Annotated in this window: 49 protein-coding genes (1 of these 49 running past the window's edge); 21 read left to right on the forward strand and 28 right to left on the reverse strand. The window is 67.9% G+C overall.

The genetic code is table 11. From position 1 onward, the window contains the following. From FOY91_RS03805 to FOY91_RS03825, 5 genes are all read left to right on the forward strand, one after another. Positions 1–2,349, forward strand: a 2,349-nt coding sequence (locus FOY91_RS03805) for a BapA/Bap/LapF family large adhesin (protein ID WP_203234485.1), incomplete at its 5' end; no start/stop codon positions are given. A gap of 137 nt (positions 2,350–2,486) precedes the next feature. Beyond that, on the forward strand, positions 2,487–3,953 hold the full coding sequence (locus FOY91_RS03810; RefSeq protein WP_238995224.1) for a TolC family protein: 1,467 nt from the start codon (positions 2,487–2,489) through the stop codon (positions 3,951–3,953). After that, a complete protein-coding gene (locus FOY91_RS03815) occupies positions 3,950–6,088 on the forward strand; it encodes a type I secretion system permease/ATPase (protein ID WP_145148311.1) in 2,139 nt (712 codons plus the stop codon). The genes FOY91_RS03810 and FOY91_RS03815 overlap by 4 nt, the downstream gene beginning before the upstream one ends. Then, positions 6,085–7,272 carry an HlyD family type I secretion periplasmic adaptor subunit gene (locus FOY91_RS03820; protein ID WP_145148313.1) on the forward strand — a complete coding sequence of 396 codons (1,188 nt, stop codon included), beginning with the start codon at positions 6,085–6,087 and terminating at the stop codon, positions 7,270–7,272. Before FOY91_RS03815 ends, FOY91_RS03820 begins: the two co-directional genes overlap by 4 nt. Positions 7,273–7,322: 50 nt before the next feature. After that, positions 7,323–7,742, forward strand: a complete 420-nt coding sequence (locus FOY91_RS03825; RefSeq protein ID WP_162527124.1) for a MarR family winged helix-turn-helix transcriptional regulator — start codon at positions 7,323–7,325, stop codon at positions 7,740–7,742. Positions 7,743–7,821: 79 nt separating this feature from the next. On the opposite strand, the gene FOY91_RS03830 is transcribed toward FOY91_RS03825, so the two are convergent. From FOY91_RS03830 to FOY91_RS03850, 6 genes are all read right to left on the reverse strand, one after another. Next, on the reverse strand, positions 7,822–8,667 hold the full coding sequence (locus FOY91_RS03830; protein WP_338062065.1) for an alpha/beta fold hydrolase: 846 nt from the start codon (positions 8,665–8,667) through the stop codon (positions 7,822–7,824). 25 nt (positions 8,668–8,692) lie between these two features. Then, positions 8,693–9,628, reverse strand: coding sequence for a VOC family protein (locus tag FOY91_RS21535; protein ID WP_162527126.1), 936 nt, complete (start codon positions 9,626–9,628; stop codon positions 8,693–8,695). Between the two features lie 336 nt (positions 9,629–9,964). Continuing rightward, on the reverse strand, positions 9,965–10,771 hold the full coding sequence (locus FOY91_RS03835; RefSeq protein ID WP_145148319.1) for an SDR family NAD(P)-dependent oxidoreductase: 807 nt from the start codon (positions 10,769–10,771) through the stop codon (positions 9,965–9,967). Continuing rightward, positions 10,768–11,349: a hydrolase gene (locus FOY91_RS03840; protein ID WP_145148321.1), complete on the reverse strand. Its 582-nt coding sequence runs from the start codon at positions 11,347–11,349 to the stop codon at positions 10,768–10,770. Before FOY91_RS03840 ends, FOY91_RS03835 begins: the two co-directional genes overlap by 4 nt. A gap of 16 nt (positions 11,350–11,365) precedes the next feature. Next, complete coding sequence (locus FOY91_RS03845) at positions 11,366–12,499, reverse strand: class I SAM-dependent methyltransferase (protein ID WP_145148324.1); 1,134 nt, start codon at positions 12,497–12,499, stop codon at positions 11,366–11,368. Beyond that, on the reverse strand, positions 12,496–12,756 hold the full coding sequence (locus tag FOY91_RS03850; RefSeq protein WP_145148326.1) for a hypothetical protein: 261 nt from the start codon (positions 12,754–12,756) through the stop codon (positions 12,496–12,498). Before FOY91_RS03850 ends, FOY91_RS03845 begins: the two co-directional genes overlap by 4 nt. Positions 12,757–12,842: 86 nt before the next feature. Here FOY91_RS03850 and FOY91_RS03855 point away from each other — a divergent pair, with 86 nt between their 5' ends. Then, positions 12,843–13,763 carry a LysR family transcriptional regulator gene (locus FOY91_RS03855; protein WP_145148328.1) on the forward strand — a complete coding sequence of 307 codons (921 nt, stop codon included), beginning with the start codon at positions 12,843–12,845 and terminating at the stop codon, positions 13,761–13,763. Positions 13,764–13,784: 21 nt separating this feature from the next. Here the strand turns inward: FOY91_RS03855 and FOY91_RS03860 are convergent, their stop codons facing one another. The 8 genes from FOY91_RS03860 to FOY91_RS03895 all read right to left on the reverse strand — a co-directional run bounded on the left by FOY91_RS03860 (position 13,785) and on the right by FOY91_RS03895 (position 24,285). Next, positions 13,785–14,570, reverse strand: a complete 786-nt coding sequence (locus FOY91_RS03860) for an aspartate/glutamate racemase family protein (protein ID WP_145148329.1) — start codon at positions 14,568–14,570, stop codon at positions 13,785–13,787. 67 nt (positions 14,571–14,637) lie between these two features. Further along, entirely contained in the window at positions 14,638–16,515 is a 1,878-nt protein-coding gene (locus tag FOY91_RS03865; RefSeq protein WP_145148337.1) for a hydantoinase B/oxoprolinase family protein, read from the reverse strand. A gap of 10 nt (positions 16,516–16,525) precedes the next feature. Further along, positions 16,526–18,580: a hydantoinase/oxoprolinase family protein gene (locus tag FOY91_RS03870; protein WP_145148339.1), complete on the reverse strand. Its 2,055-nt coding sequence runs from the start codon at positions 18,578–18,580 to the stop codon at positions 16,526–16,528. Between the two features lie 12 nt (positions 18,581–18,592). Next, a complete protein-coding gene (locus FOY91_RS03875) occupies positions 18,593–19,612 on the reverse strand; it encodes a zinc-binding dehydrogenase (RefSeq protein WP_145148341.1) in 1,020 nt (339 codons plus the stop codon). Then, positions 19,609–21,228 (reverse strand): FAD-binding oxidoreductase, encoded by a 1,620-nt coding sequence (locus FOY91_RS03880; RefSeq protein WP_145148343.1) that lies wholly within the window; start codon positions 21,226–21,228, stop codon positions 19,609–19,611. Before FOY91_RS03880 ends, FOY91_RS03875 begins: the two co-directional genes overlap by 4 nt. 107 nt (positions 21,229–21,335) lie before the next feature. Then, entirely contained in the window at positions 21,336–22,715 is a 1,380-nt protein-coding gene (locus FOY91_RS03885; RefSeq protein ID WP_145148345.1) for an FAD-dependent oxidoreductase, read from the reverse strand. Further along, the gene (locus tag FOY91_RS03890) at positions 22,712–23,071 is read right to left on the reverse strand and encodes a hypothetical protein (RefSeq protein ID WP_145148347.1); all 360 of its coding nucleotides are present in this window, start codon (positions 23,069–23,071) and stop codon (positions 22,712–22,714) included. Before FOY91_RS03890 ends, FOY91_RS03885 begins: the two co-directional genes overlap by 4 nt. Then, positions 23,071–24,285 (reverse strand): class I SAM-dependent methyltransferase, encoded by a 1,215-nt coding sequence (locus tag FOY91_RS03895; protein ID WP_238995225.1) that lies wholly within the window; start codon positions 24,283–24,285, stop codon positions 23,071–23,073. The genes FOY91_RS03890 and FOY91_RS03895 overlap by 1 nt, the downstream gene beginning before the upstream one ends. Before the next feature lie 83 nt (positions 24,286–24,368). Here FOY91_RS03895 and FOY91_RS03900 point away from each other — a divergent pair, with 83 nt between their 5' ends. Together FOY91_RS03900 and FOY91_RS03905 are read left to right on the forward strand one after the other, a co-directional pair. Then, positions 24,369–24,683, forward strand: a complete 315-nt coding sequence (locus tag FOY91_RS03900) for an REDY-like protein HapK (RefSeq protein ID WP_145148349.1) — start codon at positions 24,369–24,371, stop codon at positions 24,681–24,683. Next, on the forward strand, positions 24,680–25,516 hold the full coding sequence (locus tag FOY91_RS03905; protein ID WP_238995226.1) for an SDR family NAD(P)-dependent oxidoreductase: 837 nt from the start codon (positions 24,680–24,682) through the stop codon (positions 25,514–25,516). The genes FOY91_RS03900 and FOY91_RS03905 overlap by 4 nt, the downstream gene beginning before the upstream one ends. Before the next feature lie 392 nt (positions 25,517–25,908). On the opposite strand, the gene FOY91_RS03910 is transcribed toward FOY91_RS03905, so the two are convergent. The 4 genes from FOY91_RS03910 to FOY91_RS22240 all read right to left on the reverse strand — a co-directional run bounded on the left by FOY91_RS03910 (position 25,909) and on the right by FOY91_RS22240 (position 33,143). Next, on the reverse strand, positions 25,909–27,267 hold the full coding sequence (locus FOY91_RS03910) for an MmgE/PrpD family protein (RefSeq protein ID WP_145148354.1): 1,359 nt from the start codon (positions 27,265–27,267) through the stop codon (positions 25,909–25,911). Beyond that, positions 27,264–28,283, reverse strand: a complete 1,020-nt coding sequence (locus tag FOY91_RS03915) for a zinc-dependent alcohol dehydrogenase family protein (protein WP_145148356.1) — start codon at positions 28,281–28,283, stop codon at positions 27,264–27,266. Before FOY91_RS03915 ends, FOY91_RS03910 begins: the two co-directional genes overlap by 4 nt. A 136-nt stretch (positions 28,284–28,419) precedes the next feature. Continuing rightward, entirely contained in the window at positions 28,420–29,166 is a 747-nt protein-coding gene (locus FOY91_RS03920) for a GntR family transcriptional regulator (RefSeq protein ID WP_145148358.1), read from the reverse strand. Positions 29,167–29,360: 194 nt separating this feature from the next. Then, the gene (locus tag FOY91_RS22240; protein ID WP_238995227.1) at positions 29,361–33,143 is read right to left on the reverse strand and encodes an MFS transporter; all 3,783 of its coding nucleotides are present in this window, start codon (positions 33,141–33,143) and stop codon (positions 29,361–29,363) included. A gap of 141 nt (positions 33,144–33,284) precedes the next feature. On the opposite strand from FOY91_RS22240, the gene FOY91_RS03935 reads away from it, so the two are divergent. From FOY91_RS03935 to FOY91_RS03950, 4 genes are read left to right on the forward strand one after another with little or no spacing between them, the layout of a single operon-like run. Then, positions 33,285–34,994, forward strand: coding sequence for an alpha/beta fold hydrolase (locus FOY91_RS03935; protein WP_162527127.1), 1,710 nt, complete (start codon positions 33,285–33,287; stop codon positions 34,992–34,994). Further along, on the forward strand, positions 34,991–36,343 hold the full coding sequence (locus FOY91_RS03940) for an MFS transporter (RefSeq protein ID WP_145148362.1): 1,353 nt from the start codon (positions 34,991–34,993) through the stop codon (positions 36,341–36,343). Before FOY91_RS03935 ends, FOY91_RS03940 begins: the two co-directional genes overlap by 4 nt. Then, the gene (locus FOY91_RS03945; RefSeq protein ID WP_145148364.1) at positions 36,340–37,947 is read left to right on the forward strand and encodes an FAD-binding oxidoreductase; all 1,608 of its coding nucleotides are present in this window, start codon (positions 36,340–36,342) and stop codon (positions 37,945–37,947) included. Before FOY91_RS03940 ends, FOY91_RS03945 begins: the two co-directional genes overlap by 4 nt. A 2-nt stretch (positions 37,948–37,949) precedes the next feature. After that, on the forward strand, positions 37,950–38,765 hold the full coding sequence (locus tag FOY91_RS03950; RefSeq protein WP_145148366.1) for a cupin domain-containing protein: 816 nt from the start codon (positions 37,950–37,952) through the stop codon (positions 38,763–38,765). A 61-nt stretch (positions 38,766–38,826) separates the two neighbouring features. Here the strand turns inward: FOY91_RS03950 and FOY91_RS03955 are convergent, their stop codons facing one another. The 6 genes from FOY91_RS03955 to FOY91_RS03980 form a co-directional block, all read right to left on the reverse strand. Next, positions 38,827–39,546: a hypothetical protein gene (locus FOY91_RS03955; protein ID WP_238995228.1), complete on the reverse strand. Its 720-nt coding sequence runs from the start codon at positions 39,544–39,546 to the stop codon at positions 38,827–38,829. 25 nt (positions 39,547–39,571) lie between these two features. After that, a complete protein-coding gene (locus tag FOY91_RS03960; protein ID WP_145148368.1) occupies positions 39,572–40,405 on the reverse strand; it encodes an alpha/beta fold hydrolase in 834 nt (277 codons plus the stop codon). 28 nt (positions 40,406–40,433) lie between these two features. Then, positions 40,434–41,330 (reverse strand): VOC family protein, encoded by an 897-nt coding sequence (locus FOY91_RS03965; RefSeq protein ID WP_145148370.1) that lies wholly within the window; start codon positions 41,328–41,330, stop codon positions 40,434–40,436. Positions 41,331–41,436: 106 nt separating this feature from the next. Beyond that, positions 41,437–42,051 carry a 3-isopropylmalate dehydratase small subunit gene (gene leuD / locus FOY91_RS03970; protein ID WP_145148372.1) on the reverse strand — a complete coding sequence of 205 codons (615 nt, stop codon included), beginning with the start codon at positions 42,049–42,051 and terminating at the stop codon, positions 41,437–41,439. Beyond that, on the reverse strand, positions 42,048–43,490 hold the full coding sequence (locus FOY91_RS03975) for a 3-isopropylmalate dehydratase large subunit (RefSeq protein WP_145148374.1): 1,443 nt from the start codon (positions 43,488–43,490) through the stop codon (positions 42,048–42,050). Before FOY91_RS03975 ends, leuD (FOY91_RS03970) begins: the two co-directional genes overlap by 4 nt. Continuing rightward, the gene (locus FOY91_RS03980) at positions 43,487–44,725 is read right to left on the reverse strand and encodes a CaiB/BaiF CoA transferase family protein (protein WP_338062066.1); all 1,239 of its coding nucleotides are present in this window, start codon (positions 44,723–44,725) and stop codon (positions 43,487–43,489) included. The genes FOY91_RS03975 and FOY91_RS03980 overlap by 4 nt, the downstream gene beginning before the upstream one ends. Positions 44,726–44,810: 85 nt before the next feature. On the opposite strand from FOY91_RS03980, the gene FOY91_RS03985 reads away from it, so the two are divergent. From FOY91_RS03985 to FOY91_RS04020, 8 genes are all read left to right on the forward strand, one after another. Continuing rightward, positions 44,811–45,767 carry a hydroxymethylglutaryl-CoA lyase gene (locus FOY91_RS03985; protein WP_203234486.1) on the forward strand — a complete coding sequence of 319 codons (957 nt, stop codon included), beginning with the start codon at positions 44,811–44,813 and terminating at the stop codon, positions 45,765–45,767. After that, a complete protein-coding gene (locus FOY91_RS03990) occupies positions 45,764–46,444 on the forward strand; it encodes an isochorismatase family protein (protein WP_203234487.1) in 681 nt (226 codons plus the stop codon). The genes FOY91_RS03985 and FOY91_RS03990 overlap by 4 nt, the downstream gene beginning before the upstream one ends. Further along, positions 46,444–47,334, forward strand: a complete 891-nt coding sequence (locus tag FOY91_RS03995) for a polysaccharide deacetylase family protein (protein WP_145148380.1) — start codon at positions 46,444–46,446, stop codon at positions 47,332–47,334. The genes FOY91_RS03990 and FOY91_RS03995 overlap by 1 nt, the downstream gene beginning before the upstream one ends. Then, positions 47,331–48,260, forward strand: a complete 930-nt coding sequence (locus FOY91_RS04000; protein WP_145148382.1) for a polysaccharide deacetylase family protein — start codon at positions 47,331–47,333, stop codon at positions 48,258–48,260. The genes FOY91_RS03995 and FOY91_RS04000 overlap by 4 nt, the downstream gene beginning before the upstream one ends. Positions 48,261–48,264: 4 nt before the next feature. Then, on the forward strand, positions 48,265–49,638 hold the full coding sequence (gene leuC, locus FOY91_RS04005) for a 3-isopropylmalate dehydratase large subunit (protein ID WP_145148384.1): 1,374 nt from the start codon (positions 48,265–48,267) through the stop codon (positions 49,636–49,638). After that, entirely contained in the window at positions 49,635–50,225 is a 591-nt protein-coding gene (gene leuD, locus FOY91_RS04010; RefSeq protein ID WP_145148386.1) for a 3-isopropylmalate dehydratase small subunit, read from the forward strand. The genes leuC and leuD (FOY91_RS04010) overlap by 4 nt, the downstream gene beginning before the upstream one ends. A 2-nt stretch (positions 50,226–50,227) precedes the next feature. Continuing rightward, on the forward strand, positions 50,228–51,082 hold the full coding sequence (locus FOY91_RS04015; RefSeq protein ID WP_145148388.1) for an isocitrate lyase/PEP mutase family protein: 855 nt from the start codon (positions 50,228–50,230) through the stop codon (positions 51,080–51,082). A gap of 148 nt (positions 51,083–51,230) precedes the next feature. Next, complete coding sequence (locus FOY91_RS04020; RefSeq protein WP_238995230.1) at positions 51,231–52,364, forward strand: zinc-binding dehydrogenase; 1,134 nt, start codon at positions 51,231–51,233, stop codon at positions 52,362–52,364. A gap of 18 nt (positions 52,365–52,382) precedes the next feature. On the opposite strand, the gene FOY91_RS04025 is transcribed toward FOY91_RS04020, so the two are convergent. The 4 genes from FOY91_RS04025 to FOY91_RS04040 all read right to left on the reverse strand — a co-directional run bounded on the left by FOY91_RS04025 (position 52,383) and on the right by FOY91_RS04040 (position 56,379). Then, positions 52,383–52,616 (reverse strand): hypothetical protein, encoded by a 234-nt coding sequence (locus FOY91_RS04025; protein WP_145148392.1) that lies wholly within the window; start codon positions 52,614–52,616, stop codon positions 52,383–52,385. A 114-nt stretch (positions 52,617–52,730) separates the two neighbouring features. Beyond that, complete coding sequence (locus tag FOY91_RS04030) at positions 52,731–54,128, reverse strand: MATE family efflux transporter (protein WP_162527128.1); 1,398 nt, start codon at positions 54,126–54,128, stop codon at positions 52,731–52,733. Between the two features lie 278 nt (positions 54,129–54,406). After that, positions 54,407–55,060, reverse strand: coding sequence for a hypothetical protein (locus FOY91_RS04035; RefSeq protein WP_145148396.1), 654 nt, complete (start codon positions 55,058–55,060; stop codon positions 54,407–54,409). 80 nt (positions 55,061–55,140) lie between these two features. After that, the gene (locus FOY91_RS04040; RefSeq protein WP_145148398.1) at positions 55,141–56,379 is read right to left on the reverse strand and encodes an acetyl-CoA hydrolase/transferase family protein; all 1,239 of its coding nucleotides are present in this window, start codon (positions 56,377–56,379) and stop codon (positions 55,141–55,143) included. Positions 56,380–56,933: 554 nt separating this feature from the next. Between FOY91_RS04040 and FOY91_RS04045 the strand changes: the two genes are divergently transcribed. After that, positions 56,934–57,671: the 5' portion of an Arm DNA-binding domain-containing protein gene (locus tag FOY91_RS04045; protein WP_145148400.1), read on the forward strand. The gene runs 528 nt beyond the window's last position; only the first 738 of its 1,266 coding nucleotides appear in the window; it begins with the start codon at positions 56,934–56,936; the stop codon falls past the right edge of the window.

Raw genomic sequence — 57,671 nt, forward strand, 5'->3', positions numbered from 1 at the left:
GTCGTGACCGGCACCGGGGAAGCCGGCGCGACCGTCGTGATCTCGACGGCGGATGGCGTCGTCCTCGGCAGCAAGGTGGTCGGCAGCGACGGCACCTATCTTGTCGTGCTCGATCCCGCCCAGCGCAACGGCGAGGCACTGGTCGCCACCCAGCGCGATCCGGCCGGCAACGTCTCCGATCCCGTCGGCCTGAGCGCGCCGGATCTCACCGCGCCGCCACCCCCGGGCACGCTGGCGGTCGACGACGACGGCACCACCCTGACCGGAGCGGGCGAGGCGGGCGCGCGCGTCGAGGTGCGCGATCCGGACGGCACCCTGCTCGGCAGCGGCACCGTCGCGCCGGATGGAAGCTTCACCGTCGAGCTTGCCCCCGCACAGACCGCTGGCGAGACGCTGATGGTGACGCAGGCGGATGCCGCCGGCAACGTCTCCGGCCCGGCCAGCATCGATGCGCCGTTCGACGTTCAGGCGTACGACAATTTCAGGACCGCCTCGATCGATCTCGAGCCGACCACGACGTCGGTCGATCATGGCAGCGCCAATTATCTGGCGCTGGTGTCGCTCGGCCTGGTCAATCTTCAGGCGGAGGTGCTGTCGGTCAACAACGTTCGCTTCAGCGTGCAGGCGGGGCACAGTCTCGATGCCGAGTTCACCTACAATGCGCTGCTCAACATCGGCGTCGCGAGCGGCTATTCGGTCGTCGTGCAGCGTCTTGAGGGCACCCAGTGGGTCGCGGTCAGCGGCACCGGCCCCGCCTCCGTGCTGGAACTCGGCCTGCTCAACGGTGATCTTCGCGCGACCGAGACGTTCGGGCCGGGCGAATACCGCGCGTTTCTCACCTTCGACGGGGCGGCGGGCGTCGGGCTGCTTGGCAACCTGAACGTTACAGGCAGCGAGGCGGACTTCACCGCCAATGCCGACGTCACGCCGATCGCCGCGACGGGCAACGTCATCAGGGATGCGGGGCCGGACGGCAATGTGGATGCGGTCACCCCCGGCACGCTGCTCACAAGCGTCACCGTCAACGGCGTGCCGATCCCGGTCCTTCCGGGCGGCAGCACGATCAACACGGTATGGGGAACGCTGACGATCGCACCCGATGGCAACTACAGCTATCTGCCCAACGCCGATCCCGCCGCGATCGGCCGGACCGAGGTCTTCACCTACACCCTGTTCGACCCCTCAAGCGGCCAGATCGAAAGCGCGACCCTGTCGATCACCATCGATAGTCCGGATATCGCCGGCCCGCCGGTGGCGATGCCGGATACCGCAGTCGCCGCGGTCACCTTCGAGAATGTCGTCGCGATCGCGCCGTCCGCGCCGACGTTCGGTTTCACGTCGCAGCCGAGCGGGCTTCTGCAGTCCACAGGCTCTGGCAACGGCACGTTCACCGTCGCCGCCAACGCCGAGGCCGACATCACGATCACGGCAGTGCGGCAGGCCGGGCTCTCGGTATCGCTGCTGCCGACCTACACCGTCACCCTCCACAACGCCGACAACAGCGTCGTGCGAACCGAGACGGTGACGGCGCTCGCCAGCGCCCTGCTCGGAACGGCCGCGAGCTTCACCTTCAACGATCTGCCGGGCGGCGCCTACACCTATACCGTCAGCAGCTCGGCGACGACGCTGGGCAACTTCGGCACCACGGTTTCGCTCGGATCGGCCACGACCTTCCTCGACACCTACGCGCTCGCCACCCGCGAGACGGTGACGGGCAGCCTTGTCGACAACGACACGACCAACACGCCGTTCACCACCATCCGCATCAATGCCGGCGCGGGCATGGTGGAAATCGATCAGGCGCCGGTCTCGTTCGCCGGACAATACGGTACGCTTACCGTCGATCAGACGGGCCACTACACATATCAGCCGCACGAGACGCTCGCCTATTCGGCAACCGATCTGGTCGATACCTTTACCTACCAGTTCGTTCAGCCGAACGGGGTTGTTTCGGTATCGACGCTGAACGTGACGATCGACGTGCCCGGCGACGGCCCGGCGCTGGTGGCGACGACGACCAGCCTGGCGATGGCGCCTTCGGGCCACGAGGGCGACGTGATCCCGCTCGATGCGCTGACCCATCAGCCGGGTGGAGACGCCGCGGTGGCGCAGGACGTCGCGGTCAGTCTGGCGACCTATGATCTGTTCGAGGGGCAGGGCGATCTGGAGGACGTCCTGTCGAATTATTTGTCGGCCCGGCATGACGGCGCCACGGTGGTAGCGGACACGGCGAGTTACTCGTCCAACTCGATCGACCTGTCCGGCTCGACCGTCACCGATCCTTTCGATTATCTCGTTACAGTGAACGATCACGACCACGATAGAACCGTTTCGCAGCACGTAATGTAAATACACATAAATCAGTTGTTCGAGACGGTGCGCAGGCGGTTCGGCCCTTTTGAAGAAACCAATTGTTAATTGTCCCGGCCCTTTGCTACTCATAGCGGAGGGAATGGGATTCGATGATCTGCCGACGGTCAAACTCAGTGAAAGCGATCGTGTTCGGCGCTGCTCTTCTCGGGGTAGTCTATGGCGGCGCGGTAAGAGCGGGCACCCCTGCTCCAAAAAGTGACCGGGGGGGCGCCGCCGTTCCACATCTTGCGTACCACATCGATATCGATGCCGACGACATTCCCCGCCTGCCCGCGATCAGCGCCGCGCGTGACATCGCGGGAACGCAGGCGACTGCCCCCACGCAGACCGGGCCGGCCGGTGTCTCGGGGATGCATGACGCCGGGATACTGACGCTGGAGAGCGCAATCGCCGAGGCGGTGGCGTGGCATCCGTCGCTGATCGAGGCGGCCCGCACGCTCGCGGCGCGCGACGAGGATATCGCGGCGGCGCGCACCGGCTACCTGCCGCGGATCAGCGCCGGGGTCGGCAGCGGCTACGACAGCCGGGTCGCTGGAACGCTGCGCCCCCGGCCGCAGGTCGGCGCGTCGCAGATGGTCTATGATTTCGGCAAGGTATCGAGCGAGGTCGCGGGCGCGCAGGCCGGCGCCCACGTGAGCAGGGCGGAGATGCTGCTGGCCGTCGATACGCTGATCCGCGACACGGCCTATGCCCTCGTCGAGTATCAGCGCGCCGCCGCCCAGCGTGTGGTCGCGCGCGAGCAGGCGGAAAGCATCCGCCAGATCAGCGATCTGGTCGGCCGGCGCGCGGCGCTGGGCGCGGCCACCCGTTCCGATGCCCTGCAGGCAGAGGCGCGGGTCGAGGCCGTCGTCGCCAGCCTCGCCACGGCCGAGGCCGACGAGCGGCGCTGGGCGAGCAACCTGGCGTTCCTGCTCGGCCGCGAGGGGCCGCCGGCCGAGGTGACGGCGGAAGTGCCGGAATGGCTGATGCACAGCTGCGCGGTGCCGCCGCCCGCATGGGATACGGTGCCGGCGGCGATGATCGCCGACGCGCAGGTCGAGCGATCGTCCGCCGCGCTGCGCCGCAATCAGGCCGAGCGCTATCCGACGCTGTCGCTCGGCGGCGATGCCTCCACCGACGTCACCTCGCCGTTCGGCGATCGCGGGATCGTCAACTTCGGGCTGCGCGTGTCCAGCAACGTGTTCGCCGGCGGGGTCACCAAGGCCCGCGTCAGGGGCGCCACCTTCGAGCTCGACGCCGCGCAGGCGGGCGCCCGGCGTGTCCGCAACGAAACCAGCCAGCGGCTGACCGAAGCGCAGCAGCAGATCGCCAGCTTCTCGCAGGTGGCCGACATTCTGGCGTCGAGAGAGGGCAACATGCGCGAGACGGGCCGGCTCTATCGTATCCAGTATCTCGAAATGGGCACGCGCACGCTCGTCGATCTGCTCAACGCCGAACAGGAATTGCAGCAGGTTCGCTTCGAGGGAGCCAATACCACGCGCAACCTGCGCCGGCTCCAGATCGACTGCCTGTTCCTTTCCGGCCGGATGCGCGATGCCTTTCATCTTTCCGGCACGTCGTTGCGGGGGGTGCCGCTGTGAACGCCCCTTATGCCCCCGCCGCGACGCTGGACGGCTGGCTCGAACTGATCGGTCGCGTGGCGCGTCACTACCGCCTGCCGCTGTCCGAACAGCGCGCCCGCCTCGCCGCGCAATGGGAGGTCGGTGCCGACGAGGACGCGCGCGTCCGCACCCTGGCCCGCGCCTCGGGGTTGAGCGTCCGCTTCGCCGGGCCGAATGCCGTGCGGCTGACGAGCTGGCGGCTGCCGGTGATCGCCCGGCTGGGGGACGGCGAGATCGCGCTGATCGAAAGTGTCGATGCCGAGGGGTACGCCCACCTGACGCTACCCGGCGATCGCGGCGGCCAGACCCGGATACCGCTCGCCGAACTGCATGCCTCGGTGACCGGCTTCGTGATCCCGCGCCCGTCGCGGTCCGCGCCCGACATGCGGGTCGACAGCTATATCCGGCCGTATGAGGAGCATTGGCTGCGGCGGATCCTGATGCGCGACGGCCGGTCCTACGGCCATGTCGCGGTGGCGTCGGTCGTCACCAACTGCCTCGGGCTGGCCGGCGTCCTGTTCTCGATGCAGGTGTACGATCGGGTCGTGCCGGCGCGGTCGATCCCGACCCTCACCATCCTGTTCATCGGCGTGCTGATCGCGATCGGGTTCGATTTCCTGCTGCGGCGGCTGCGCACCGATATTGTCGACGTGCTGGGCAAGCGGGCCGATCTGCGCATCTCCGATCAGGTGTTCGGCCGGGCGTTGCGCGTGCGCAATTCGGCCCGCCCGCCTTCCACGGGCACGTTCATCGCGCAGCTTCGCGATCTCGATCAGGTGCGCGATCTGCTCACCTCCTCCACCGTCGCGGCGGTGGCCGACATGCCGTTCTTCTTCCTGTTCCTCGCCGTCCTGTGGTTCATCGGCGGCTGGATCGCGCTGGTGCCGCTCGCCGCCCTCGTCCTGCTGCTGCTGCCGGGGCTGCTCGCGCAGCGCCGCCTGCGCATGCTGGCGACCGAATCGATGCGTGAATCCTCGCTGCGCAACGCCATGCTGGTGGAGGCGGTGCAGGGCATCGAGGACATCAAGGGATTGCAGGCCGAAGACCGCTTCCACCACCAGTGGAACCATTACACCGCCGTCGCGGGCGAGGCGCAGTTGCGGTTGCGCCGCCTGACGAACGGCCTGTCGGTCTGGACGCAGAGCGTGCAGAACGGCGTCTATGCCGCGATCATCTTCGTCGGCGCGCCGCTCGTCATCGCGGGCGAGATCACGACCGGCGTCCTCGTCGCCACGTCCATCCTCGGTTCGCGGATGATGGCGCCGATGTCGCAGGTCACGCAACTGTTCAGCCGGTTGCAGCATGCGCGGGTCGCGATGGGCAGCCTCAACCAGATCATGGCGCTGCCGGTCGATTCCGCCGAGGCGGAGCGGCGGATTCCGCTGCCGGCGGTGCAGGGGGCGTTCGCCCTGCGCACGGCGGTGTTCACCTATGCGGATGCCGATGCGCCGCCCGCGCTCACCATCCCCCGGCTCGATATCGCCGCGGGCGAGCGGATCGCGCTGCTGGGCCGCAACGGGGCAGGAAAATCGACGTTGCTTCAGGGACTTTCGGGCATGCTGGTGCCGGTTTCGGGCGAGGTGCTGCTCGACAATCTCGCGCTGAACCAGATCGACCCCGCCGACGTGCGCCGCGATATCGGCCTGCTCACCCAGAACAGCCGGCTGTTTCACGGCACGCTGCGGGAGAATCTGACGCTTGGCGCGCCCGCCGCCTCGGACCCGGAGATCATCGAGATGCTTGCGATGGTCGGCGCCGACGCCATGATCCGGCGCCTGCGCGATGGCCTCGGCCATGTGGCGCAGGAGGGCGGACGCGGCCTGTCGGGCGGCCAGATCCAGGCCCTGCTGCTCGCACGGCTGCTGCTGCGCCAGCCCGTCGTCGCGCTGCTCGACGAGCCGACCGCCGCGATGGACGAGGGCGCCGAACGCCACTTCATCGAGCGGCTTGGCGTGTGGAGCCGGACGCGCACGCTGATCGTGGCGACTCACCGGATGCGGATGCTGGACATCGTCGACCGCATCGTCGTGATCGACAACGGCGGCATCCTGCTGGACGGCCCGCGCGACCAGATCCTCGCGACGATGCGCGGCACCCGGAGTGCGGCGGCATGACGAGCCGGACGATCGACGACGACCATCTGTTCGGTGGTGACGGCAAGGCGCGGCTGGTCGCCGCCACCCACATGGTGTGGGTGCTCGCCGCCCTTTTCGTCGCCGCGCTCGGCTGGGCGTGGCTGGCCCGGCTGGACGAGGTCGCGACCGGCGAGGCACGGGTCGTGCCGACCAGCCGGGAACAGGTGATCCAGTCGCTGGAAGGCGGCATTCTGGCGAAGATGCTCGTGCGGCAGGACGATATCGTCAAGCCGGGGCAAGTGCTGGCACAGCTCGACCCGACGCAGGCGGGATCGACGATGGACGAGAGCGCGGCCAAGTATCGCGCCGCGCTGGCCGGTGCGGCGCGCCTGCGCGCGGAGGCGAACGGCACGCCGCTGGCCTTCCCGCCGGAACTGAACGACCACCCGGACCTGAAGGCCGCCGAGACGAGCCTCTACGAAACCCGCCGTCGCAGCCTTGAATCGTCCGCTGCGCTGATCGACGAGAGCCTTGCGCTCATCGGGCGAGAGGTGCGCATCGGCCAGTCGCTGATCGAGGTCGGGGCCGCGAGCAACGTCGAGGTGCTGCGCCTGCAACGCCAGCGCGCCGACCTGCTGCTCAAGAAGGCCGACCTGCGGTCCCAGTATATGGTCGAGGCGCGGCAGGAACTCGCCAAGGCCACCGAGCAGGTCGATACGCTCGCGCCGGTGATGCGGGGGCGGTCCGACACGCTCCAGCGGCTCACCCTGCGGTCGCCGGTGCGCGGCGTCGTCAAGAATATCGAGGTGTCGACGATCGGCGGGGTCGTGCCGCCGAACGGCAAGCTGATGGAGATCGTGCCGCTCGACGAGCGGCTGCTGATCGAAGCCCGTGTCCAGCCGCGCGACATCGCCTTCATCCGCCCGGGCCAGTTCGCCAGCGTGAAGGTGACGGCCTATGACTATTCGATCTACGGCGGCCTCGACGGCACCGTCGCCAGCATCTCGCCCGATACGATCCGGGACGAGGTGAAGCCCGATGTCCTTTACTATCGCGTCTTCGTCCGGACGAAGGCGGACTCGCTCATCAGCAAGTCCGGCCGGCATTTCCCGATCACGCCCGGCATGGTCGCCACGGTGGACATCCACACCGGCAGCAAGACCGTGCTGCAATATCTGATGAAACCGCTCAATCGCGCGCAGGAGGCCCTGCGCGAACGATGAGAGCCCTCTTACCGGGTGAACAAGCGAATGCATCCGGACCCACGGGCGGCATGATCCCGCCCACCCTCCTGGCACAGGCGCGGCAGGCCAGGCAGCTCCGCGCCACGATGAGCGCCTTTCTGCCGAGCGGTCTGCTGGTCGATCCCGCATGGGACATGATGCTCGACCTGTTCATCGCGGCGGGAATGGGCGAACAGTTGCGCGTAAAGGACCTGATCCTGCTTTCGGGCGAGAGCCCCGCCAGCGCGATGCGCCGCATCGACCGCCTGCAGGAGGCGGACCTCCTCGTGCGCCATGCGGACCCGGACGATCACCGCCGCGTGCGCATCGGCCTGACGGCCAGGGGGCATAACGCGATGGCGGCGATGCTTGCCAACCTCTTCGACACCGGCGACGACAGGCAGACCGCGCCGGCCGCCAGGTCGTTCAGGCCCGATCCTCTCGATCCGGGTGATCGAGGCAAGCCGTAGTATCTGCGGGAGCAGTTCGCGGGATCGCTGCACGTCGGCGCGGCGCCTCGCCGGGGTCGCACCACGCGCAAGACAAACGTCAGTTCTCGAACGGCACCGGGCCATCGAGAAAGGACCGCGCCAGCGCCGCCGCGTCCGATGTGGCGGCGTCGAGAAAGCCATGGCCCCATTCGGGTTTGTCGACGATGCGCCCGTCGACCAGATACGCCTTCGCGCGCGGCGTATAGTGCTGCAGATCGTCACCGGGATTGATGATGAGGACGGGCTGCCTGACATCCGGCAATCCCATGTCGGGCTGGTGGTTGAACGCGGCGCGGTGGCCCCACCAGGCCTTGGTCCGGCCGAGCAGCCCATCGGGAAACATCTCGGCGACCGCTGCCAGATCGACACCCCGGCCCAGGTTGTGATGCACGAACCCGCGCCATCGCTTCATCAGATGCTCCCCGTCGAGGCTGGGCGGCACTTCCCGGTACAGCTCGCGCATGTCCGCCCGTTCGGCATCGGTGAGGAGCGGCGCCGAGACGAGGATCACGCGGCGGACCTGCTGCGGCCGCAGCCGGGCGAGATCGCAGGAGATCAGCGCCCCGGTGTGATAGCCCATCAGGTCGACCGGCCCGTCGATACCCAGCGCGTCGACGACCGCCGCCATCGCCCGCGCATAGTCGGCGATCTCCGGCGGTTCGGCCGGCCGGTCGGACATGCCGAACCCCGGGGTATCCACCGCCACCGCCAGCCTGTCCCGCCCCATCTCGGCGATGAAGTTCTCGAAGATGCGCCCGCTCATCGGACTCATGTGGAAACAGAACAATGGCGGTCGATCGGATGGGGTGCCCGCGACCCTCAGGTGCATCTGGCCGAACGGGCCATCGACATACCGTCGCCGGACGGTAGCCACGTTGTGATCGGAGGTCTTCAAGAGTGGCATCCCTTCCGTGAGTGGGACGACGCGTTCAGGCCGCGACCGGCACCGGCTGTACGGCCTGAAACCACGCGCCGTTCGGTCCCTGCACCGTGGCGATCCTGGCCGGGCCGAACCCCGGCACGTCGGTAGTGACGACGGACACGCCCGCCTTTGCCGCGATCGTCGCCGCATCGCGCACGATCAGCGTCGCGCCGAGCAGGCCGCGCGCCGGTGGCCGGGCGGATGCCCTGACCGAAACCTGCGATCCGGGCGGCAGACCGTAATCGATCACGCCAAAATACGGCTCTCGCTTGTTCAGGCCGACGTTCCACGCGCGCAACGTCATCCGCGCCGTGGTGCCGACCAGCGCGTCGAAGCTCGGATCGTCCAGCCCGTAGCGGTGGATGACGGTCAGCCCGAACACCTCCTCGAAGAAGGCAAGCGTGGCGTCGGCATCCTGCACCGGGCCGGAGATGCTCTGCGGCTCGCTGACGAGGCGATCGCGGACCGTCGCCAGATCGTCGAACAACGCGGCGTCGCCCGAGATCAGCGCGCAGACGACACCGTCCGGTCCCCACAGATGCGCTTCCTGATAGCGGCCCTCCGGCGTCTCGTAATCCGCCACATCCGGCTTGAAGGCGAAGCCCGCCGCCTCGATCGCCGCCAGTGCGGCGGGCAGGTCGGGGGCGTAGAAGTCGATCACCTTCAGCGCCTCGCTGTCGGACCCGCGCGACGGATCCCTGATCCGGGCCGGCGAGCCGGGATCGAAGCGCACCAGCCGCACGCCGAAGCGCGTACCCGGCGTCTCCAGCGTCACCTCGGTGCAGGACTGGCGATCGGTGCCCCAGATCGCCGTGGTTTCAGCGACGGACCGCTCGCATCGCGCGACCTCGCGCAGGCCGAACGCGGCGAACAGCGCGAGGTGCGCGTCGATGTCGCCCGACGATATGATCGGGCCGTGGATCGACCGGACGACCCCTGCCATTGCTTCGTCCCGCATACCCAGAGCCTCGCCGCATCGCCGGTCAATTGTTCTAACACTATATCATAATAGTCCCGATGCAATGCCGTAGTTACGGCCCGGAAACCACGCAGGATGGTGGCAGGGCGACCCGGTGGTAGCGCCGCCCAGCGCGAGAAGACCGGGAGCTGCCCCGCTCATCCTGAGGAGGGGCCGAGCTTGCCGAAGCATGTCCTGAGCCACGCCGAAGGGACCCGCCTCGAAGGACATGGCTGCCACCCTCCTTCGAGACGCCATTCTGGCAGGCTCGATGGTTCCTCAGGATGAGCGACCGGAGGGGCAGCCTCATGGCATCCGACCCTAATGATATTCCTCGCCGCCCGAGACGTTCATCGCCTCGCCGGTGACGTAGCTGGCCAGATCGGATGCGAGATAGAGGCAGGCGTTGGCGGTATCGATCGCCTGCCCGGTACGGCCGAGCGGCACACGGCCGCGAAAGCGCGTCCAATATTCTTCCATCGTCCAGCCGCGCGCGGCGGACAGGGTTTCGCGTTGCCAGTCGCCGAGATCGTTGGGGATATGGTTGGGGCAGACGGCGTTGACCGTGATGCCATGTTTGCCGAGATCGATCGCGGCCGAGCGGGTGAGGCCGACGATGCCATGCTTGGACGCGGCATAGGCCGACATCATCAAGATGCCCGACTTCGAGGCCTGCGACCCGATCGAGATGATCCGCCCACCCTTGCCGGCGGCGATCATCGCGCGCGCGGCATGTTTGATCTCGAGGAACACGCCGCGCAGGTTGACCGCCATCAGCCGGTCCCAGTCCTCGACCGCGAACTCCTCGACCGGGCCGATCAGGTCGCCGATGCCGGCGTTGTTGACCATGATATCGATGCTGCCGAAGCGCTCCCGGGCGAATGCGACCAGTGCTCCGATGTCTGCCTCCACCGTCACGTCCGCCGTGCGCGCGGCGGCCCTGCCACCGTTCGCCGCGATCGTCTCGACCAGCGCGGGCAGGTCGGCTTCGCCACGATCCGTCACGACGACGGCGGCGCCCGCCTCGCCGAACCGCCGGGCGATGGCGGCGCCGAGACCGCGTGTCCCGCCCGCGCCGGTGACGATCGCCACGCTGCCGGGCAGGCCGAGCGCAGCCGCGCCGGTCATTGCGCGAGTCCGGCGATCAGCGCCTCGCTGTCGCTGACCAGCCCGAGGCGCGGGAAGATGATTTCGAAGGCGAAGCGGTGCATCTCGGTGGAGAAGCTGCTCGTCGCATCCTCGGCGAAGAGGATCGAATAGCCATGCTCCCATGCCGCGCGCGCCGTGGATTCCACCCCCATGTTGGTGGCGATGCCGGCCAGCACGATCTGGGTGATGCCGCGCCGGCGAAGCTGCACGTCGAGATCGGTGCCGTGGAACGCGCCCCACTGATGCTTGCGCACCGCGATGTCGGAGGCTTCGGCCCCCAGTTCCGGCACGATCGTCACGAAGGCGGCGGGGTCGGCGGGCGCGGGAATTGCGGCGGCGTGTTTCTGGCACGGGGCATCGGCCATGTCGGCGGCCCAGCCCACGGTCACGAGGATTACCGGCAGGCGGCGGGCGCGGAACGCCTTGGCCAGCGCGGCGGCGCGCGCGACGACATCGGCGGCGGCGTGGGGCGCGGTGTCGCGGCGGGCGATGCCTTCCTGAAGATCGATGAGGACGAGGGCGCAGTGCGTATCGAGATCGGGGGAAGATGCGGTCACGGCAGATCCTTCGATGTTATTTGCGGGCGCCCGCGAGGAAGTAGCGGCCACCACGGGTCCGGGTCTGCTCGGCGCGATAGCCGCGCTGCACGATCAGGCTTGGGGCGTAGAGGCGGAACATGGCGTCGCGGCGGAAGCCGGCCCGGTCGAATTCCTCCTCCAGATTCATCGCGTAATAGCCGGCCATGAAAGGCTCGGCGTTGAAGTGGATGTCCCAGTCCCGCAGCGACTGATCGTAGGGATCGAGCTCGTCGAACGGCGGCGCATCGGAATGGAACATGATGCCGCCCGGCCGCAGCAGGCGGTGACATTCTGCGAACACCGCGCGCGTGGCCGCCTCGCAGGTTTCGTGCAGCAGGATCCGCGAGAAGACGAGATCGACGCTTTCGTCCGGATAGCCGGTGTGTTCGGCATTGCGCTGGCTGAACGTGACCGCCGTCTCCAGCGCCGAGGCGCGCGCGGCCCCGAACGCGAGGCACGGGCCGGACACATCGACGCCGACCACGTCCGCATCGGGAAAGGCGGCCTTGAACGGCAGCAACGTGTGGCCGACCGTACAGCCGAGTTCGAGAATCCGCCGCGGCGCGAAATCGGGGAACGCCTGCGTCAGCCGCGCGGCGATGCTGTGGCCGACATCGTCGACCAGTGGCCCCATGGCGGCGACGCGGTGGATCGACAGCGCGCGATCATAGGTGGCGCCCGCCGCGAGCGGATGGTGCTGGCCATGATCCTCATAGCCCCCCGTCATGTTGTGCGCGTCCTGCTGGACATAGTCGGGGAAGGGGAGGGCGGGATCGATCTCGAGCGTTGCCGGGCCATTGCCCAGCGCGGCAGCGCGCTCGGCCAGTGCGTCGACCTGTCCGTCCACGATGACGCGGGAGGCATCGAAGGCCTGCCGCTGCGCCTCGGTCCGGGCGACATACCAGGCGCGGTTCGGCCCGTAGCGTCGCATGGCGGCGGCGATCCCGCGCCAGTCGAGCGTGCGGCCCGGATCGGCCGCAAGCGCGGGGGCGACCACATCCCGGTAATGCGCGCGAAAGCCGGGGCGGACCTCGGCCTCCAGAAAGGTCTGCAACTCGCCCCAATAGGCTTCGCGCGTCGCGTCGCCGGATCGGGGGGGCAGCATCATCGCGTGCGGCATGTCGGTCATCGGCGTGGTGCCTGCACCCGCATCGTGCCGAAGATACGCTCGATGAAAGCGCGGCGCGCGGCCGCGAGGGATTCGGCGACACCCGGTTCGGGCACGTAGGCATCGACATCGCCGGGGCCGAACAGGCCGTGCGCGGCCGCGAGGCGTTCCACGATGTCCAGTCGCTCGCGCAGCACCACGACCTCGGCGGAAAGCGCGGTCGTAATTTGCAGGCTGCGATCGGCTACCGTGGTGCCGATCGGCTCGTCTTGCGGCATGGGAACTCCTCCGTTGCCAGGCCGGATCGCATGGATCGACGGACGACACCCATTGCCGCGACCGGGTTTATCGATAACTATCGGTTATGCGTATGACCTCGATCGATCCGGCGAAGCTGCGTCACTTCGTGGCGGTGCTCGATGCGGGCACGTTCGCACTGGCGGCGCAGCGGCTCGGCATCAGCCAGCCGGCGATCAGCAAGAGCATCCGGGCGACCGAGGAGCGACTGGGCGTCCCGCTGTTCGAGCGCGGCAGGGCGGGCGCGCGGCCGACCGATCAGGCCAGGTTGCTCGCCGCTCATGCCCGGGGGATTCTCGCGGAATATGCCTTGGCCGATGCGGAACTGCACGCGCTGGGCAAGGCGGACGCAGGCGCGCTCGCGATCGGCGCCAGCCTGAGCCTCGCGCAGTCGTTGCTGCCGGATGCGATCGCCGCCTTCCGCCGCCGCTGGCCGGATGTGGCGCTGGCGATCGATGTCGGCCTGTCCGAACCGCTGTTCGCCCGGTTGCTCGAAGGCGAACTCGATTTCGTCATCAGCGCGCCCGAGCCGGGGTTTCCGATCGACGCGCGGATCGACCGGACGTTTCTGCTGGAGGAACAGGATGCGCTCGTCGTCGGCGCGGATCACCCCCTGCTGGCAAAGGCGGAGATCGCGCTGGGCGACCTTTTGGCGTTCCCGTGGATCGTGCCGCGTCGCTCCGCGCGGATCGACCGCATCCACGCCGTCTTCGCGGCCGGCGACCTGCCGCCGCCGGCTCGGATGCTCCGCGCCGAAGCGAGTGAACTGGCGCGCGGGCTGTTGATGACGGCGCCGTTCATCTGCCTGATCGGGGCGAGCGTACTCGGTTTCGAGATCGAGACCGGGCGGCTGGCGACGCTGCCCGATCTCGGCTTCGGCTCCACCCGCCCGGCCTATCTGGCCCGTCGCCGTGGCGCGCGCCTGCGCCTGCCGGCGCGTAATCTCGCAACGCTGCTGACCGACGCGGCGAAGGGGGCGCGGCCGTAGGCGCGTCCGGTCGCCTGCCCGTCATCCCACGATGCATACCGGGCATTGTTCGTCGACCTCGCCGGCGACGGCGTCGATCATCCGCGTCAGCAGTGACGCGCGGGTCGAGAGGATGCGATCGGGCGGCGGCGGCGCATTCGTGGCGAGCGCGACCGCGCGTTTCACCGCTTCGGCCAGCGGATTGACCACCGGCACGGCGACCGCCGCCGCCACCTTGCCGGCCATCGGCGACATGCAGGTGCAGCCGAGCAGGATCGCGTCGGCGCCGTCCGCCATCGCCGCGTGGCAGGCCGCCACCACGGCGGAGAGAATGTCCGGGTCGGCGCGGTCGACGCTCGCCAGATAGCCGTCCGGCCCCGCCACGCGATCGACCACGTCCGCCGCGCCGACGTTGCGGATGCCGACGCAGCGGTCCTCATGCCCATAGGCCCGCAGCAATCCCTCGGGCACGAAGTTCATCGCGGCGGGCCATACGGTCACGATGGCGAAGCGGCCGTGCGCGGCGGCGGCGGCCATGCCCGCCTCGCCCGACCCTGCGACCGGGATGGCGAGAGCCACCTTCAGCGCATCGAGGCCATAGTCGCCGAGGCTGTCGATCGCCACCGCATCGACGCCGCTCGCCGCCGCGCGCAGCCCCGCCTCCAGATGACCGATGGCCTGCATGTCGCGCTCCACCGGGGTCGCCGGAAACACGCCGACGCGGGACGGCCATGCGGACAGCACCGTTCCCCGGGGCAACGCGGCGTGCAGTTCCGGCCGGATGCCCTTGCCGATGCCGGGCACGGTGCCGAGGAGGGCGATCCGCATGTCATGTGGCCTTTCGGCTGACTGGAAAGGCCTGGGGCACGATAAATCGCCACGGGCCGGGAAGCGATTACTCCGCCGCCTGCGCGAGCGGTTCCCAGAGGCGGGGACGCGGGGCGGGCAGCCCGGGGTCCGCCTCGCAGCGGGCGCGCAGCGTCTCGATGTCCGGGCCGAAATCGAATACCTGCACGCCACCCCGCGTGCCGCGCATCGTATCGCGCCGCGCGGTGGTGGCGGCGGTGTCCACGCTGCCGTCGCCCGCGATCACGACGCCGTAGGCTTCGGCGCCCGCGACGGTGACGAGACCCTGCTCGATCTCCCTGACGATCAGCGCGGGATCGCGATCCAGCGGATCGCCCCAGCCGCCGCCGCCCCACGTGACGAAGTGCAGCACGTCGTCCGCCTCGACTTCGAGATCCTCCACCTTGTTGCCCACGATCCGCTGCGAGCCGTTCGGCTTTTCGAGGATCTTGCGCGCACGAGCGCCCGGCAGGCCGCCGTTGACGCCCCACGGTGGCACGAACCAGCGGTCGTCGTGGATGGCGATCTTGCCCGGCTCCAGAAAGCGATAGGACATGATGATGCCGTTGCCGCCGCGATGCAGGCCCGCGCCGCCCGAATCCGCCACCGTCTCGTAGCGTTCGATCACCAGCGGGAAGTAGCGTTCGAGAAACTCGTTGGGCACATTGGTGAAGTTGGGGAACAGCGAATGGCCGTCCGGTCCGTCGCCGAGCGGGCGGCCGGGGATGCCGCCGAACCCGATCTGGAACAGCTGGAAATAGGCGCCCGCCTTGTCGAAGCCCGAGTAGAACAGATGCGGCGAGGAGGAGAAGCCGGCCGCCGTCAGGAACTCCGGCGTCTTCTGGCCGAGCAGGCCGCCGAGGATATCGAACATCCGGCCGAGTGCGTGGGTGCGGCCCGAAAGCGCCGCCGGGAAACGCGGCTTGAGCAGCGATCCTTCCGGGATCCGCACGTCGATGAGGTCGTAATAGCCGTCGTTGAACAGGATTTGCGGATCGAAGACCATGATCATGTAGATGCCGAAGAACATCCGCATCATGTTCTCGTTGAGGAAGAAGTTGATCGACGCCGCGGACTGGGGATCGGTGCCGTCGAAATCGAGGACGACCCGGCCGTTCTCGCGCCACATCGTGCAGCGGATCTTGTACGGGCCATACCCCATGCCGTCGTCGCAGATATAGTCCTCGAAGCTGACCTTCTCCTCGCTGATCGCATTGCCGATGAGCTGGGTCATCGCGCGGTGATTGCGGGCGAGCAGTTCCTCGCAGGCGGACACGAACACGTCGTCGCCGAACCGCTCGGCGATCTCGACGACGCGGCGGGCGGCCACTCGGCACGAGGCGATGAGTGCGTTGAGATCGGCCTTGCACCAGTCGGGTGTCCGCACCTGATGCATGATGAGCCGGATGACGTCCTCGTTATAGACGCCCTGCTTGTAGATCTTCACCGGCGGGATGCGGACGCCCTCCTGGAAGATGGAGGTGGCGTCGATCGGCATCGAGCCCGCGACCATGCCGCCGATGTCCGACTGGTGGCCGAACATCGAGGTGTAGGCGATGAGGCGGCCATCCTTGAAGACGGGCAGCAGCACCAGCCAGTCGTTGCAATGGCTGACCGCGCCGCCGACCGAATAGGGATCGGACAGCATGATGAGGTCGCCTTCCTCCACCGTGCCGTCATACCCGTCGAGGAACGGGCCGATATAGGAGCCGAACTGGCCCACGATCATGCGGCCCTCGTGATCCGCGATGAGCGGGAAGGCATCGCCCTGCTCGCGGATGCCCGGCGACATGGCGGTGCGGACGAGCGTGGCGTCCATCTCCACGCGGGCGTTGCGCAGCGCGTTCTCGATGATGTCGAGCGTGACCGGGTCCAGCCCGATCTTTTCATAAGGCGTCTGGTTCGACTGGATGATGCGTGCGCGCATGGGTTGATCCTTATGCATCGGCCAGGGTGATGAGGATGTTGCCGACCGCATCGACAGTGCCGACGCAATCCGCCTCGATGAGCGTGGTGGAGTCCATCTCGGTGACGATGGCGGGTCCGGGGATGACGTCCTCCGCCTTCAGCCGGGCGCGGTCGTAGATGACGGCCGGCTGCATCCGGCCGTTCATGTAGAGCTCGTGGTCGCGCAATTTGGCCGCGCCCGGATCGCCGTTGCCGACGGGCAGTTTCGCGGCCGGCAGATCGAGCGCCTGGCCGAGCGCCACGGCGCGCAGGTTCACGATCTCGTGCTCGCTGTCCATGTTGAAGGTGAAGAGGCGGCGATGCTCGTCGTCGAAGCGATCGGTGAGCGAGGCGATGCCCTTCTCGCCCAGGTCCGCCAGCGTCACCGTCATCGGCACCTCGAACGCCTGACCGGAATAGCGCACGTCCACCTCGAACTCGACGGTGATCTCGCCGGCGGCCACGCCCTCGGCCTTCAGCTCGTCGCGGATCTGCGTCTCCATTTCCGCCAGCACCGCGCCGATCGCCTCGCCGCTCGTGCGCGACGCGAGGGTGGAGAAGGAGCGCGCGGTCTCGGTCCGCATCCGCGTGGTGGCATCGCCCAGCGCGCACAGCACGCCCGGCGAGACGGGGGACACGGCCGGCCAGCTGCCCATCAGGCGGGCGACCGCGTTGACGTGCAGCGGCCCGGCGCCGCCGAAGCCCATCAGCGCGAAATCCCGCGCGTCGTAGCCCTGCTGCACCGAGATCATGCGCAGCGCGCCGAACATGTTCTCGTTGACGATGTCGATGATGCCGCGCGCGGCGGCATACAGATCGATCTTGAGGGCGTCGGCGATGGTCTGTACCGCCCGTATCGCGCCGGGCCGGTCGAGCTTGAAGGTGCCGCCGAGCAGGGCTTCCGGCAGATAGCCGAGCACCACGTTGGCATCGGTCACGGTGGGCAGCGTGCCGCCCTTGCCGTAGGCTACCGGGCCGGGCACCGCGCCCGCCGACTGCGGGCCGACGCGCAGCGCGCCGGTCAGTTCGGGCACGTAGGCGATCGAGCCGCCGCCAGCGCCGACCGTCTTCACGTCCAGCGCAGAGGCGCGGACGGCGAGATGGCCGACTTCGGTCGTCCGCACGCGGCGTGCCTCCAGGTTCTCGATCAGCGCCACGTCGGTCGGGGTGCCGCCCACGTCCAGCGTCAGGATGTTGCGGATGCCCGCATTCCTGCCGACCCAGATCGCGCCGGTGACGCCGCCCGCCGGGCCGGACATGAGCAGCGAGACGGGATGCTCCTCGGACTTTTCCGAGGTCATCAGGCCGCCGCCCGAGCGCAGGAGCGAGAGCTTGCCCGCCATGCCCGCGTCTCGCAGCTTGTCGCGCAGGCTGCGGACGTAGCGGCCGACGACGGGCCGGACGGCGGCGTTCGCCACGGTGGTGAGCGTGCGCTCATATTCCTGCATCTCGGGCAGCACGATGTGGCTGAGCGAGACGGGGATGTCGGGCATGATCTCGGCGGCAAGCTCGGCGACGCGCGCCTCGTGCGCACCGTTCAGATAGGCGTTCATCAGCGAGACGGTCAGCGCCTCGACGCCCCTGGCCTTCAGCTTTTCCAGCTGCGCGCGGATATCGGCATCGTCGAGCGGGCGCAGTTCCTGCCCCTGCGCGGTCATCCGGCCCTTGATCTCGAACGTGTCTTCCAGCGCGGCCAGCGGCTGCGGCTTAGGCCAGACGATCCACCCGGCAAGCCCGCCGGGCACGAAACTGCGCGCGATCTGCATGATCTGGCGATAGCCCTCGGTCACGATCAGGCCGACGCGCGCGCCCTTGCCCTCCAGCACCGCATTGGTGGCGACGGTGGTGCCGTGCAGGAAGATGCCGATGTCGCTCGGCGCGATGCTCGCCGTTTCGCAGATCGCATTAAGGCCGTTCAATATGCCTTCGGAGCTGTCGTGCGGGGTCGAGGGCGTCTTGTGCCGCCAGAATGCGCCCGTATCCTCCTTGAACAGAAGGAGGTCGGTAAAGGTGCCGCCTACGTCAACGCCAAGCCGATATGCCATCGATCGTCCCTGTCACGATTGAGAGGCGCGAAGGTCGACGATGACCTTGCCCATGGATTGTCCGGAAACCAGATGATCGACGGCATCGAAGACGCCTTCGAGTCCGGTGAAATTGCGCTCGTCGAAGACGACCTTCAGCTTGCCGGCGGCATGGAGCGCGAACACCCTGGCGCGTGCCTCCGGCCAGTGATCGGCGAGCAGGCCGTTCATGAAGCCGCGCACCGATGCGCCCTTGTAATAGAGCTTGTGGGCGATCCGCGGCTGGGTGACGATCTCCGGCCTGCCTTCCAGATCGGCCGCCGCCCCGCCCACGACCACGCGGCCGTGCGGCGCGACATTGTCGAGGAACGCATCGAAGATGGTGCCGCTTACCGTGTCGATCGCGACATCCAGCTTGTCAGGATATTCGGCCGCGAGCACGTCGGTGACGGACTCCGCGCGATAGTCGATGACCCGGTGCGCGCCGAGCGACTTCACGAATTCGCTCTTCTTCCTGCCGCCGCAGACCGCGACGACGTGGCAGCCGCGCAGCAGGGCAAGCTGCACGATCAGATGACCGAGCCCGCCGGCCGCAGCCGAGATGGCGACCGTCTCGCCGTCGCGCAGCGCGCCGACATGCTCCAGCGCCATCGCCGCCGACACGCCGGTGGAGGCCAGCGCAAGCCATTCGGGCGCGGCTTCGGGCACCTTGGCGAAATGGCCCTCGGGGGCGATGTTCCACTGGCGATAGCCACCCGGAAAGCGCGTGGTGACGACCGCATCCCCGGCGGCGAAATCGACCACCCCGTCACCGACCGCCTCGACCGTGCCGAGCGCCTCGACGCCGGTCAGCGTCGGCATCGCGATCTTCACGTAATCGACCGCGTTGCGGGCGATCTGCGTGTCGAAGATGCCGTTGACACCGGCGTAGTGGTTGCGCACGAGCAGTTCGCCCGGGCAGGGCCGGCGCATGTCCAGATCGACGATCGCCGCACCCGCCCGGAAGGTCTCGGCGAAACGCTGGAGCTGGATCGCGCGATATGTGCCGCTCACGCCTTGCCCCCCGCATCCGGGAAACCGAGGACGCCGGGGTTGAGCAGGCCGTCCGGATCGGTGACGTGCTTCACCGCATCGAGCAGCGCCTGCGACACCGCATCCCGGCTCTCGCGATAGGGATAGGTGCGGCCGATCTGGAAATGGCCGGCGCCGTAGCGGGCGAAGATGGCGATCAGTTCCTTGCGCAGCGCCGTGACGAGCGCGGTCGCCTCCGGGTGGAGCGGCCGCTGCGTCAGGCGGGCGAGGTGCGACGGCTCGACGGCGGATTCGTGGATCTTGCGCCATCCCTGTGGCCAGAAGAACACCGGCTCGATCACGATCGCGTTCGTCGCCATCGTGGTGAAGAGGAAGCCGGTGTGGATCTCGGCCGCCTCCATCTCCGCGCGACGCCGCGCGAACACCGCCTGAACCTCCGCGAATATCGCCGGCGCGGTCGAAAGCGAGACGACGCCGTGGCACGGCACCCACGCCTCGCCCGTCGGCCCGAGCATCGAGTTCAGCGCCGGGAACGGCATGGCCCGGATGACCTTGGCGATCGTGTTCTCGATCTCCGCGCCGCCGAAGCTCAGGCAGATGCGCCGCGCCTCGGCCATGTCGGCCTCGACCGCCGCCCTGGATCGGCCCTCGCAGGCGAAGTGGAACGGGTAATCGGTCGGCGCGATGAAGTTGCGCCCGCCCATCGCGATCTTGGCGGCGGCGAGCAGCCCCTTGCCGAACGACTTCTCCTTGGCGACAACCTTGCCCAGTGTCTTGATGTCGCCCGCCAGCGAGGCGCGCTTCATCCGTACGACGGTGAGGCCGGGGTCGAACGCGCAGGTTTCGGCCGCCACGCCGGAACGCGCGATCTCCGCCATGGCCTGCAGCAACGCCTCGCCGCTCTGGAAGGAGAAGGAGGCGGTATCCTCGAACGCGGGCGCGGTGATGAGGCGTAGCGTCACCTCCGCCTTGATCCCCAGCGTGCCGCAATCGCCGCAGAACAGCCCGGTCAGATCGGGGCCGAAGTGGCGGTAGTGCGGCGTGTCGCCGTCCGGCCCGCGCGCGCCGGTGCGGACGATCGCGCCATCGGCCGTCACCACCTTGAGCGCCACGACGCTTTCGCTGGACGTGCCGTAATGCCCCGCGCCGAACATCGCGTTGAGCTGTGACACGCCGCCGCCGATCGTGGAGGACAGGCCCGACATCGGCCCCCAGAACGGCAGCCGCAGCCCCTGTGCCGCCAGCGCGACGTGGACCGCGGTCCACGTCGCGCCCGCTTCCACGGTGATCGTCATGTCCTCGCGGCTGAGGCGAAGGATGCGGTTCATCCGCGACATGTCGAGCGAGATGGTGCGGTGATGCGCGGGGACGTAGCCGGCGGTGTAGCTCATGCCGGCACCACGCGGGGCGATGGCGTAGCCCGCCGCATGTGCCGCCTTGGCGACGGCCACGACCTCGTCCGTCGAACCCGGTGACACGACGAGCGCCACCGTCGCCGGGGAGGCCTGCCAGACGTCCTCGCTGTGCAGCGCGCGGATCGCTTCGTCGTCGCGCGCATGGTCCGCGCCGACGATGCGGGCGAACACCGCCGTCAGGTCCGGCGTGTCCAGCGTGGGCGCATATGCTTCCTGTTGCATCAACATCGAGTCCGTTGCCTGAGGAATATGTCATACTTCTATGACATATCGGATCGTGGTTGCAAGCGTTCGTGCACGGCCCGTCGAACGCGCCCGGACGTTTTCGTTCAGACGGTCACGAGCGCGCCCGCCGCGCGCCCGGCGAGCCAGCCGAGCGTGATCGCGGTGGTGAGGCCCATCGCGGGCAGATACCCCCAGGAGGAGGGGCCGGACACGGAGCGCGCCGAGCCGCCACCGGCGAACAGATTGGCGAACGCCGTCCCGTCCTGCCGCAGCACTCGCGCCCCCGCATCGACCTGCAAACCGCCCTGCGTGTGATAGAGCGCACCGACGACGCGCAGCGCGCGAAAGGACGCGCGGGGCGGGGCCGCGTCGGTCCAGTCGCGGCCCATGACGTCCGGGGCGTTCTTCGAGGCCGCCGATCGGGCCGCGGCGATCGTCGCGGCGAAACCGGCGGGATCGGCGCCGATCAGCCGGGCGAGTTCCTCGGGCGTTTCGGCCACCTTGGCGGCATTCAGCTCGATGAGTGCGGCCAGCTCGGGGATCGCGGCGCATCGCGCCTCGATCCGTTCGTCGTAGATTACCCAGCCGATGCCGTCCGGCTGGCTGGCGAGCGGGTGGACCATGCCGGCGATATCCAGCGTCTCGTCGGTGAAGCGCGCGCCCGCCTTGTTGACGATCAGGCCGCCCTCCAGCAGCACCGGCGGCGGCACGGAGATGCCCTGCGGATCGGTGAGCATCGCATAGCCCTGATACGCCCCCATGTCGGCGATCGCGGCGCCCAGCTTTTCGCCGAGGACGATCGCCTCGCCGTGGCTGCCCTCATGGCCGTTGTACCGCAGTGATCGCGTCTCGGGCATGTAGCGGTCCGTCAGCGCGCGGTTGGCGCCGAAGCCGCCGGCGGCAAGGATCAGCGTGTCGCAGCCGATATGCTCGATCGCGCCGTCCGCGCGCTCCAGCGCGACGCCGATGATCCGGTTCTCCGCATCGGCGAAGATATCGACCAGCTTCGTCTCCATGAGCACGTCGATCCCGGCATCGCTCATGCGCGCGTGGAGAAACTGCACCATGTCGAGGCCGCTGTGCGCCGGCCAGCCGTGCAGCCGCTGGCGGCTGTTGCCATAGGAGGCACGGAACCGCGTATCGAGTTCCCACGGCAGGCCGTGCCGGTCGATCAGCCATTCCAGCGCGGGGGCGCTGTTGTCGGCGAGCGTGCGGGCGAGGACCGGATCGGTCTTGTCCTGCGCCTTGGCCATGATGTCGGCGAAGAAGGTGTCGGCGTCGTCCGCGATGCCGTGGGCCGCCTGGCTGCGCGTGCCCGCCGCGCATACCAGCCCCTGCGACATGCCGGTCGAGCCGCCCGCGCGGTCGTCCCGCTCCACGACCATGACCGCAGCACCCGTTTCCGCCGCCGCCAGCGCCGCCACCGCCCCGCAGGCGCCGGCGCCGATGACGATCACCGGCACCGTCAGTTCGAACGAGTTCAACCGCCGGCCCCGATCTCTTCGGCCACATCCTCCGAGGCGACATCGCCCGAGGTCTGGTTCGCTTCGTTGCGCTGCTGGATGATGCGCAGCACGCGCGCGATATATTCCTGCGTGGCAAGCGCGCGCTCGATCGCGGCTTCCGGTTCGGGCGAATAGGCCTCGATCTCGTCGCGCGACAGGACGCCCTTCCGTTCGAGCAGGCGCTCCAGCGTATCGACACGCTGGCGGCTGACCGAAAGCTCCTGAACGAGGGCCATCGTGATGGCGAGAACGGTTTCGATCTCGGTATCGAGGAAGAACGGCCGTTTGCCGGCGGGCTTGGCGCCGGCTTCGGCAATGGCCTCGGCGATGCTCATCAGACCTGCGCTCCGATCACATGCCAGGCCGCCTTGCGGCCGTAATCCTCGGTTTCGTCGTCGGCCGCGTCGGGGAAGAGATCCTTGTCGACCACCGCCGTCACGCCGCCGTGGATCAGCCGGTCGCGGGCGAAGCCGGCATCGACCATCGCCTGATCCAGATCGAGCTCGTGCATCCGGCTCCAGAACGGCTCGTTGTTATAATAAGCATCCCAGTCGCGCATCACCTGCTCGAAGAGCGGCATGTCGGCCGTGTACTGCGGCTGCTCGACATGAAGGACGATGCCGCCCGGCTTGAGCAGGCGACGCGTCTCGCGCAGGATGTTCGCCAGCGACCGGGTCGACAGTTCATGGAGGAACATCGTCGTCTGGATCCAGTCGAAGCTCTGGTCCGGGAAACGCGACAGATCCTCGCCCGAGGCCTGCACGAAACGCACGTTCCCCACGCCGAGCGACTTGGCGCGGGCAAGGCCATAGCGCAGCATCGGCGCACCCAGATCGACGATCGTCATCTCCGCCTCGGGCCACGCCTGCGCGATCGGCAGGCTGGAATGGCCGACGGTGCCGCCGATCTCCAGGATCGTGTGCGGCGTGAAATCCGGCAGGTTGCGGCGGACCCACTTCACCACCGCATGGCCGCCGCCATCGGCGAACTTGCCCAGCAACCCCGCCGTCGTGACGAAATTGCCGTGATCGTAATTGGCGCCGTTCGTCACGTCGCCCGGAAACGCTTCCTGATGATAGCTGCCGGGCATGCAATGGTGATCCACCGCCGAGACGTAGCGCGGGATGGCGAGGCCGGGGTCCAGCGCCAGCCGATCGTCGTCGCGCGTCAGCTCGGCGGCCTTTTCGGCGAGTGCCTCCCGCTGGCGGATCGCCGTCCAGCGGCCCGCCTGCTGGCGCTGCTCCATCGTCATGCGCCGGATCGCCGACCAGAAGCGGAAGGCGGGATGCCCGAGCAACGCCTTGCGCGCCTCGTGCCGGTCCGCCAGCGGGCGTCCGGCGTCCTTCTCGGCGGCGGGCGCCACCTCGGTGTCGAACGCCGCCTTCACGCCTGGCACGATCCGCGCCGAGAGGTGACGGTTCATCTGGGCGAGGAAATTGACCCGCTCGATCTCGTCGTGGCCCATGTCGGGGAACACGCCGTGGCGACCGATCACGCGGTAATCCGGTGGGCCTTCGTAGCTGACGGTGGGGGTGTCTGCGCGTGCCATGGCGGAAAGTCGCTTCCCTCATTTGCTATATGCCTATAACAATATGCCACCGCCAACCGAGAATGCCAAGAGGACACGCGCGCATGACCCGGATTATCGTTCTGCTCAATCTGAAGCCCGGCAAGAGCGCGGCGGATTATGAAAAATGGGCGCTCACCACCGACCTGCCGACGGTGAACGCACTCGATTCGGTCGACAGCTTCACGGTGTTCCAGGCGACCGGCGTGCTGGGCGGCAGCACATCGCCCTACCAGTATATCGAGGTGATCGACGTGGCCGACATGGACCTGTTCGGCACCGAAACCGGCACGGACGCGATGGGCCGGGTCGCCGCCGAGTTTCAGGAATGGGCCGATCCGATCTTCATCGTCACGCGCAAGGTGGAGGCCGCGGCGTGAGCGGCGCGCTGGCCGGCAGGACCGCCGTCATCACCGGCTCCGGCCGAAAGGGCGGGCTGGGCGAGGCGATCGCGCTGCGGCTGGCGGCGGAGGGGGCCAATATCGTCCTGTCCGATGTCGGCACCTCGCGCGATGCGGCGACGCCCGATGCGATGGTGGGCCTCTCCACGGAGATGGACGGGATCGCCGCCGCGATCGCCGCGACGGGCGTGAAGGTTTCGACCCGTGCCTGCGATGTCCGTATCCGGGCGGAGGTTCAGGCGCTCGCCGACCATGCCGTCGCCACGCACGGCAGCCTCGATATCTGGATCAACAACGCCGGCATCGGCTACATCGTGAAACCCCTGCTCGACGTGAGCGAGGAGGAGTGGAACGCGGTGATCGGGGTGAACCTGACGGGCGCGTTCTACGGCGTTCAGGCCGCGGCGCAGCGGATGGTGAAGCAGGCGCGCGGCGGCCGCATCGTCAATATCGCCAGTCAGGCGGCCAAGAGCGGCTTTCCGAACATGCAGGCCTACACCTCCTCCAAGCACGGCCTCGTCGGCCTCGTCCGCTCGGCCGCGACCGAACTGGGCGAGCATGGTATCACGGTGAACAACGTCTGCCCCAACCACGTCACCACCGGCCTCGGCGCATGGCAGAACGCATATTTCGCCGAGCGGCAGGGCAAGACGGTGGAGCAGTACGTGACCGATATGGCCGCGCGCATCCCGATGGGGCGGCCGGGCCTGCCGCAGGATACGGCCAACGCGGTCGCCTTCCTCTGCTCGGACGAGGCTGCCTACATCACGGCGGAATCGCTCAACGTGTCGGGCGGCGAGGAGCCGCACTGATACCGTGGCGGGAGGGTGTTCCGACCCGCTGGCCTGGAACCGGATGACGCAAGATTGATCCTCAGACCGCTCATCCCGAGGAGCCATTGAGCCTGCCGAGATGGTATCCCGAAGGAGGTGGCATGTCCTTCGAAACGGTATCCTTCGACGCTGCTCGGGACATGCTTCGGCAAGCTCAGCCCCTCCTCAGGATGAGCGGGAACTCAAGGCTTACGTTCTATCCTTTCGAGATTGGGCCGATCCAGCCGCGCGCACTCTTGTGTCGAGCGAAGTCGAGACGCGGAGCGTCGCGCGTGTGGCGCGCCCCTCGACTTCGCTCGGGGTATGGAGTGGAAAACCAAATCCCCGGTCAGCCTCTCGGGATGAACGGGTCGATCTGACGTCGTTGAACTTCAGCTTTCCAGCACGGCGCCCAGCGCGGCGGCGACGTCGCTCGCCGATGCGAGATCGTCGATCAGCATGGTCAGCCGGTCGTGCGCTTCGGCCATGCCGCCGAAATCGAGGCAGCGCGCGGCCTTGGCCAGATGCTCCGTGCGGCTCAGCGGCCATTCGGGCGAGCCGAACTGGCGCGTCACCGTGCGCGAGAACACCTCGCCCGTATCGAGTGTGACGGTGCCGATCGCGGGGACGAAGGCGGCGGCATCGGGGTTGTCGTCGATCTCGACATGGATGCGGTCGGCCAGCGCCAGCAGGGCGGGGTCACTCAGCCGCTCGGGCGTGAAGTCGGCTAGGCCCAGCGTGCCGCGCGTCAGCACCACCGCGCCGAGCCATGCGAAGCACAGGCGAGCGTAGGCGACGCTCATGCCCGCGACCGGCCTGCGCCCCACGAGGCGATGGATCAGCGGCGGCGCGCGATAGGTGAAGCGGGCTAGCGTGTCCGGCGTGATGCCGTGCGCCGCGATCAGCTCGCGCAGGGCGATGATCGCGCCGTGCGCGGCGCGGCCGGAAGGGAACGGCTTCCAGCTCAGTTCCTCGATCCGGCGAACGGTGCCGAGTTGCGCCAGCACGGGGGCGAGATCTACATCGTCCTCGAACAGGGCGAGATAGCCGAACGGTCCGTCGATCGAGCCTTGCGGCCCTTCCAGACCGGCAGCGGCCAGATCGACCGCCTCGATCGCCGAACGCGCCGCGCCGGCGACCTGGATGGCAAGCGTCGGCTTGCCCTCGACGTGCGCCTGCATCGTGCCGCTCGCAAAAGCGAGGCCGTAGCCGAAGGCGTTGGTCGCGACCTCCGGCGAAAGCCGCCGCAGGCGGCAGAGCGCGGCGATCGCGCCGAAGATGCCGGCGGTCGCCGGGCGGAAGAACTTGAGCGGGCCGCGCACCGCGACGCCGAGCGCCGCCATCACGTCCACGCCGCCGACCATCGCCGCCAGAAAATCCGCGCCCGACACCGGCGACCGGCCGGCCTCGGCAAGCAGCACCGCGCCGATGCTCGCCATCGGGTGCGCGACGGCAGGCTCGTGAACGCAGTCGAACTCCTGCGCGTGGATCTGGTAGGCGTTGACGAAGGCAGCGTGCGGCGTGGTCAGGCGGGCGTGCGGGCGGCCCAGCACGAGGCCGGTGCCTCCCGCGCCGCTCCATCGTTCCGCCGCCGCGAAGGTCGCGTCCGCGAACGGCGCGTTCCGCCCCGCGATGCCCACCGCGAGCGTATCGTGCAGGAAGGTGCGCGCCGCCGCCTGAGTGGCAGGCGCGAGATCCCCCCATTCGGTGGCGAGCGCGTGATCGACGAACCGGCGCGACGCGGGTGTCATCGCAGTTCGATCATCACCTTGCCGACATGCTCCGCCGCCGCGAGATAGGCGTAGGCCTCGCGCGCCTGGTCGAACGCGAAGACCTTGTTGACGACGGGTTCGATGCGGTTCGCCTCGACCGCGCGCAGCAGGCGGACGAGCATCGCGCGGCTACCCTCGGTGATGCCGCGCAACGTCAGGTTCTTGCCCAGGATCGTGCCGTAGTTCGGCAGCCCGTCCGACGCCTGACCCGCCGTCACCCCGATGATGACGATGCGCCCGTTGACGGCGGCGGCGGCGAGCGACTGGCCGAGTGTCGCCTGCCCGCCCGTCTCGACGACGATGTCGGCGCCGGCATGGCCGGTCGCGGTCATCAGCTCGGCCGCCCATTCGGGGTGGGTGCGGTAGTTGATCGTGATGTCGGCGCCCAGCTCGCGCGCCAGCGCCAGTTTGTCGTCGCTCGACGAGGTGGTGGCGACGCGGGCGCCGTTCGCCTTGGCGATCTGGAGCGCGAAGATCGAGACGCCGCCGGTGCCGAGCGTGAGGACGAGATCGCCCGCTTTCACCTTCCCGACCTCGACGACGGCGTTCCATGCGGTCAGTGCGGCGGAGGGGAGTGCGGCGACCTGACGATCGGAGAGTGCATCCGGCACCCGTACCAGCGCGGCGGCGGGCACCACGACGCGCTCGGCGAGCCAGCCGTCGTGCGTGACGCCGAGATCGTGGGCGAAGGCATGGTAGCCGAAATCGCCGCCGGTCCAGTTCACGAAGTGCGGCGCGATCACCCGATCGCCCACGCTGAAGCCGGAAACGCCGTCGCCCACCGATACTACCGTGCCGACGCCTTCGGACACCGGGGTCCGTTCCGCGGGCTTCTTCGCGCCATAGATGCCGCGCATGATCTGGATGTCGCGGTTGTTGAGGCTGACGAGGCGCGGGGCGACGACGACCTGCCCGAAGGCCGCGACCGGATCGGGTCGTGTCGTTGCCGTCAGCGACTCGACGCCGCCCTGTTCACCAACCTGATATGCCTTCACGGGGATACTCCTGCTCTGGGCAGGCGGGTAGGAAACCGCCTCGACCGACGACGCAATTGTATTGACTATATATCAATTGCGTCGGAGGCAAAGGCTTTCGTCACCCGTGCGGCCCGTTCCGCCCGTTCGACGGTGTTCAGGCGGTTTGCGGGATCATCCGCGGCGCGACGCCCGCACCCGGATGCTGGAGATCGAGGCGGATGGTGAACTTGTCCGCCCGATAATGCGCGAAGGTGAGCAGGAAGGGCGTGTGGCGTGCATCGTACACCGTGCGGCTGATCCGCAGCAGCGCGGATCGCGATTCGATATCCAGCGCCTGCGAGATGACGGGATCGGCCTGCATCGCGCTGATCGTCTGTTCGGCCTGCTCGGCCTTGTGGCCGCCTTCTTCCAGCACCTTGAGGATCGGCGTGTTCGCCAGCGACGCCGCCGAGACGGCCGTGGCGAAGGCGGCCGGCACGTAGCTGACGATATAGCCGAGCGGCACGCGGTCCATGCTGCGGACGCGCACGGCGCGCAGCACCGCGTCGGTCGGGCCGATCTTCAGCGCGCTGGCGACCGTGGCGGTCGGCATCTCCATCGCCACCTCCAGCACGGTGACCGTGGTGCGCCGCCCAAAGGCGAGGAGCGAATCGACCGCCTGATCGATGTTCGCCTCGATCGGCTTGGCGGGCGATTCGAAGATCACGCGTGTGCCGAGGCGACGCTTGCGCTCGACGAAATTCTGCTGGCTGAGTTCGGTCAGCACCCGGCGCGCGGTGATGCGCGAGACCTCGAACTTTTCGGACAGTTCCTGCTCGGTCGGCAGAGAGCTGCCGAACGGCCGTTCGCCGCTGAGGATCTCGTCACGCAGCTGGAGATAGATCTGATGATAGATCGGCATGGCAGCGTTGCGATCGATCACTGTTCAAGCCCACCTTCGCTTCGATGCCGAGGATCGGCGTCGTCGCATGGCTAGTTCAGCTTTTGCACACGCTCGTCAAGGATCAGCCGCCGTGATGGAGGGATCATCGGAGGGAAGATCAACGCAAGTGAGGGCCGCCATCAGGCGACCCTCCCCCTCTATCATCGAAAAGTTCAGAAGTTGAACCAGAGACGTCCGGTGAACCGACGGGGATCACCCGGGAAAAGCGAGATGAAGTTGGCCGTAATCGTCTCCTGCTTCGTCAGGTTCGTTACGCCGAACGCCGCGCCCCATTCGCCATCGTCATTATCATAAGTCAGGTTGAGATCGACGAAATCCTCGCGCGGGGCGAAGGCGGTATTGAGTGCCGCCACCGCATAGGACGAGTTGTGGCGGTAGGCCGCGGTCAGGCCGACGTTGCCGCCGAGCGCGGCGACGGGCACCTTGTACGTGGCGCCGGTGGCGAGCTGGAACGTCGGCACGCGCAGCGGGATCGTGTCGGTCGTGATCTGCGAGACGAGCGGCACCCCCGGCGTCAGCACGGTCGAGAGGTACTTGCCCTTGCCGATCGAGCCGTTGACGAAGACGTTGAACTGCTTTGTCGGCGCGAAGACCGTCTCGAACTCGAAGCCGTAGGTCCGCAGCTTGCCGGCGTTGCGGGCGAGCTGCGAGATCACCGTCGACGGCGGCACGATGATGCCCGACGTGACCTGCAGATCCTTCGTGACGGCCAGGTAGGCGGTGCCGTTCAGCCGCAGCTTGCGATTGAACAGATCCGACTTGAAGCCCGTTTCGTAGGACCACGTGCGCTCCGGACGGAACGGCAGCACCTGGAAGGGCACGCTGTTCGTGCCGTTCCACCCGCCGGACTTGAAGCCGTTCGTCGCCGAGGCATAGACGATCGTGCCGGGCGTGACCTTGTAGGTCAGCGCGACGCGCGGGGTGACGCGGTTCTGCTCCTGCTTCAGCGGGATGCCGGCGGCTTCCACCTGCGCGCTCGAATAGCCGGCAGCACCGGTGGGATTGCTGGTGAAGGCCGGGCTGAAAAAGCGGTCGGACTGGAAGAAGTCGATCCGCTTCGTCTCGTAGGTATAGCGGGCACCGGCGGTCAGGGTCAGGTCGGGCAGGAACTCCCAGTCCGCCTGCGCATAGGCGGCCGCCGTCTCGACCGACTGGTCGAAGTGGATGTCGGCGCCGTAGGTCACGCCGTTCGACGCCGTCCGCGCGAGTACGTAGGAGGTCGTTCCGCCCGAGAAGGTGGCGGTCTTCAGCTCGTTGTTCTCCTTGAGGTAGAAGATGCCCGCGACATATTTCAGCTTGTCGTCGAACGCGCTGCTCGACCATTTGAGCTCGCCCGAATGCTGGTTGTTGCGGATCTTGTCGGCCAGCACGAAACCGGCGAACTTGTTGACGGTGCTGGAGCTGTAGTTGTTGATGTAGCCCTGATTCTGCTTGCGATAGCCGACGATCGCTTCCAGCGAACCTGCGTCCGTATCCCAGTTGATATGCGCCGAGGTCGCGTAGTTGTCGGTGTTCAGGCAGAGGCCGTCCTGCGTGCCGAGCAGGATCGTGACGGGATCGCCCTTGCAGCTTACCTGCCGCATGTTCATCGCCGCCTCGTAGAAGACCGGCGTGGTGGAGGTGCGAAACTTCGAGGAGGCCACCGGCAGGACGCGGACGCCGAAATAGGTACCGGTGTTCTTGGTGTATTCGCCGGACAGGTCGATGGTGAGGCTCTCGGTCGGCTTCAGGCGCACGTCGCCGCGCACGCCGTAGCTCTTGTCGCCGTTGAGATGCTCGCCGGTCGTGATGTTCTTCACGAAGCCGTCGTCGGTGACGTAGAAGGCCGAGAGCTTGGTCAGAATCTTCTCGGAAAGCGGCACGTCGATGCTCGCCTTGGCGGTGACCCGGTCGTACGATCCGGCCGTCACCTCGAACTTGCCGCCGAAATCCTCGCTCGGCTTGCGCATGATGATGTTCACCGCGCCGCCGGTCGTGTTGCGGCCGAACAGCGTACCCTGCGGGCCGCGCAGCACCTCGACGCGCTCGGTGTCGAAGAAGGCGTAGTTGTTGGCGTTCTGCCGCGCGACATAGATGTCGTCGACATAGGTGCCGACCGGCGGGTCGAAGGTCGCGGCCGACTGGGTGTTGCCGAGGCCGCGCAGGAAGTAGCTGTTCGCCGTGGCGAGGCCCGCGTTATGCTGGGAGATCATCGACGGCACGTATTTGGAGACCGAGATCGCGTCCTCCAGGTTCAACGCGCGGATCGTCTGTGCGTTGAACGCGGAGACGGCGACCGGGATCGACTGCACCTTTTCCGGCCGGCGCTGCGCCGTGACGGTGATGTCCTCGAGCCCGCCGCCGCCCTGATCCGCCGCCGCCTCGACCGGCGCGTCCGATGCCACCGTGGTGGTCGGCGCCAGCGTTGCCGTGCCCTGCGCCTGGACGCCGGTCGAGATTGCCCCCATGCTCGCGACGATGGCGAGGCAAGAGGCCCGCATCGATAGTTCAATCCTCATCGTTTGACCTTCCCCGAAAATTTGTGTCGTTCCAGATGCGGCGAACAGACCGGATACGCGCCCAGCCCTTTGGTCTATTGTTATGCCAATAAGACAAAAGCATTTCATGAGGGGTGTCAAGCACGCTTTGTCACGATTGCGTAACAAGACGGAACTTAGCCAGGCTGTGGCCGATATGACGCGGTTCGCGGCCCAGCGCGGGTAGGGGCCGAGCAGCAGCAGCAGCACGCTGCCGACGATCAGGCAGCCGACGCCGCTCAACAGCGCCAGGTGATAGTTGCCCATGCGATCGAAGGCGAAGCCGTACACCACCGGCCCCAGTCCGCCGCCGAGCGCGATGACGGCGTAGAAGCAGCCGTAGATCGTGCCGTAGTGTCGTTGCCCGAAATAGCGGTTGATGAGGTAGGCGAGCAGGTCGAACTCGAACCCGGCGCCGAAGCCGATCGCCAGGATCGCCAGCAGCGCGCCGGAGGGGCTGACGGTCGATCCCGTCAGCAGCCACGATCCGGCCGCCGGGACCATCAGGATGCCGAAGGCGCAGAGCGGCGCCCAGATCCGGTCGAGCAGCCAGCCGCCGATGACGCGCCCGGCGATGACGGCCAGGCCGAAGCTCGCGGTGATGCGCGCGATCTGCGCCAGTTCGAAATCGAACGTCTTGAGGATATTCTCCATGTTCGGCGTCGGCGCGGTGAGCGCGAAGGCGATCAGCAGGAACGCCGCCGCGAGTATCCAGAAGCGCCGGTCGCGCAGCGCCTCGCCCAGCGTCACGCCATATTCCTCAACGACGATCGTTTCCTCCGTCGTCGCGTCGATCACGACCGCCTTGTTTTCCCGGAACAGGCGAAAGACAATCGGCACGCCGATAACGATGGGCAGCATGCCGATCACGAAGAAGGCCGTCCGCCAGTCGTAGGTCAGGATCAGCCACGCGGTAAGCGGCTTGATGAGGAAGCCGGTCAGGCCCGTGCCGGTGCTCGCGATGCCGAGCGCCAGCCCGCGGTTGCGATCGAACCAGCCGTTCACCACCCGCGTCCACGTCGCCGACAGCGTGCCCGCGCCCAGAACCGACATGACGACCCATTGGCCATAGTAAAGTACAAGTGATCCGGTGCTCAGCCCGAGGCTCATGAAGCACAGGCCGAACAACGTCAGCGACACCATCGCGACGTTGCGTGCGCCGTAGCGATCGACGACGAAGCCCACGCCCGGGCTTATCAGCATCACCACGCCCGACTGCACGGCAATGCTGCCCATCAGCGATGCGAAGCTCCAGCCGAAGGCGCGCGACAGTTCCGGCGCGAACATGCCGATCGTGTAGAAGGGCACCGGGCTGAGGCCGACCGCCACGCCGATCATCGACGCCAGGACGACGAGCCACCCTTTCGGTGTTTCGCGCGAGCCGATCGTCGATGCGATCCCCGCCACTTCGCTTTTCATCAGATGTGATCCTCGGGTCTGGACAAGCCGGCGACGATGCCGCACCATTCGTCATAAGAGTATGTCAAATGGCGCCGCGCAAGTCCCTGTTGCGGGATTGCCGCGAAGCCCTGGCGGGATCGCGACTCTATGACACCGAAGATGGCTTCATCGTCTGGCGAAACGCGTGCCGTGCGCAAGGGCTTCGTCGAGGTGGACGGGCGGCTTGTCCATTATCGGTACGCCGGAAATGGCCCGGCGGTCGTCATGCTGCATGATTCGCCGCGCTCCTCCCGCCTCCATCGCGAGACGATGGCGCGGCTGGCGGATCACTACCGCGTCTATGCGCTCGACACGCCGGGCTATGGGGCCTCGTCGCCGCTGGATGCCGGGCGGCCCACCATCGCGATGTTCTCGGCAGCGCTCGGCCGTACGCTGGAGGCGATGGGGCTGGCCTCGGCGCCGCTGTACGCCACGCATACCAGCGCCAAGATCGCGCTCGACCATGCGGCGCGTTCGGGCAACCCGCCGCGCCTGATCCTCGATGGCCTGTCGATCCCGGCCGGTCCGCCCGACGTGCCGTTCATCGAGGCCTATATGCGCCCGTTCCGCCTGGACGACGCCGGTGGCTATCTGGCGACCGAGTGGACGCGGATGCGCGACATGCTGCGCTGGTTCCCGTGGTTCACGCCGACGCCGGCCGCGCGCATGCCGATCGCCGGGCAAGGCGATGCGTGGATCGCCGATTACGTCCTCGACCTCCTCTCGGCCGGGCCGCACTATTCGTCCGCCTATGCCGCCGCGATGTATTACGATCCGATGCCGGCGCTGCGCACCGTCCGCTGCCCCACCGTGGTCGCGGCGCGGGCGGACGATGTTCTCTTCGCCTCGCTGGAGCGCGTGCCTGCGCACGACAACGACGCGCTGACGGTGATGCGCCTGCCCGCCGACGGCACGGCCTGGCTGGAATGGCTCGTCGGGATGTTCGCGGAGGCGCCGGTCCTGCCCGAGCCGCCGGACGCGAAGGATGCGGCGGCGGTTTATACGACGCTTCCGCACGGGCAGATGCTCGTTCGCCGCGCCGGCCATGGCCTGCAGCCCCTCCTCATTCTGGACGCACCGACGACGCTGCACGCGCGGCAGTGGCAGGACGCGCTCGGCGACCGGCCGACGCTGGTGCCGGACCTGCCCGGCTACGGCGGTTCCGGTCCGCTGCCCGTGGCCTCGATCGAGGCAGCGGCCGATGCGCTGGCCGCGATGATCGATGCGCTCGGGCTGGACCGGGTCGATGTGCTGGGCCTCGGCTTCGCGACGCCGCTCGCGGCAGCGTTCGCCGCGCGACAGGGAGACCGGGTGGGGCGTGTCGTCCTCGACGGCTGCTTCGCGGTGGACGATGCGGAGCGGGACGCCTTTGCCGCCGCACTGTGCCCCGATCCCGGCTTCGATCGGGCCGGCGGGCATCTCCATCGGATCTGGCACATGCTGCGCGACGGGGAGGCGCAATGGCCGTGGTTCGACGGGGCACCATCCGCGCAGCGAACGCTCGACCCCCTCCTCTCGGCGGCGGCGCTGCACCCTGCGCTGGTCGCCATCCTCGAACAGCCCGCGCACTACGGCGACATCGCGCGGGCCGCCGTGCAATGCCCGGCCGCAGCGCGTTACGCGGTGTTCGCGCCGCCGGCGCTGATCCTCGATCATCCGGACGATCCGGCGTACCGCGCTGCGGGAACGGTCGCGGCGCTGCTGCCGGACGCGCGGCTGGCGACACGCGCCGCGCATGTCGCGGACACATGCGCGATCGTCTGCACCTTCCTCGACGATGCCGTGCCCCACCCGGCCGGAGCCTCCCGCACGGTGGAGAACGCGATATGACGGCTGCCGTTCAACTGGCCGCGCCCGAAACGGCATCCGACTGGCCCCCGCGACGCTACGCCTGGTACGTCGTCGCGTGCCTGACGCTGGCCTATGCGCTGGCGATCCTCGACCGGGTGTCGATTGGGCTGCTCATCACGCCGCTTCAGGCCGCGCTCAAGATCAACGATACGCAATTCGGCCTGTTGCAGGGGATGGCGTTCAGCATCTGCTACTCCGTCCTCGGCCTGCCACTGGGCATGCTGTGCGATCGCTCGCATCGTGTCTCGGTGCTGATCGGCGGGCTCGTCCTCTGGAGCCTGGCGACGATCGGCTGTTCGTTCGCCACCACCTTCCACGGCCTGTTCGTCGCGCGGATGCTGGTGGGCGTCGGCGAGGCGGCGCTCGTGCCCGTCGCGACCTCGCTGATCGCCGACTATTTCACGCCGCTCGTAAGGCCCAAGGCGTATGGCATCTTCGTGACGGGCAGTTCGCTCGGCACCACGGCCGCCTTCGCGCTCTCCGGCCTGTTCCTCAGCTGGGCGGACCGACTGATCGCCACGATGCCCGTATTTCACGGGATGGCGCCGTGGCAGGTCGTGTTCGTGCTGTGCGGGGCGCCGGGCCTCATCCTGGCGGCGGTCATCATGGTCTCGGTGCGCGAACCGCGCCGGCACGGGGTTGCGTCCGTGGTGCGGGGGTTCAGCCTGCGGCCGATCATCGCGCTCTTCCGCGCCCGGCCGCTGGCGTTCGGCGCGCTGATGATCGGCACCGTCCTCAACCTGGTGTGCGTGTACGCGATCATCGGCTGGTTCCCGGCGCTGTTCATCCGCGCGCACGGGTGGACCCCGGCACAGACGGGCTATGCGCTCGGCGCGGTGGGCATGCCGATCAGCATCTTCGCGGCGGTGAACAGCGGCTGGGTGATCGCATGGCTCACGCGGCGCGGGCATCGCGACGCGCCGCTGATCGCCGCGATCGTCTGCGGCATCTCGATGGCCACGTTCGGTACGTTGGGCTGTCTCGTGCCGTCGGGCGCGCTCGCGCTTGCCTGCTACGGAATCAACGCCCTGTTCGTGAACTGGAACATCTCGGCGGTCTATTCGGGCATTTCGCTGATTACGCCGAACGAGATGCGCGGGCAGGTGATGGCGCTGCACACGATCTGCTCCGGCCTGATCGCGCTGACGGCGGGGAATTTCATCGTCGGCTTCCTCTCCGACACCATCTTCAGGACGCCGGCGGGCATCGCCTACGCCCTCGGCCTCGTCTTCCTCGTCTTCGGGCTTGCCGCCGCCATCGTCCTCGCCTCCGGGCGCAGGGCGTTTCGCGGCGCGGTCCAGGCGCACAGCGAAAGGGTAACCGCATGATCGAGCAGGCATTGGCGCACGCGGACGAACGCGAGGTGCTGGGCGAACGGCTCCACGAGATCCTCGGCGCGGAGGGCCTGCTGCGCGACGAGGAAAGCCGCCGGCTCCATTCCGCCGACCTGTTCGGCGCGGGCGGGCTGGTCGCGGCGGTCATCCGGCCGGCCTCGATCGCGGAACTGAGCGCCGCCGCCGCCGAGATCGCGCGCGCCGGGCTGGTCCTGCTGCCGCGCGGCGGCGGGCTGACCTACGTTCAGGGCTATGTGTCGGCCGAGGCGGGGGCGGTCGCGGTCGACATGCGCCGGATGAACCGCATCCTCGATATCGACGCACAGGACATGCTCGTCACCGTCGAGGCGGGCGTCACGTGGATGCAGATATACGAGGCGCTGAAGCCGCTCGGCCTGCGGCTGCCCTTCTTCGGCACTTTCTCCGGTCGTGGCGCGACGGTGGGCGGCGGGCTGTCCAACGGGGCGCTGTTCCTCGGCACGGCGCGATACGGCACCTCGGCGGAGATCGTGCTGGGCATGCAGGTGGTGCTGGCGGACGGCTCGATCCTCCACACCGGGCAGACCGCGATCGGCACCGCCAAGAAGTCGTTCACACGCACCTTCGGCCCCGACACCACCGGCCTGTTCACGCATGATGCGGGCGCGCTGGGGATCAAGGGCGTCGTCACGCTCCGCATGATCCGCGCGCCCGCCTTCACCGATTATCTCTCGTTCGGCTTTCAGGACCGGGATGTCGCGGTCGAGACCCTGTGCGAGATCGGCCGGTCGGAACTGGCCGAGGACTGCTACATGATGGACCCGGACAAGACCCGTCAGGCGCTTTCCCAGCCCGGTGATTTCATCCGGGACGCCAAGACGCTGATGAAGGTCGTCTCGCAGGAGAAGGGGCTGCTGCGCGGATTCAGGGCCGGCGCGCAACTGGCGATGGCGGGGCGGGATTTCGTCGAGGCCGGTTGCCATTCGCTCCACATGGTGCTGGCGGGGCGGACGCGCGAGGCGGTCGAGGGCGACATGGCGCTTGCCCGTGCAATCGTGGCGAAGGCGGGCGGCAAGGAATTGCCCAACTCGATCCCCAGGGCGGGGCGGGCCGATCCGTACTCGCCGCTCGATGCGGTGCTCGGCGCCACGGGTGATCGCTGGATCGCGCTCAACGCCAAGGTGGCGCACAGCGAGGCAAAGGCGCTGGTCGATGCGGTGGAGGAGCTGATCGCACGGCATCAGGCGGCGCTCGATGCCAGCGGCGTCGTCGTGTCGCGGCTGCTGACGGTGATCGGCAACCACGTCTTCAGCTACGAGCCGGTCTTCAACTGGCATGACAGCTGGCTGCCGATCCACCACGCATCGGTAAGCGCTGGGATGAAGGCGCGGGTGCCGGAGCCGGCGGCCGATACCGACGCGCGGGCCGTCGTGATGCAGGTGCGCACGGCGATCGTCGCGCTGTTCGCCGAGATGGGCGCGCAATCGAACCAGATCGGCCGTACCTATCGCTACGCCGACATCATGCGCCCCGAATCGCGCGCGTTGCTGGCCGGGATCAAGCGGCTGGTGGACCCGGACAACCGCGTCAATCCCGGTGCGCTCGGGCTGGGGCGCTGACGATGGCGCGCCCCTATATCGAGTTCGTCCAGACCCAGAACGTCGAGTGGGCGGTCCAGCCGGACGGCACGGAGGTCAAGCGCCTCAACGTCGATCCGGTCGAGGGCGAGGAGACGTACATCATCCGCTATCCGGCGGGGTTCGACGGCCCCGATCGCGGGCCGGAGGATCGCGCCGAGGAATATCTGGTGCTCGACGGCAGCATCGTGGTCGCCGGGCGCGAGCAGCGTTTCCATTGCTACGGCTTCATCCCGCGCGGCGAGAGCGCCGGCCCCCGCCGCACGCGCGAGGGCGCGACGTTGCTCGTCTTCCGGTACGGCCGGCACGATCCGAACAGCGCGACGGGCAACACCGAAGCGCTCGCGCTCGATCCCGCGACGATGGCGTGGGACATGACGCCCAGCGTGGCGCACATCGCGCACCTTCGCCTCGCGCGAAAGGTGCTGCGGCTCGGCCCGAACGACAGCTCGCGCACCTTCCTGTTGATCGGGCTGCCGCACGGTGTGCCCGCGCAGAAGGAGATGCCGGCGGAGATCCACGATCATTTCGAGGAGATGTTCATGCTGCAGGGGCAGATGTGGACGCCCGAGGGGTTGATCCGGCCCGGCGCCTATTTCTACCGCCCGCCCGAGATCGTCCACGGCCCGCACGTCTCGGAGGCGGGGTTCTTCCAGATCATGCGCGCCGGCGCAAACTATGTGCGCACCAAGTGGACGGCGCCGATGCCGCTGCCGATCGGGCAGGGTTACGCACCGAAGATCCCGGCCGGCACGCCCGAAAGCTGGACCCGCGAATGGAGCGGCCCCGCCGCCTACTAAGCGGCTCGACGAAAAAAGGGGCGGCGGTATTGCCACCGCCGCCCCTTTTTTCGTCCGGGTTTCAGACCCGCTTCAGCTCGACCAGTTCGTACCAGGTCATCATGTAACCATCGACGCCGCCCTTCAGGAAGATGGCATCGTCGTCGGCGGTGACCCACACGTTATATTCCGGGTGGCCGCCCGCCATCGAGGCATCGGGATCGGTGAAGACGTAGTGCGAGGCCTCGAACGTGCCGGCCGCCACCGTGATCGTCTCGTCGCCGACATAGGCGAGCATCAGGCTCGTTTCCGCGATGATCGGCGGGGGCGCGCCGCGATGGTCGGGGGAGGGGAGGAACGTGCGGAACTTGCGCGCGTGCGGCCCCTTGGACTTGTCCATCTTCTTGGTGATGTACGCATCGCCCGCGATCGGGTGCGTGCCGAAGCCGTCGAACACCCCGCCGAAGGGGACTTTCTGCGAGACGCGGCCGATCGTCGGCCCGAAGCTCTCGCACTCCACATAGCCGTCGGCGATGCGGAAGATCCCCGCGCCCATGAACTTGTCGCCCACCATCAGCCGCACGTAGCAGTCGGTCGGCATGTCGTCGGCATCGAGGCTGTAGACGATGTCGCGCAGGACGGTGGGATCGGGCTCGTCGATCTCGCACAGCGCGCGCATCGTGCGGCTGCCGTCGGTGTGCTTGGTGAAGGTGAAGATCTCGCGTCCGCGCTCGTGGCCCTCGCGGCCCGGTTTGCGGGAGGTATAGAGGATCTTCCCGCTGATGGTCGTGTGCTTCATCATGCGCTTGGGCTCCGGTTCTTGGGGGTCAGGCGTGGTCGGCAAGGAAGTCGCGGATCGCGGCGGCGCGCCGGTCGGCGAAATCGGGTGCGTCGGAGCGGGGCAGGGCTGCATAGCGGCTGCCGGGTACCACGCCCGCCAGCGCCGCGGTGCCTTCCAGCAGCGGATCGGTTTCGGCCGCCGTCAGCAAGGTCGGGCAGCTAAGGAGCGGTAGGCGCTCGCCCGCGTCCCACTTGAAGGCGGCGCGATAGTTGAGGTGATAGGTCTCGTTCGCCTTCAGCACCTCGACCACCCATGCGTGGATGTCGGCGGCGGAGCCGAGGCCGCTGTCCCGCCGTCCGCCCCGCGTGCGATCGTACCAGGGGAAGAAGAGATACTGGTCGCGGCAGAACTGGAATACCCGTGCCAGATACGCGCCCTCCCGGTCGGCGGGGAACGGGAAGGCGTAGTTGGCGAGGATGTCCTCAAGCTCTTCCGGCGTCATCAGGCTGACGCCGTCCAGTACCACGGCGTTGATCCGCGTGGGCGCCGCGATGGCCAGCTCGGCCGCGATCGCGGCGCCGGTGTGCGAACCATAGAGATCGACCTTGTCCACTTCCATCGCGTCGAGGAAGCGTTCCGCCGCGCCGGCAAGCTCGACGATGGTCGGCTCGCGGTCGACCATCGCCACGCTGTCGCCGTTGCCCGGCGTATCGGGCGCGAGGACGCGGTGGGTCTTCGCGAATTCGCCGATCATCCCGACAAGCTGGCGCGAGCTGCCGGGCGAGGCGTGCAGCATCAGCAGCGGCGGGCCGTCGCCGGCGTGGCGGTAGTGCATCTGGCCGTGGGGCACGTCCGCGAAGCCCCGCTTGATCGTCGTCATGGCTGTCCTTTCCGTGCAGGGGCGCCGCTCAGGCGACGGGTTCGCCCTCGATGATTTCGAGCAGCGCTCCCTCGGGGGTTTTCAAGACGCCGGTGCGGCGGCCGCTGTACAGCGCGCCATCGCGGACGACGGGGGGCGAGGCCCAGTGCCCGTCCAGCCGCGCGAAATCCGGGTGCATCATCGTGACGATCGCGACGCCGGGGGGCAGCGCGCCGGGATGCGCGGCGCGCGGCGTGACCTCGGCCGGATACTGATCGAGTTCGAGGAAGGTCTGGCCCTTCCAGCGCACGATGCAGAGCGGCGTCTTCTCCCCGGCGTCCAGCCCGAAGGCGAGCTGGATCATCGAATAACGGATCGACACCGGCTCCGTCACGTCGAGGCCGAGCACGTCCCTGGTCCAGGCGATCGTCGCGGCGAGATCCGGGCAGGCGAGGACGAGGATGAAGGGCCGGTCCACCAGCGAGGCCGGTACGGGCAGGCCGCTTTCCGGGTCATCCGTCCTGATCTCGGTCAGATAGACGATCTCCTGATCCGGGCCGCGCACCTGCATGGGCTTGACGGTGGGAAAGCCATCGAGCGGCTTGGGCGGGCCGATGACCTCGAAATTCTCGGACGCGATCATGCGTTCGTTGACGATCTCGACATCCTGCACGCAGATTTCGGTCGCCGCCCAGCCGGTCGTCCTGATCGGCCGGTAGCCCGGAACGGGATCGCCCTCGACGAAGCGGAGGAAGACGGGGGTGCCGGACGCGGGCTGCATCACCGCAAAGGCACGGCCCGCGCTGGCGGGGGCCGCCCATGACGCGGCGAGATCCTCGGTGAGGCGGCTTTGCTCGACGACCACGTAGTCCAGTTCCCGCGCGTAACGCGCGACGGCGGCGGCGACGTCGCTCACGACGTGAGTCGCGCATTTCAGAAGCGTCACGCTTGTCCCCTCGCTATCAAAGGCAGTTACCGTACCCGGCCCCTCGCATGACCGCATTTGATATATTCATAATACATATTGCAAGCGTCTTCGTGCCAGCGGGCGATCAATTTTCGAGATAGACCCAAGGGCGTGCCTGCGCGTCGGCGGCGCGGAAGGCGGTGATCCGCGCCTGCCCCTTGCGCGTCAGCTCGATCGCGTCGAGGCCTTCCATCAGCATCAGGCGCGGTTCGTCCTCCAACGCGAACGACCAGCGCTGCCCCGCCGCCGATACCGTCATGGTTTCGAGATCGACGGCGATGCGGGCACCCTCGGTGGCAAGCCCCGCGAGTATGTCGCAGACATCGTCGGGGAGCACGACCGGCGCCACGCCGTTGCGAACGCAATTGCCCTGAAAGATCGGGCTGAACGAGGAGGCGATGACGACGCGGAAGCCATATTCGGCGAGCGCCCAGACCGCATGCTCGCGGCTCGACCCGCAGCCGAAGTTCGCGCCCGTCACGAGAATCTCGGCCTCTGCGAAACGCGGATCGTTGAGCACGAACGCCGGATCGGGTTCCCGCCCGCTCGACCCGCGATAGCGCCAGCCGGCGAACAGGCCGCCGGACAGCCCCGTCTTCGACACCGATTTCATCTCGCGCGAGGGGATGATCGCATCGGTGTCGATATTGTCGCGCATCAGCGGTGCGGCGATGGCGTCGACCCTGACGAGCGGCGTCATGGCAGTGGCTCCAGCCGCCGCGGGTCCGCGATCGCGCCCGCGATCGCCGGGGCGGCGACCGTTTCCGGCGATGCGATATGGGTGCGCGTGCCCGGCCCCTGCCGGCTCTCGAAATTGCGATTGGTGGAACTGACGACGCGCTGCTGCGCGCCGAAGCTTTCACCGCCCGCATAGAAGCACATCGAACAGCCGGCTTCCCGCCACTCGAACCCGGCGTCGCGGAAAATGACGTCCAGCCCTTCGGCCTCGGCGTCCCGCTTCACCTGGGTGGAGCCGGGCACGCAGATCGCGCGTACGCCCGGCGCCACCTTGCGTCCTTTCAGGATGGCGGCGGCACGGCGCAGATCGGAGACGCGGCTGTTCGTGCAGGAGCCGATGAACGCGGCATTCACCGGCAGCCCTTCGAGGCGGTCGCCCGGCGTCACGTCCATATAGGCAATGGCGCGATCATAGTCGGCGCGGCCGGTCGTGCCGTCCAGCGACTCGAACGCCGGGACTGTCGCATCGAGCGGCATCCCGTGCTGCGGGCTGGTGCCCCATGTAATCATCGGCGCCACCTCGGCCGCGTCGAAACGATGCTCCACCGCGAACGGCGCGGCGTCCTCGGTGGCGAGCGTCCGCCAGTGCGCCACCGCCGTGTCCCACATCTCCCCCTCGGGGGCGTAGGGGCGGCCTGCGAGATAAGCGAAGGTCGTCTCGTCGGGGGCGATGATGGCGCCGAACGCGGCGAGCTCCGTCGCCATGTTGCACAGCGTCATGCGCGCTTCCATGTCGAGCGCCCGCACCGCCGCGCCCGCGAACTCGACGATATGCCGCTTCGCGCCGCCCGAACCGAGCCGGCGGATGATGTGGAGCGCCAGATCCTTGGCGGTGACGCCCGTGCCGAGCCGCCCGTCGATCGTGATGCGCATGTCGTGCGGGCGTTCGACCCGCAGCGTCATCGTCGCCAGCGCATGTTCCGCCTCGGTCGAGCCGATGCCCCATGCGATGGCGCCGAACGCGCCCTGCGTGCAGGTGTGGCTGTCCGGGCAGGCGAGCGTAAGGCCGGGGAGGACGATGCCCTGCTCGGGCGAGATGACGTGCACGATCCCCTGCCGGGGATCGTGCAGATCGAACAACGTGATGCCGTGCTTCAGCGCCCCCTCGCGCATCGCGGTCAGGAACGCCTTGCCCGTCGGCATCAGCGTGTCGTCGCTGCGGCCGGGAAAGGTATCGACGATGTGATCCATCGTCGCGAACACCTGCGCCGGCGCGGCGACCGTGCGACCGGCATCGTCCAGGCTCCTGAGCGCCACGCCGCCCGTGCGCTCGTGCAGGAGGAGCCGGTCGACCGCGAGAAGGTCCGTCTCGCCGTCCAGCGCGGCGACGACGTGCGTCTCCCAGATCGCGCCCGCCAGCGTGCGGGGCGGCCGGGGCGCATCACTGGCGACCGGCGTCATGATGCGCGCTTGTGCTCTGGCGTGCGGGACGCGGAAGCGGTCGCGTTCGCCATGATCGTCCTGCTTTGCAGCAGCCCGGCGACTTCGGCATCGGTGAAGCCGAAATCGCGCAGCACCGCCTCGCTGTCGCCGCCGGGATGGGGCAGATCGTGGCGCACGCCGGGGATCGCGCCGTTGATCTCCAGCGGCAGCGCGGGGAGGCGGATGGGCCGCCCGTCGTTCAGCGTCAGGTCGAGCAGCCCGCCGTTCGCATTGAGGTGCGGATCGTCGAACAGGTCTTCGGGCCGGGCGATCGGGGCGAAGGCGACCCCGGCTGCCTCCAGCCGGACGAGCAGGTCCGCGCGGCTGGATGCCGCCATGATCCTGCGGACCACCGGCACGATCACGTCACGTGCCTGCACGCGCTCATTGTTCGTGGCGAGGCGCGGATCGTTGCCGATCGGTCCGAGATCGAACGCCTTGATGAAGTTCTGCCACTGGCCGTCGCTCACCACGCCGACGAACAGCAGCTCGGCGGGATCGGCGGTCTCGAACACGTCGTAGATCGCCCAGGCGGAGATCCGCTCGGGCATGGGGCGCGCGGCCTGGCCGGTCACCGCCATCTGCGCCATGTGCTGGCCCACCATGAAGGCGGTCGTCTCGAACAGCGACGCGCGCACCATCGCGCCCTCGCCATCGTGCGTGCGGGCGAGCAGCGCGGCGAGGATGCCGATCGCGCCGAACATGCCGCCGGCGATGTCGATGACGGAGGCGCCCGCGCGCAGCGGCCGGCCGGTGGGGCCGGTCATGTAGGCCAGCCCGCCCATCATCTGCGCGACTTCGTCGAGCGCGGAGCGATGCTCGTAGGGGCCGGTCAGGAACCCCTTGGTCGAGCAGTAGACGAGGCCCGGATTACTCGTCCTGAAGGCATCCGGGCCGAGACCCAGCTTCTCCAGCGCGCCCGGGCGGAAATTCTCCACCACCACGTCCGCGCCGTTGACGAGGCGGATCGCCACGGCGAGCCCTTCGGCGCTTTTCAGGTCGAGGCAGATGCTGCGCTTGTTGCGGTTGAACATCGGGAAATAGCCCGATCCCGAACCCAGCAGGCGGCGCGTATGGTCGCCCCCGACCGGCTCCACCTTGACGACATCGGCGCCCAGATCCCCGAGAATGGTGCCAGTCGACGGCCCCATGACCATGTGGCTGAACTCGACAACCCTGATCCCCTCGAGGGGTAGTTTCCCCGCTCTCTGCACCAAAAGTCCGCTCCCGCGATCTCGACAAACCCGTTTCAATTGATATATAGACAATACAAATCGGATCAAGGTAGGAATGTCGCTCATGGACGTTTTGATCAGCGAGGTCGGTCCGCGCGACGGGTTGCAGAGCATCGCGGCGACCATGCCGACCGATGCCAAGAAGGCATGGATCGACGGTGCCGTGGCGGCCGGCGTCAGCGAGATCGAGGTGGGCAGTTTCGTGCCGCCCAAACTTCTGCCGCAGCTCGCCGACACGGCCGAGATCGTCGCTTATGCCCGGGGACTGCCGGGGCTGACGGTGGCCGTGCTCGTCCCCAACGCACGCGGCGCGGCGGATGCGCTGGCGGCGGGCGCGCACAAGATCACGCTGCCGCTGTCGTGCAGCGAATCCCACAGTCTCGCTAACCTGCGGAAGACGCACGCGCAGGTGCTGGAGGAGGCGCGGCAGATCGCCGGCATGATCCGCGCGCTGCCGGCAGAACGCCGCCCGCATTTCGAGGGCAGCCTCTCCACGGCATTCGGCTGCACGATCGAGGGGGAGGTGCCCCGCGCCAAGGTGGTCGCGCTGGCCGAGGCGCTGATGGCGGCGGGCTGCGACGAGGTGGGTCTGGCCGACACGACCGGCTATGCCGACCCGGTCTCCGTCAAGGCGATGATCGCCGCGCTCTGGGCGGCGCTGGGGCGTGAGGCGCTGACCGGCATCCATCTCCACAACACCCGCGGCCTCGGCCTCGCCAACGTGCTGGCCGCCTACGACGCGGGGCTGACCACCTTCGACAGTTCGCTCGGTGGCCTTGGCGGATGCCCGTTCGCGCCGGGGGCAAGCGGCAACATCGTGACCGAGGATCTCGTCTTCATGTTCGAGGCGATGGGCGTGCGGACCGGCATCGACCTGGAACGGCTGTTCGACGTGCGGGAGCGCGTCGCGGCGGCGCTCGGCGACGAACCGCTCTATGGATTTTCGCCGCTTGCGGGGCTGCCGCTGGGCTTCAGGCCGGCCACGGCCCGGAATACGATCATGGAAGGAGAACCGGCGTGACGATCATCGGGACGAAGATGGTGTGCGACGACAAGACCGCCCGCCAGTTGTTCGAGGAGACGATCGCGAAGCCGAATCGCGTCAAGTTCGGCTTCGGCAAAAAGCTCGCGATCGTGAACGTCGATTTCCAGTGCGCGTACACGCGGATCGACGAGTTCGCGACGGCCTATGAAACCGATCCCCGCCAGATCGAGCATACCAATACCATCTCGAACCTCGCGCGTGCCAAGGGGATGCCGGTCGTCTGGACGCATGTCGCCTACGCCGAGGACGGATCGGATTGCGGGATATGGGGCACGCGGACGGACACGCCGGATTCGTTGCAGAACATCAAGTACGGCAGCCGTCGATACGCGTTCGACGAGCGCTGCGAGATCGATCCGACGGACACGATCTACACCAAGCGGATGCCGTCCGCCTTCTTCGAGACGCCGCTCCAGTCACTGCTCGTCTTCCACGGCGTCGATACGGTGGTGGTGACGGGCGGCTCCACCTCCGGTTGCGTGCGCGCGACGGCGGTGGACTCGCTGTCGCGCGGTTACCGCACCATCGTCCCGATCGAGACGTGCGCGGACAAGCATGAGAGCTTCCACTTCGCGAACCTCACCGACCTTGCGATCAAATATGCCGATGTCGAACCCGTTCAGGTCGTGATCGACTGGCTGGAGGCGCAGTGATGCGCGAGGGCGAAGCCGATCCCGGCCTGTACGATTACCTGCCCTATCGCGACCGGCCGAAGATCGCGTGGCCGGACGGCAAGACGGTGGCCGTGTGGGTGTCGCCCAACCTCGAGTTCTACGAACTCGATCCGCCCGCCAACCCGCATCGCAAGAGCTGGCCAAAGCCCCACCCGGACGTTGTCGGCTATTCGCACCGCGACTACGCCAACCGCGTCGGCCACTGGCGCATGGCCGAGATGATGGAGGAGCACGGCTTCAAGGGCTCGGTCTCGCTGTCGGTCGCCCTTTGCCAGCATGTGCCCGAGGTGGTGGAGAACGCCAACCGGCTCGGCTGGGAGTTCTTCTCGCACGGGATCTACAACACTCGCTACAGCTACGGCATGGACGAGGCGCAGGAGCGGCTCATCATCGAGGATTCGATCCGGACGGTGCGCGAGGCGACCGGCCAGACGATCAGGGGATGGCTCGCCCCGGCGCTGACGCACACGCCGCGCACGCTCGATCTCATCGCCGAATATGGCATGACCTATACCTGCGACCTGTACCATGACGACCAGCCGATGCCGGTCGCGACCCGCAGCGGGCAGCTCATCTCGATGCCGTACAGCCTCGAGGTGAACGACCACTACGGCTTCTTCATCTACAACATGAGCCCGCGCGAATATGCGCAGACGCTGATCCGGCAATATGACCGTCTGGCGGACGAGGGCGCTCAATCCGGTACGGTGATGTGCATCCCGCTGCACAGCTACCTGATCGGGCAGCCGCATCGCATCGGCGCATTCGAGGAGGTGTTGCGGCACATCGCGGCGGACGGGCGCGCGTGGATCACCCGGTCGGGCGACATCGCGGACCATTATCTCGCCCAGCGCGGAGCCGTGGCATGACCCTCGATCCCGCCTATCTCGATTATGCCCATCGCCGCGAGGGCATGGATCACGACCTCTACCCCTGGTCGAACCTGTTCTCACGCCCGCCGCTGGCGTGGCCGAACGGTGAGAAGGTGCTGAGCTGGATCGTGATCGACCTCGAATGGTTTCCGATCACGCCCGATGCCAAGCCGTTCCTCGCGCCGGGGCACATGCAGACGGCCTACCCGGATTACCGCCACTATACGTCGCGCGACTATGGCAACCGGGTCGGCATCTACCGATTGCTCGACGCGCTGGACAAGGCAGGCGCGAAGGCGAGCGTCGCGATGAACAGCGCGATCGCCGATCGCTATCCCGCGCTGGTGCGCGATATCGTCCTGGCCGGGCACGAGATCATCGCCCACGCCACCGACATGAACGCCACCATCGCGACGGGCGTGGCCGAGGCAGACGAACGGGAGATGATCGCCGCCAGCCTTGCGGGCCTGACCCGGACGACGGGTGCGGCCCCCCGGGGCTGGCTCTCGATCGCCCGCTCGCAATCGTTCAACACCCCGGCGCTGCTGGCCGAGGCGGGCATCGCTTATTGCTGCGACTGGGTGAACGACGACCTGCCGTACCGGATGACGACCTCCAACGGGCCGATCCTCAACCTGCCGCTCAACCACGAACTGTCCGATCGCCAGATCCTCAACGTGCAGCAGCAATCGATGGCGAGCTATTGCGAACAGATCCGCGACGCGTTCGACTGGCTGGCGCGGGAGGCGGAAACGTCGGGCGGCGGGCGGATGCTCGCGCTGAACGTCACGCCGTACATCACCGGCCTGCCGTACCGCATGGCGGAGTTCGAGGCGTTGCTGATGTGGCTTGCCGGGCAACCCGGCCACGGTTTTGCCACTGGCGCGCAGATCGCGGCGTCGGCCGATGCCCAGCTTGGCTGATCGCATGGCGCGGACCCTGTACGGAAAACTGTGGGACACCCATGTCGTCGCGGAGGCGGACGGCAAGGCGCTGCTCTACATCGACCGCCACCTGCTGCACGAGGTATCGACGCCGCAAAGCTTCGAGGCGCTGCGCGAGGATGGCCTCACCGTGCGTCGCCCCGAGACGCAGCTGGCGGTGGCCGATCACAGCGTTCCCACGCACGATCGGGACAAGCCGATCGACGACCGCCAAGCAGCCGCGCAGGTCGCGCTGCTGGAGCGCAACTGTGCCGCGTTCGGGATCGAGTATCTGCCGCTGGCGGGAAACGATCAGGGGATCGTCCATGTGATCGGGCCGGAACTGGGCTTCACCCTGCCGGGGATCACGCTCGTCTGCGGGGATAGCCACACCAGCACGCACGGCGCGTTCGGCGCGCTCGCATTCGGGATCGGCGCCTCGGAATGCGGCACCGTCATGGCCACGCAGACGCTGTGGCAGGCACGGGCGCGGACGATGCGCGTGACGTTCACCGGGCGGCTTGCGCCGGGGGTGAGCGCCAAGGACATGGCGCTCGCCTTCATCGGCGAAGTCGGTGCGTCGGGGGCGGTCGGCCATGCGGTCGAATATGCCGGCGAGGCGGTGGCGGCGCTCTCGATGGAGGGCCGCATGACCCTGTGCAACATGACGATCGAGGCGGGCGCGCGCACCGGCCTCGTCGCGCCGGACGAGACGACGTTCGCCTACCTGCGGGATCGCCCGCGCGCGCCGCGGGGCGAGCAGTGGGATGCCGCCGTCGCTTTCTGGCGCACGCTCGCCAGCGATGCCGATGCCGCGTTCGATCGCGAGATCGTGATCGCGGCGGACGGCATCGCGCCGCACGTCACCTTCGGGACCAGCCCGGATCAGGTCGTGCCGCTCGGCACGGTGCTGCCGGCCGACGCGCGCTTCGACAGGGCGCTGCATTACATGGACCTCCGGCCGGGTGACGCGATGGAAGGCGTGCCGATCGACCACGCGTTCATCGGCAGCTGCACCAACGGCCGGCTGGAAGATCTGCGCGCGGCGGCGGCGGTCATCCGGGGCAGGCATGTGGCCGACGGGGTGCGCGCGCTCGTCGTGCCCGGCTCGATGCGGGTGAAGGCGGCGGCGGAGGCGGAAGGGCTTGACCGGCTGTTCGTGGCGGCGGGGTTCGAATGGCGCGAGCCGGGCTGCTCGCTGTGCGTCGCGATGAACGACGATCGCCTGCCGCCCGGCGCGCGCTGCGCCTCCACCTCCAACCGCAATTTCGAGGGACGGCAGGGCGCCGGCGCGCGCACGCACCTGATGAGCCCGGCGATGGTCGCCGCCGCCGCGCTGGCGGGCCGCATCGTCGACGTGCGGCAGGTGGCGCGATGAAGCCGCTTTCCACCGTGACCGGGCAGGCCATTTCGCTGCGCGAGGCCGATGTCGATACGGACATCATCTATCCCGCCCGCTTCCTGCTCGTCACCGAGAAGAAGGGGCTGGGCGCCTATGCGTTCGCCGACCGGCGGGCAACTCCGGGATTCCCGATCGGCGAGGACAACGATCGCGGCATCCTGATCGCCGGCCCCAATTTCGGCTGCGGGTCGAGCCGGGAACAGGCGCCCTGGGCGATCGGCGATCTCGGCATCCGCGTCGTCATCGCCGAAAGCTTCGGCGAGATCTTCTACGGCAACTGCTTCCGCAACGGGATGCTGCCGATCCGGCTCGACGCCGCGCAGGTGGCCGCGCTCCACGACGTGGCGGAGGCGGGGGGCACGATCGATGTCGATCTCGCAGCCCGCACCGTTTCCGCAGCCGGCGACGTGCTCCCGTTCGACATCGCCGACGACCGGCGCGAGGCGCTCCTCAACGGCTGGAACGACACGCTTCGCATCCTGGCACTTCATCAAGACGACGTTTCCCGCTTCGAGGCGGCGCAGCGACGCGCCGCCCCCTGGCTCTGGACAGCAAGGATTTAAACATGGCCGATACCCGCCTCCGCGACAGGCTCGCGAGCAAGGACTTCTTCGTCGTTCCCGGTATCCACGACATGATTTCGGCCGTGATCGCCGATCGCGTCGGTTTCGAGATCGTCTATGGCACCGGCTACTGGCTGACCGCCTCCGCCTACGGCCTGCCGGACGCAGGGCTCGTCACCTACACGCAGATGCTCGACCGACACGCGACGATCATGCGGACGAGCAAGGCCGCGCTGATCGCGGATGCCGACACCGGCTTCGGCGGGCTGCTCAACGTGCAGCATACCGTGCGCGGCTATGAGGCGGCGGGCATCTCCGCGATCCAGATCGAGGATCAGGAATTCCCCAAGAAGTGCGGCCACACGCCAGGCCGCCGCGTGGTGCCCATCAAGGACATGGTCCAGAAGATCAGGGTCGCGGCCGAGACGCGCGACGACCTGCTCATCATCGCGCGCACCGATGCGCGCCAGTCCGAGGGGCTGGACAGCGCGCTGCGCCGGCTCGAGGCCTATTCGAAGGCCGGTGCCGACATCCTCTTTCCGGAGGCGATGGAGAGCGAGGAGGAGATGCGGCAGGCCTGCGCCGCCTTCGACAAGCCGGTGATGGCGAACATGGCCAATGGCGGATCGACCCCGATCCTGAAGGGCGACGTGTTGCGCGACATCGGCTACGCCTTTGCCATCTACCCCTCGCTTTCCAGCCTGATCGCCGCCTCCGCGATCGAAACCGCGTTCATCCGGCTGCGCGACGGGGGCGACGGCGAGCCGGCCGACCTGCCCATGTTCGACTTCAAGGAGTTCTGCGGCCTCATCGGCTTTCAGGACGTGTGGGATTTCGAGAAAAAGTGGGCGCTCTGAGAGTCCGTTTGAAAACTTGCGGAAAAGCAAGTTTCGAGGCGGTGCCGCGAAACGCGCCGCGGCGCGTTTCCAAACAGACTCTGACGCCCCTTCGCCCCCCTCTGCCCCGACCGGCCCCCAAGCCGGCATTCGTCTGGACCGGATGACCATGGACATCACCGCCGCCGTTCTCGCGCGCACGGGCGACAATGCGCGCCCCTATGCCGCCAACCGCCCGCTGGAGCTTGCCACGTTGACGCTCGATCCGCCCCGGCCGGGCGAACTGCTCGTGCGGATCGATGCGGCGGGCCTGTGCCATTCGGATCTCTCCGTGGTGAACGGCGATCGGCCGCGCCCGATGCCGATGGCGCTCGGCCATGAGGCGACCGGCATCGTCGAGGCGCTGGGCAGCGCGGACGATACGCAATTCGCGATCGGCGACCGCGTCATCCTCGCCTTTCTGCCTTCCTGCGGGGAGTGCGTGCGCTGCAAGGGCGGCGAGCCGTACATGTGCGCGGCGGGTGCCGCGGCGAACGGGGAAGGGCGGCTGCTGAATGGCGGCCGCCGGCTGCATGACGCGGGTGGGCATGACGTTCACCACCATCTAGGCGTGTCGGCCTTCGCGACGCACGCGGTCGTTGACCGCCGCTCGGCGGTGAGGGTGGACAAGGACATTCCGGCGCACATTGCCGCGCTGTTCGGCTGCGCGGTGCTGACGGGCGCGGGCGCGGTCATCAATTCGGCCGTGGTGCGGCCGGGGGAAAACGTGCTCGTCTATGGGCTGGGCGGCGTCGGTCTGTCGGCGCTGCTCGCCGCGCGCGCCAGCGGCGCGGGGGCGATCGTGGCGGTCGATCCCTCTGCCGAGAAGCGGGCGATCGCAACGGATCTGGGCGCGGTCGCGCTGGACGTGGGCGAGACGGCGCGGCTGGGCGAACTGTTTCCGGCGGGCGGCGCGGATGTGGTCATCGAGACGGTCGGCAAGGCGGCGGTGTTGCAGGCGGCCTATGCGGCGGCACGGCGGGGCGGGCGCATCGTGACGGTGGGCCTGCCCAACCCTGCGGAGGCGTTCACCATCCCGGCCATCTCGCTGGTCGCGGACGGCAAGACGCTGATCGGTTCGTACATGGGGTCGGCCATACCGGCGCGCGATATTCCGCGTTACATCGCCATGTGGCGGGCGGGGCGGCTGCCGGTCGAAACGCTGCTGACCTCGATCAGCCCGCTGTCCGGGATCAACACGCTGCTCGACGGCCTGGCGGACGGGAGCGCGATCCGGCAGGTGATGGTGCCGGACCCCGCCTGAGCGAAAGGTGGCCGCTCCTCAGCGCGCGGATCGGCCGTCGAGGCCGTCGATCCGCGCCTGCAATCGGGTAAGCACCGACGCACGGATCGGCTCCCCCGCGATGAGCTTGCGCCAGGTATTGTAGCTGATGCCGAACTGCTCGGTCAGCGCCGCATCGGTGCGGCGATCCACCATGGCTTGCAGGCGATCGACCAGATCGGGATTGACCGGACGGCAGCCCTTGGACTGCGGCGGCGGGGCCGGGTGGTGCATGATCGCCCTCGTCTCTGTGCGGGCGCGGGGGGAGGACCGCGCCGTCCCCCATTTGATATAAAGACAATACAAATATGGCAAGCGCGAAGCGGGCCGACGTGCGGGAAAACGTCGTCAACCGGCGGGCAGGGCGACCGCGCGTTCGCCCCCCAGCGGGGACGGCGCGCGCCATCCGCCGTAGCGATAGTAGAGCCCGTTGAGGATCATCGAGATCGCGGCGCCGAGCGGGAAGCTCCACCAGAGCGCGTCCACGCCCAGCACCGGCTCCAGCACGAGCGCCGCCCCGATCCGCCCCGGCCCGAACGCGACGAACAGGGCGATCAGCGGCACCACCACCGCGCCGTTCGCCCGCACGACCGACGACATGGCCAGCGTCGATCCCTGCAGGATGAAGCTCCAGCTGGCGAGCAGGTTGAGATGTTGCGCGATGGCGATCGCCCCCGGATCGTGCGGCAGGAAGAAGCGGAGCAGCGGGCCATCGAAAAGCGCGGTGAGGATCACGAGCATGCCGGTCGCCACCGCGTTGATCGCCACGCCGACATAGGCGATGCGATCGACACGGCCCCACGCGCCGGCCCCGATATTCTGCGCGACCATGCCGCTGATCGCCATGCCGATCGCGATCGCCGGCATCTGCACATAGGCCCACAGCTGGTTCGCCGCGCCGAAGGCCGCGATGGTCGCGGTGCCATGCCGGTTGACGAGGCTCATCATCACCAGCGACGAGCCGGCGATCACGAGCATCTGCAAGCCCAGCGGAACTCCCTTGAGGACGAAGACCCGCACGAGCGACGCGCTGGGGCGAAGATAGGCCCATTCCGCCTCGCGCAGCCGAACCGGCCGGTCCCGCGCATAGACCGCGGCGAGCAGGATCGCGATCGTGACGGCGCCGGCCAGCGCCGTCGCCAGTGCCGAACCGGCCGTGCCCATCGCCGGGATCGGCCCGTAGCCCCGGATCAGGATCGGGTTCGCGACGATCTCCACCACGATGCCGGGGAGCATCGCGAGCAGCGGCGTCACTGAATCGCCCGCGCCGCGCACGATCATGGACACGGCGATCGTCATCAGCGTTGCCGGCAGCCCGACGAACATCATGCGCAGGTAAGGCAGCGCGTAGGGCACGATCTGCGCCGGGGTGCCGAGCCAGTCGAGGATGCGCGGCGACAGCATCCAGCCGGCGATGCCGACGCCGATGCTGATCGCCACGAACAGCGTGAAGCCCGATCCGGTCACCCGCCGCGCGCCATCCACGTCGCCGCGTCCGACATGCTGCCCGACCATGACCGACACGGCCGTGCTGAGACCGAACATGACCGAATAGAGCAGGAATATGACGAGGTTGGCGTTGGACGTCGCCGCAAGCCCGATCCCGCCGAGATAATGGCCGACCCAGATCGCATTGATCGATGCGTTCAGCGATTGCAGCGCGTTGGCGCCAAGCACCGGCAGGGCGTATAGCAGGAGCGCGGGAACGACCGGGCCGGAGGTCAGCGCGCTTGGCCCGGATGTCACAGGAACAGTCTCCACGGCATGCACCGGCGGCGGCTTAGACCGTTCGATCGCTGACCGCCAGAATTGACCTACTAATATATCAAATGACGGGCGGGTGTAACCCTCTGACCGGGATGATACGAGGCCGGACCCCCGACCGCTTATCCTGTTGGGCCATTGAGCCTGCCGAAATGGCGTCTCCAAGGAGGGCAGGGTGGCATCGACGTCCTTCGAGACGGGGCTTCGTCTTCGCTCGGTCCCCCTTCAGGATGAGCGGGTCAGCTTTCCGTCACCGGATTCTACGCCGGTGTCGCGATACCCAGATAGGCCGCCAGGCCGACGAGCACCCAGATGGTGATGACGGACACGCGCGCCCGGTTGTTGACCTGCCTGATCGTGGCGTCGGTCTCGGCCGTCGGCCCGGTGGCGGTCATCTCGCGGATCGCGCCGAACAGGGGAACAAGCTGGCGCCGCACGACCAGCCCGAGCGCGACGCAACCGGCCAGCAGGCACAGCTTCACCGCGATGAAGAAGGGCATCTCCCGCAGGCCGGCCAGTCCCGCGATCCCCGCAAGCCCGAACGCCGTCACGCACAGATAGCGGATCGCCAGATCGAGCTTCCTGATCGCGCCACCGCCGCCATGCTGGAGGTGGACGGCCCATGCAAGCGCGAGCCAGCCCACGAACAGCACCGCCATGAGGGCGGGGATGAGGCCGGACACATCGACCCACCCCTTCGCCCATGCGAGCGCCAGCCCGGTCGGATACGCCAGGATCAGGGTGGTGCGCGGCGCCATGTCGATGTTGTTCAGGATCTTCACGGCCATCATCCGCTCCGCCACGGAGCGTTTGGGATCAGTCATGAAGCCGGACGTATAGAAGGCACCGAGATCACCGCCCAGCCAGTAGACGAACACCAGCACATGCAGCAGGGTAAGCAAAGCAACGACCACGATCCAAACCCTTTTCGGTCATCTCGAACGGGTCGTTCTGGTCGTGTCGCCGGACCGGCGTCAATTTGAGTAATGGCCGGTTAGAGGAACAGTCCCTCGGCCCGGGCGCTTTCGGCCAGCCCGTCGCGAAAATCCGGGTGGGCGATGGCGATGAGCGCGCGCGCCCGTTCCGCCGTCGATTTACCTTTCAGTTCGGCATGGCCGTATTCGGTGACGACAATGTGGGTATCGGTGCGCGGCGTCGTCACCGGGCCGCTCAGCCTCGCCACGATGCGCGACACCGTGCCGCCCGCCGCGGTGGAGTGGCAGGCGATGATCGACTTGCCGCCCGGCGAGGCATAGGCGCCGCGCACGAAATCGAGCTGTCCGCCCGTGGCGCTATACTGGCGGCCGTTGCGATATTCGGAATTGCACGCGCCCTGCAGATCGACCTCCAGCGTCGCATTCACCGACACGACGTTGGCGTTGCGCGCGATGACCGCCGGGTCGTTCACATGATCGACGGGATGGGCCTCGACAGCCTCGTTGTCGTTCAGAAAGTCGTAGAGTGCCGCATCGCCCAGCGCGAAGGTGAAGATCGACCGGCCGGCATGGATCTGCTTGCGGCTGTTATCGACGACGCCCGACCGGATGAGCCTGACCAGGCCGCTGGTCATCATCTCGGTATGGATGCCCAGGTGGCGATGGTAGCGGAGCGCCGCGCATACCGCATCGGGCAGCGCGCCGATGCCCATCTGGAGGCAGGCGCCATCTGCCACCAGCCCGGCGATGATCCGGCCGATCGCATCGTCGGCCGGGGAGCCTTGCGCGGTGGCAAGCTCGAACAGCGGCACCTCGTTCTCGACGAGCGCCGCGACCTGCGAGATGTGGATCATGCTGTCCCCGCGAACATGCGGCATGCGGGGATTGACCTCGAGGATCACCCGCACCCCGGGTTTGCGCGAGACGGCGAGCGAATAATCGACGCTCGTGCCGAGGCTGAAATTGCCGTCCGCATCCATCGGCGAGACGGTGGCGAGCAGTGTGTCGACCCCGATATGCTCGCGCATGGCGCGCGGCACCTGGCTGAAGTTGGACGGCAGCACGCTGGTGACGGGGAGTCGCTGCGCGACGCGCACCGCATCGAGCGCGCGTTCGACGCTCCCGTGAAAGAAGCTCATGGGCGTCACATGCTCTCTCAGCGCGAAATCGAGTACGCTCCTGCCGGCGCTCGGCATCGACAGAAGATAGTAAAGGGAGAGATCGCGGACCCCGCCCGCGCGCACCCGTTCCGCCAGGGCGGCAAGTATGGCGGGCGGGGCGCCAGCACCCAGGGCCATGGTCGCCTTCGCACCGGATGGAATGAGAGCGGCCGCCTCCGCGGCGTTCACCAGCCGATCGCGATAGTGTCCGATGTGAGGGGATCGTGTCACGGCAGGCCCTCTCCTGTGCCTCTGATCCGGGGTCGCTTATCGCCTCGAGCGATCAGCGCCTGAAGTTTGGTGCTACCCCCTATCGGACGGAGTTCCAAGGCAGCTCCAATGTGCCCGACGCCGAGGCTACCGTGGACACACGAAGCGTGGATCGAGGACGGCGCCGCTTTCCTTCCTGTCCCGAAAGCCGAAGACCCCAGGCGCGGACGCAAACCTCGCCGCTTCCCACAGCTGCCTGCCCCGGAGGGCGCTTTATCTCTACATTCGGGGAAAAATGGTGCTGCCGGTGAGGATTGAACTCACGACCTCTGCCTTGCCAAGGCTTGAGATGATAATAATCGTAGTGTTTTAGACTTCATCTCACTTCATCGTTCGCCATTATGTCACTGAAAATCAGCGACTAAAGTTCATCGCACATCATCTTAGCTGACCGCACTCAACATCAGCCTGATGACCCGGCGATGACCATTCCGGTCTGCCAGAATTGGGAGATCGAAGTGACCCTCCATGCTCCAAAGCGGCGCGACAAGACCACCGCACGCATCAACAAGTCAACCGTGGACGGCATGGTCCCGCCGGCAGCCGGCACGCGGAGCGTACTTTGGGACACGGAGTTGAAATGCTTCGGGGTGCGGATCACAGCCAACGGGGTCCGCACCTATGTGCTGCGCTACCGCATGGGGGGCGCCGACACGCCACAGCGAATGCTGACGATCGGACGGCACGGATCGCCCTGGACCGCGGAACTCGCCCGCAAGCGAGCGGTCGAGCTCCTGTCGCAGGTGCGTCTAGGCACGGACAACGTGGCCGCGCGCGACGCCGCCAAGGCAACCGCCGTCGCCGACGTGGCTGCCCGGGCCGACCGCATGTTCGCCGCCTTCGCCGACATCTGGATAAAGGAGCATGTACAGCGCGACAGGTTGCGCAGCGAGACGGACATCAAGGGAGTCGTAGAGCGCGACCTAAAGCCTGCGCTCACCAGCAAAACGATCGACGAGATCACGAAGGCGGATGTCACCGCCATTCTGAACGCGATTGGCGACCGAAGCGAGGCGGCGGCGAACAAGGCGCACAAGTGGCTCCGGGCGATGTACAACTGGATGATCGAGAAAGGACATATCGACCGCTCGCCGCTCCACCGCATGGGGCGACCCTACAAGGAGGGAGAGCGCACCCGGGTCCTACGCCTGGGTGAACTT

This window comes from Alterirhizorhabdus solaris, from assembly GCF_007785815.1.
GTDB classification, from domain to species: Bacteria; Pseudomonadota; Alphaproteobacteria; order Sphingomonadales; family Sphingomonadaceae; genus Alterirhizorhabdus; species Alterirhizorhabdus solaris.

Bases quoted from the DNA above. Each gene is read 5' to 3' on its own strand.
- FOY91_RS03820 (WP_145148313.1), top strand. From the start codon at position 6,085: ATGACGAGCCGGACGATCGACGACGACCATCTGTTCGGTGGTGACGGC.
- FOY91_RS03825 (WP_162527124.1), top strand. From the start codon at position 7,323: ATGATCCCGCCCACCCTCCTGGCACAGGCGCGGCAGGCCAGGCAGCTC.
- FOY91_RS03830 (WP_338062065.1), bottom strand. From the start codon at position 8,667: ATGCCACTCTTGAAGACCTCCGATCACAACGTGGCTACCGTCCGGCGA.
- FOY91_RS21535 (WP_162527126.1), bottom strand. From the start codon at position 9,628: ATGGCAGGGGTCGTCCGGTCGATCCACGGCCCGATCATATCGTCGGGC.
- FOY91_RS03835 (WP_145148319.1), bottom strand. From the start codon at position 10,771: ATGACCGGCGCGGCTGCGCTCGGCCTGCCCGGCAGCGTGGCGATCGTC.
- FOY91_RS03845 (WP_145148324.1), bottom strand. From the start codon at position 12,499: ATGACCGACATGCCGCACGCGATGATGCTGCCCCCCCGATCCGGCGAC.
- FOY91_RS03850 (WP_145148326.1), bottom strand. From the start codon at position 12,756: ATGCCGCAAGACGAGCCGATCGGCACCACGGTAGCCGATCGCAGCCTG.
- FOY91_RS03855 (WP_145148328.1), top strand. From the start codon at position 12,843: ATGCGTATGACCTCGATCGATCCGGCGAAGCTGCGTCACTTCGTGGCG.
- FOY91_RS03860 (WP_145148329.1), bottom strand. From the start codon at position 14,570: ATGCGGATCGCCCTCCTCGGCACCGTGCCCGGCATCGGCAAGGGCATC.
- FOY91_RS03865 (WP_145148337.1), bottom strand. From the start codon at position 16,515: ATGCGCGCACGCATCATCCAGTCGAACCAGACGCCTTATGAAAAGATC.
- FOY91_RS03870 (WP_145148339.1), bottom strand. From the start codon at position 18,580: ATGGCATATCGGCTTGGCGTTGACGTAGGCGGCACCTTTACCGACCTC.
- FOY91_RS03880 (WP_145148343.1), bottom strand. From the start codon at position 21,228: ATGCAACAGGAAGCATATGCGCCCACGCTGGACACGCCGGACCTGACG.
- FOY91_RS03890 (WP_145148347.1), bottom strand. From the start codon at position 23,071: ATGAGCATCGCCGAGGCCATTGCCGAAGCCGGCGCCAAGCCCGCCGGC.
- FOY91_RS03895 (WP_238995225.1), bottom strand. From the start codon at position 24,285: ATGGCACGCGCAGACACCCCCACCGTCAGCTACGAAGGCCCACCGGAT.
- FOY91_RS03900 (WP_145148349.1), top strand. From the start codon at position 24,369: ATGACCCGGATTATCGTTCTGCTCAATCTGAAGCCCGGCAAGAGCGCG.
- FOY91_RS03910 (WP_145148354.1), bottom strand. From the start codon at position 27,267: ATGACACCCGCGTCGCGCCGGTTCGTCGATCACGCGCTCGCCACCGAA.
- FOY91_RS03920 (WP_145148358.1), bottom strand. From the start codon at position 29,166: ATGCCGATCTATCATCAGATCTATCTCCAGCTGCGTGACGAGATCCTC.
- FOY91_RS22240 (WP_238995227.1), bottom strand. From the start codon at position 33,143: ATGAAAAGCGAAGTGGCGGGGATCGCATCGACGATCGGCTCGCGCGAA.
- FOY91_RS03935 (WP_162527127.1), top strand. From the start codon at position 33,285: ATGGCTTCATCGTCTGGCGAAACGCGTGCCGTGCGCAAGGGCTTCGTC.
- FOY91_RS03940 (WP_145148362.1), top strand. From the start codon at position 34,991: ATGACGGCTGCCGTTCAACTGGCCGCGCCCGAAACGGCATCCGACTGG.
- FOY91_RS03945 (WP_145148364.1), top strand. From the start codon at position 36,340: ATGATCGAGCAGGCATTGGCGCACGCGGACGAACGCGAGGTGCTGGGC.
- FOY91_RS03950 (WP_145148366.1), top strand. From the start codon at position 37,950: ATGGCGCGCCCCTATATCGAGTTCGTCCAGACCCAGAACGTCGAGTGG.
- FOY91_RS03955 (WP_238995228.1), bottom strand. From the start codon at position 39,546: ATGATGAAGCACACGACCATCAGCGGGAAGATCCTCTATACCTCCCGC.
- FOY91_RS03960 (WP_145148368.1), bottom strand. From the start codon at position 40,405: ATGACGACGATCAAGCGGGGCTTCGCGGACGTGCCCCACGGCCAGATG.
- leuD (WP_145148372.1), bottom strand. From the start codon at position 42,051: ATGACGCCGCTCGTCAGGGTCGACGCCATCGCCGCACCGCTGATGCGC.
- FOY91_RS03975 (WP_145148374.1), bottom strand. From the start codon at position 43,490: ATGACGCCGGTCGCCAGTGATGCGCCCCGGCCGCCCCGCACGCTGGCG.
- FOY91_RS03985 (WP_203234486.1), top strand. From the start codon at position 44,811: ATGGACGTTTTGATCAGCGAGGTCGGTCCGCGCGACGGGTTGCAGAGC.
- FOY91_RS03995 (WP_145148380.1), top strand. From the start codon at position 46,444: ATGCGCGAGGGCGAAGCCGATCCCGGCCTGTACGATTACCTGCCCTAT.
- FOY91_RS04000 (WP_145148382.1), top strand. From the start codon at position 47,331: ATGACCCTCGATCCCGCCTATCTCGATTATGCCCATCGCCGCGAGGGC.
- leuC (WP_145148384.1), top strand. From the start codon at position 48,265: ATGGCGCGGACCCTGTACGGAAAACTGTGGGACACCCATGTCGTCGCG.
- leuD (WP_145148386.1), top strand. From the start codon at position 49,635: ATGAAGCCGCTTTCCACCGTGACCGGGCAGGCCATTTCGCTGCGCGAG.
- FOY91_RS04015 (WP_145148388.1), top strand. From the start codon at position 50,228: ATGGCCGATACCCGCCTCCGCGACAGGCTCGCGAGCAAGGACTTCTTC.
- FOY91_RS04020 (WP_238995230.1), top strand. From the start codon at position 51,231: ATGGACATCACCGCCGCCGTTCTCGCGCGCACGGGCGACAATGCGCGC.
- FOY91_RS04025 (WP_145148392.1), bottom strand. From the start codon at position 52,616: ATGCACCACCCGGCCCCGCCGCCGCAGTCCAAGGGCTGCCGTCCGGTC.
- FOY91_RS04040 (WP_145148398.1), bottom strand. From the start codon at position 56,379: ATGGCCCTGGGTGCTGGCGCCCCGCCCGCCATACTTGCCGCCCTGGCG.